Raw genomic sequence first — 57,671 nt, forward strand, 5'->3', positions numbered from 1 at the left:
TGATAGGCTATAGGTGTAAAGGCAGTAATGTCATAGCCGAGTAGTACTAATTACCCGTAGGCTTATGTACTGGCTCTTGTTATTTTAAATTTAACTCTTTTTTTTATCTCAATATGTTAACTTATTAATTGTTAGTTGTAGTGTTGTTAGCTTTTAATAGCTTACTTGATTACAAATTGCAACAGATTCCCAATCAAGTTGGGAACTAAAGATTTAAGGTGGTTATAGCAATGGGGCTCACCTCTTACCATTCCGAACAGAGAAGTTAAGCCCATTAGCGCAGATGGTACTGCAGAAATGTGGGAGAGTATGTCGCCGCCTTTTTTTAAAACCCTTACCCCAATAGGTAAGGGTTTTTTTGTGCCTAAAATCTAAGCAAAAGAATGACTAATTGAAGTTAAGTATAACTTTTAGAATAATATAAGATGTTTTGTATTTACTATATTGTTTTTTTAGTATATTGAACACAAAGTTTGATTATGAATACCATGGTGATAGATTCGCTTCTGAATACTTTATACAAGTCCAAAAACCTTTTAACTGAATTAAACGATATTTCTTACTGCTGTAAAGAGATCGGGCCTTATTATTCTAGTGTAGGTTCGCATATACGGCATATTTTAGATTTTTATAATTGTATTTTTAAAGGATTAGAAAGTAAACACATTGATCTGACTTTGCGAGAACGAAGTCAAATGATAGAACGTGATTGTAATTGCGCAATTTCTGAGATTGATACTGTAGCTAGTAAGCTAAAAGACTTGTATAGTGCAGATTTAACTTTATTATTAGATGTAGAAGATGATTTAGGTGATGGAAATGTTACATTGCAGTATACATTAGGCGCAATTTTGGCGCAAGCAAATGGACATACTGTACACCATTATGCAATTATTGGATATATTATGGATCGTTTGGATGTGGTTATTGAAGACGAAAATTTTGGATATAATCCTACGACACCAAAGGCAGTTTTGAAAAATACAAAGGTTGGCTAAAATATAGCATCCGTTATTTTTCGCATTCCTTTGAAAGCTAGTATGATTGCGCCAGCGGCAATAGCGAGTCCAATTATTAGTATTGGTATGTATAATGGATGTTCTTGATTTTTGAATGCCGAATGTAATACCACAGGACCTGCAAACATACAAACGAGCGATCCCGCCATTAGTTTTAATCCTTTTCCGAGTAGTTCTTTATTTGTTCTTTTTGTCATAGTTAGAGATTGCTAATCGTACGTTTTTATATTGTTCTAATAGTTTTTTTGCTTCTTCTGATGGAATTTGCAATTCTGACATGATCATTTTTACACCTCTTTCAACCAATTTATGATTGCTGAGTTGCATATCGACCATTTTGTTTCCTTTTATTTTTCCTAATTGAATCATCGCAGCAGTTGAAATCATATTGAGAACTAGTTTTTGAGCCGTTCCTGCTTTCATTCTAGAACTTCCTGTAACAAATTCAGAACCTACAATGACTTCTATTGGATGTTTTGATACGTTTGATAACGGACTGTTTTGATTGCAAGTGATGCAACCTGTTAGAATGTTGTGTTTGTTACATTCTTTTAGCGCTCCAATTACATACGGAGTTGTTCCGGAAGCAGCAATACCAATTACAGTATCTTTTGGAGTGATTTTATGTTGTTGTAGATCTTTCCAACCTTGTTCGGTATCGTCTTCGGCGAATTCTACCGCTTTTCTAATAGCGATATCGCCACCAGCAATTAATCCGACAACTAATTCGTGCGAAACGCCAAATGTCGGTGGACATTCCGAAGCATCTACAATTCCAAGCCTTCCGCTTGTTCCTGCGCCAATGTAGAACAATCGTCCACCATTTTTCATTCTGGCTACAATATCAGAAACCAAGTTTTCTATTTTAGGAATTACTTTTTCAACCGCAAGCGGAACATTTTTGTCTTCGTTATTGATGTTGGTCAGTAGTTCTGATACGCTCATTTTTTCAAGATGATTGTATTTTGAATCTTGCTCCGTTGTTTTGATGAATTCCATAGTTCAAAAATACAGTTTTTTGTGTAGATTTCTACTGGTTTTTTTGCGTTAGTGATAGAAGCGGCATCCTCCCGATTTTCTCGGGAGATATAGCGGATAGCACGACCCTTGTGGGAACGCCCTAATTATAAATTATAAATGCTAAATGTTGAATTTTAAATGCGATAATTTAGTCTTTAGTGAACTAATATGGCTAAATAAAAAAAGCTCCTTATAAATAAGAAGCTTTTTAGTGATTTTATATTATTTATATTTTGATTACGAAATTGTGCTCAATATGTTATTGAATGTTTCACTTGGACGCATTGCCTTAGAAACCAAATCTTCATTTGGCATGTAGTATCCGCCAATATCCATCGGCGAACCTTGTGCATTGTTTAGTTCCGTTACGATTTTTGTTTCGTTTTCTGCTAATTCCTTCGCAATAGGAGTGAAGCGTGCTTTAAGTTCAGCATCTGTATCTTGTGCAGCCAATCCTTGTGCCCAATATAGTGCTAGATAGAAATGACTTCCTCTATTGTCAAGTTCATTTACTTTACGAGAAGGTGATTTTTTGTTGTCTAAGAATTTATCCGTCGCATCATCCAAAGTTTCTGAGAGTACAATTGCTTTGTTGTTGTTGTATGTTGAGCCTAAATGTTCTAATGAGACAGCTAATGCTAAAAACTCACCTAATGAATCCCAGCGTAAGTGTCCTTCTTTTGTAAATTGTTGTACGTGTTTTGGTGCAGATCCACCAGCGCCAGTTTCAAATAATCCGCCACCATTCATTAATGGCACGATTGATAACATTTTTGCGCTTGTTCCTAATTCTAAGATTGGGAATAAGTCTGTTAGATAATCACGCAATACATTTCCAGTTACTGAAATTGTATCTTTTCCATCTTTTGTGCGCTCAAGCGTGAATTGTGTAGCTTCTGCTAATGCAAGAATATGAATTTCTAATCCTTCTGTATTGTGATCTTTTAAGTAAAGATTTACTTTTTTGATGATTTCTGCATCATGCGCTCTTTCTTGATCTAACCAAAAAACTGTTGGCGAACCTGTTGCACGTGCTCTGTTTACGGCTAGTTTTACCCAGTCGCGAATAGGTGCATCTTTTACTTGGCACATTCTCCAAATATCTCCAGCTTCTACGGTATGTTCTGTTAGCGTATTTCCTTCTGCATCTACTACACGAACAGTTCCATCAGTAGGAATTTCAAACGTTTTGTCATGCGAACCATACTCTTCTGCTTTTTGCGCCATGAGTCCAACATTTGGGACAGTCCCCATCGTTGTAGGATCAAAAGCACCGTGTTTTTTACAGAAGTCAATTGTAACTTCGTATAAAGCTGCATAGCTACTATCAGGAATTACTGCTTTTGTATCTTGTCTTTTTCCGTCTGCATTCCACATTTTTCCAGAGTCACGAATCATTGCGGGCATCGAAGCATCAATAATTACGTCACTTGGCACGTGTAAGTTGGTAATTCCTTTATCAGAATCTACCATTGCGATATCGGGACCATTTTCCATAGCTACTGCGATATCTCCAATTATTTCTTCTTTCTTTTCTGGCGATAATTCTGCGAGATTGTTTAGAAGATTTCCAAAACCATTATTTACATCTACACCGATTTCATCAAATATAGCTTGATATTTGTCAAATAAGTCTGCGAAATATATACGAACAGCATGTCCAAAAATAATAGGGTCACTTACTTTCATCATCGTAGCTTTCATGTGAAGCGAGAAGAGTAAACCTTTTTCTTTTGTATCTGCAATTTCTTTTGCCAAAAAGTCTAATAATGCTTTTTTACTTAATACAGTTGCATCGATAATTTCTCCAGCAAGTAAATCAATTCCAGCTTTTAATGTTGTTGTGTTTCCACTTCCGTCAGTATGCTGAATAGCTACACTTGTTGCCGTTGAAACAGTAACCGATTTTTCATTCGAGCGAAAATCGCCAGCATTCATCGTCGCAACATGTGTTTTTGAGTCAGAAGACCAAGCGCCCATACTGTGCGGATTTTTCTTTGCGTAGTTTTTAACTGCTTTTGGCGCTCTACGATCGGAGTTTCCTTCACGTAATACTGGATTTACTGCCGAACCTTTTACTTTGTTATATTGAGAAAGTATTTTTTTATCTTCTTCCGTTTCTGCTTCTTCTGGATAATCAGGAATTGCATATCCTTTTGCTTGTAGTTCTGTAATGGTTGCTTTCAACTGCGGTACTGAAGCACTAATGTTTGGTAATTTTATAATGTTGGCTTCAGGTGTTTTTGCTAAATCTCCTAATTCTGCTAATGCATCACTTACTTTTTGTGCTGCTGTTAAGTATTCTGGGAAATTTGCTAAAATTCTTCCTGCTAAAGAAATATCTTTGGTTTCAATGTCAATACCAGATGGAGCTGTAAATGCTTTTACGATTGGTAAAAAGGAATGTGTAGCTAAAGCTGGTGCTTCATCAGTTTTTGTATAGATAATCTTAGTTGATTTTGTCATATTTCGTTACAAATAAAAGATTGGAATAATTGAATGTATTTTTCGAAATGCGAATATACGAAAATGATAGTGGATTTAAGAAAATATTGCGAAGCAGTCCGTTCAGATTGTGTGATATTTTAACAAAATAAAAGCCATATCATTGTAATTGCTTACCTTGATATGGCTTTCTGAAGAATATTGTGTTTAATTTTTTAATAATTGCTTATCAAAAACTTGTATTGCTACGCTAAACACAGCTAGACTTCGGGTTTGAAATAGGTTCTGTCGTTATTGGCATTTTACCTTTACTGAAATCCTATTTCAGCTGTTTTTTTAATATACCTACTTGTACAGATTAGCTTTCGCAATTTGTCCATTTATACAAACCCCTTTTCCTTTCGGAATTTAGGTCGGCATAACACTTCGTTAGCATCTTAGCAATACTAACAAGTTTCAGCGTTTCTCCTTGAGTCTACTATAGTGTCCTATCTTAGAAATAGAGATACATTTTTCTTTGTAATTTTTGTGTCCAAAAATCAGTTCCAAAAAACCTACTAAAATAACAACCTTTGTTAGAACGTTCTTGTTAGATCTACAAAGATCAATTTGCATTGCCTCTTTGTATTTCGTTTTATAAATGTAGTATAAGTTTTTGAAAAAGCAAGAAATATAATAAATTAGAAATCAACAAGATATGAACCTAGTTTATCAACAATTGTTCATAATACCATTTACCAATTGAATTTACCGCAATAAAACGCCCTTTTTCTCTTTCTATTTCAGCATAAAAATAAACCGTAATTATGGCTATGCTTGATTTTTATGTTTTATATAAAGAAAAGAATCATCATTTTCTCTTACGATACATTCAATCAATACCTGGTATAACGAAAAAAGTCCTGCAATTTGCAGGACTTTTTTATTGTATGTGTTTGGAAGATTTTATTTGAATCTTCTCTCTTTGATTCTTGCTTTCTTACCAGTAAGACCTCTAAAGTAAAAGATACGAGCTCTACGAACTTTACCTCTTTTGTTTACTTCAACACGTTGAAGTGCTGGTAAATTAACTGGGAAAATACGCTCAACACCTACTGTACCAGACATTTTTCTGATTGTAAATGTTTCAGTAGATCCTGAACCTCTACGTTGGATTACAACTCCTCTAAAGAACTGTGTACGTGTTTTTTCACCTTCACGGATTTCGTAATAAACTGTAATAGTATCTCCTGCTGCAAATTCAGGAAAGTCTTTTGTTGGTACAAATTCGTCTTGTACAAATTTAATTAAAGCTTCCATTTTAAACTTTTTATAAATATTAATTCAAACCAACATATTCACGTCTATCGCCAGAGGTTGATCCAAAATTGAGTGCAAAAATAACTATTTATTATGAATGTGCAATGTTTCTCGATACAATTTTCTATCGAAAATCACTCGAAATGACGCTTTTGTTACTGTTTTTAATGTTTAAAAGAGATCATAATGTAACAGCGAAGCGATACCAAAATACTAAGAGATTCCTGCCTACACGGGACGAGTCCAAAAGCGAAGCGATTCTAATCATCTAATAAGTCAGGTCGTAATGCTTTCGTACGTTCGTAGGCTTGTTCTTCACGCCAAGCTTCTATTTTAGGAAAGTTTCCAGATAATAATACTTCCGGAACGTCCCAATCTTTGTAACTCGCAGGCCTTGTGTATACCGGCGGCGCTAGTAAATTGTCTTGAAACGAATCAGTTAGGGCAGAAGTTTCATTCCCTAATACACCAGGAATTAATCTAATGATGGAATCGCACAGTACAGCTGCGCCCAATTCGCCACCAGAAAGGACATAATCACCAATAGAAATTTCTCGGGTAATAAAATGATCGCGTACACGCTGATCGACACCTTTATAATGTCCGCAAAGAATCATAATGTTTTCTTTCAAGGAAAGCTCGTTGGAAGTTCCTTGATTTAAGGTCTTTCCATCAGGCGTCATATAAATGATTTCATCATAGTCGCGTTCAGCTTTTAAATCAGAAATGCATTTATCAATCGGAGCAATCATCATTACCATGCCTGCACCACCACCAAATTGGTAATCGTCAATGGATTTGTAGTTATCCGTTGCATATTCACGTAAGTTGTGAATGTGTATTTCCACAATGCCTTTGTCAATAGCTCTTTTTAAGATAGAAGCACTAAAAGGACTTGTTAATAAATCGGGAACTACGGAAATGATATCGATGCGCATTGCAGGTGGAAATTAGCGTTTATTTATTCTTGTTGATTTCATCTTGAAGCTTTCTGCGAACTTGTTGTTCACGTTCTAAAGCGCGTTTGCGATGTTCTTCAAATTCTTGTTCTGTTTCCGCTAGTTTTGCGTTCGCTTCTTTTGTAATGGTGTTACTCGCTTTGAATCGGTATGCAAAAAACAACCATAAAGCAGCCAAAACTCCAATAATTCCCCACATTAATGATTGGTATGAACCTTTGCTCAGTTGCAATCCGAGTAGGGAAATACTATCTTTTTCAGTATTTAAGTCAGCTATTTTTTGATTTACAGCAGCTAAATCCGTTTTTAATTTTTCAATTTCTGTTTGTTGGGTCGCCACTTTCGCCATTTCTTCGATAAAATCTTTGCGTACAGCATTGATAGAATCCGCAACGTTTTTTTGTAATTTTTCAATCCAAACACGTTTTACAACCTTATAATTTTTGTATTTGTTGGAATTCTTAAGAATGAACTCAAATTGCTCATTAATTGGTCCTTCTTTTAATTTTAAGTTTGCGTTTTTTGCTACATTTTGCGCGCTAACTAGGACAGAAAAGCTTAGCGTTATTGCTAGGAATAGGTATTTCACTTTCATGGTCTTTCAGGTTTAAAATAACTGTTGTCAAATAAACGAAGATATTTTTATTTATTGTATGAAATCTTAAGAGATTTATTAACTAAAAAAAGAGCCTCTAACTAGAGACTCTTTTCCTTTCGTATAATTGTCTACGATTAATAGTATGTATAACGTCTTACTTTCGAAATATATTTAGCCAATCGCATTACTTGATGCGAATAGCCGTATTCGTTATCATACCAAACATATAAGATGATATTTTTTCCGTCTTCACGAACGATAGTTGCTTTGCTATCAAAAATTGATGGCGCCGAAGAACCTACAATATCAGAAGAAACCAATTCATCGTTTAATTCGTATTTGATTTGCTCAACCAAATCACCTTCTAACGCATATTTCTTTAAAATTGTATTGACACCTTCGAGTGAAGTTGTATTTTCAATTTCAAGATTTAAAATCGCTAATGAACCGTTTGGAACAGGAACTCTAATAGCATTTGAAGTTAATTTTCCTTCTAAAGATGGCAATGCTTTTGAAACCGCTTTTCCAGCGCCCGTTTCCGTAATTACCATATTTAGTGCTGCAGCTCTACCACGACGGTATTTGTTGTGCATATTATCTACCAAATTCTGGTCATTTGTATATGCGTGAATCGTTTCTAAATGTCCGTGTTTTAATCCGAAAGAATCTTCAACTGCTTTTAAAACAGGTGTAATGGCATTCGTTGTACAAGAAGCAGCAGAGAAAATATCTACTTCATCCGGATTGTGTTCTTGGTGATTTACACCATATACTATATTGGGAATTCCTTTTCCTGGTGCTGTTAGTAATACTTTGTTAGCTCCGTTTGGCACTAAGTGTCTTTCTAGCGCTTCTTTATCTCTAAATGCACCTGTATTGTCAATAATTAATGCATCGTTAATCCCGTAGCTTGTATAATCAATTTCTTCTGGTCCGTTAGCCGAAATGATATGTACTGTAGTTCCATTAATGATTAATGCTGAATTTTCAACATCGATACCAACAGTTCCAGGGAAATCTCCGTGAACAGAATCGTTGCGTAATAGGGATGCTCTTTTTTCTAAAACCGTTGCATCAACTTTTCCACGAGTTACAATCGCGCGTAAGCGTAATTGGTTTCCACGACCTGTACGTGTCATTAACTCTCTGGCTAATAAACGTCCAATACGACCAAAGCCATATAAAACGACATCTTTTGGTTTGATACTCGAAGATTTTTTAGCGTCTTTCAATTTGTCAACTACAAATGAAGTTGCGTTTGCATGCTGATTGTCTTCTAAGTGATACTCGTACGTTAATTTCCCGATATCAATTTTAGATGGCGGAAGATCCATTTTTGAAATAGCTTGTGCAATTTCAACAGTATCAAAAATAGAGATTGGTTTTTGTACAAATTGACCTGCATATTCGTGTAGATTTAAAATCTCACTCACATTTCTGTCAATTAGTTGATTTCTAAAAATGACAAGCTCAATAGATTTATCATACCATAAATCGCTTACATTCTTAATAAATTCAACAGTAGCACGTCTTCTATCTGCTTGAAAAGTGAGTTCCTTTTCGTAAATATCATTAAAACTCATAGACTTAAATTTGTGTAGTTGTGTTTACAATTTTGCGCAAAAGTATACAATTTCAAACGTTTTCGTAAACAAATGAAAAAGTTTTTTTAGGACGCTTCTGAAGGAACAATTTTAAGATCAAGAAATTATTGATAAATCACAAAAAAAGCGAGGCACTTTAAGGTGTCTCGCTTTTCCAACATATATAGATGGCAATTTATCGAAAGATAAAACGCTCGTATTGTCCTTTTGGACTGATAAAGGCTAAGATTTTAACTTGATCTTCACCATAACTATTAATAAAACCTTTTAATGCTTCCGCAGATTTTACTTTTTTACCATTGACTTCTACCAACACATATCCTGGTGTAATGCCAAGTTCTTTATATAATTGTGGGTTATTATTGTCGGTAACTTTTAATCCGTAATTAATTTCGAGTTTTTCAGCATCTTCTTTGCTTAAGTTCTCTAATGTCATATTCATTAAGTTGACACTGTTTGCAATTTCTTCTTTTACTAAGGTTACGGCGAATGTTTCAAAATCATCATCACGTAGAACCATCACATTTACAACATCGCCTGGGCGTTTTGCACTTAAATATCCTGATAAGTCAGAGAATTTAGAAATTTTTACATCATCTAGTTTTTTAATAATATCACCTTTAACAATTCCAGCTTTGTCAGCTCCCGAATCTTCAAATACTTTATCCACATAAAAACCTTCCGTTTCATCGATACTTAATCTTTCAGCAACGACTGAATTTAAAGAACCTCCAGAAACTCCCAACAAACCTTTTTGCACATCGCCAAACTCTAATAAATCATTGACAATTTTTTGCGCAATATTACTTGGAACCGCAAATGAATACCCAATATAAGAACCAGTTTGTGAGGAAATGGCAGTATTAATTCCGATCAATTCACCATTGGTGTTTACCAATGCACCACCAGAATTCCCTGGATTTACCGCGGCATCTGTCTGAATGAAAGATTGACTTAACTTATCGCCTTCGTTCAAATCTCTTCCTTTAGCACTAATAATTCCCGCAGTTACGGTTGATGTTAAATTAAACGGATTTCCAACCGCCAACACCCATTCGCCAATTTTTGCATTGTCCGAATCGCCAAAAGAAATATATGGAAGTTCTTCGTCTGCTTCAATCTTCAACAAAGCAATATCCATATTTGAGTCTGTTCCCACTAAAGTGGCAATATAATTTTTATTATTATTTAAGGTAACTTGAATCTCGTTAGATTCTTTAATCACATGATTGTTGGTTACAATATATCCATCAGGCGTAATAATAACTCCGGAACCTGAACCAATCTGTGTTTGCGGTCGTCCTGTACCATTATATAAATCCCAGATACTTCGCGGTGCAACCTTCGTCATTTTATTTTTTACGTGTACTACAGCGTGAATTGTCTTCTCAGCCGCTACGGTAAAATCAATACCGTTTGTAGCTGCATTTGTTGTTGGTGTATTAACAAAGTTTGTTGGAACATACGTTTGTTGTTCAAAAACAGAAGCTTGTTCAACTTTTTCAGGTGTTTCTGAAAAGAATTTATAAGCTCCAATGCTGATGACGCCTCCAAGAATAGAAACGAATAGTAAACTTGCAAATTTTTTCATGTTTTTCAATTGATTATAATTAGTAATTTGTATTGATGATTTTAATAGTAACTAACTCTTTGTCTTAGTTTAACACTTAAAATTACAGATTTATTGTAGTCGTATTTTAACTTTAACGACACTTTAACGGAATTTTAATAAGTCTGTTAAAATGAACTTAAAACAATTATTAAAGGTACTTTATCTAATAATACAGATTCATACATTATTGTGACTTCTTAGGCAGATTCCTTTGAGATTTAATACCTTTTATTTTGTACTTTTGTCGGCATCAAACCTCAAAAATGATACAATCGTTTTATAAATATCAAGGCACAGGGAATGATTTTGTATTGATTGACAATCGACAATTACAATTTTCCAAAAATGATACCAAACTTGTCAACCATTTGTGCGACCGAAAATTTGGCATAGGCGCTGATGGATTGATTCTGTTGGAACACGATGCTGAATACGATTTTAAAATGGTCTATTACAATGCGGATGGAAACGAAAGTACCATGTGTGGTAATGGTGGACGTTGTATTGTTGCTTTCGCGAATTTTCTCGGAGTTATTAAAAATGAGACCACTTTTAGAGCAATTGATGGAAAACATTACGCAACGATTGACGGTGATGTGGTCAATTTGCAAATGCAAGATGTTTCAAGCATTGAACAACACGATGGTTATGTGTTTTTAGATACAGGTTCACCACATCATGTAGTATTCAAAGAAGAAATCAATCAATTTAACATACAAAAAGAAGGAGCTGCAATTCGGTATGGCGCGCCGTATTTTGAAGAAGGTACCAATGTGAATTTTGTAAAAAAGCTTTCAGATACCGAATTTAGAGTACGAACCTATGAAAGAGGCGTAGAAGATGAAACGCTTTCGTGTGGAACTGGCGTAACGGCAGTTGCACTGGCAATGCATCATTTACACGAAACAACAGCAAATAAAGTTACATTACAAGTAGAAGGAGGAGCATTGCAGGTGTCTTTTGAACGCGATGCAACTTCATACAAAAATATTTTCCTCAAAGGAAAAGCAACCCAAGTATTTAAAGGAGAAATTTCATGCTAACACTTACAGGCGAAAAATTATACTTACGTGCGTTAGAACCCGAAGATTTAGAATTTATCTATGAAATAGAAAATAACGAATCTATCTGGGAAATTAGCGCAACACAAACACCATATTCTAGATTTCTAATCAAACAGTATTTAGAAAATGCGCATCAAGATATTTACGAAGCAAAACAATTGCGTTTGGTGATGGTAAATATGAAAAAAGAAAGCATTGGCTTGATCGATCTTTTCGAATTTGACCCAAAAAATAAGCGTGTTGGTGTTGGTTTATTAATCGCGAAAAGCGAACACAAGCATAAAGGATACGGAAAAGAAGCGTTACAATTGGTTTGTAACTATGCTTTTAAGCACTTACACGTACATCAAGTATATGCTAATATTGGGGAAGACAATTTGGCAAGCATCAATCTATTTGAAAGTTTAGATTTCAAGCAAATTGGCGTCAAGCGCGATTGGACTTTTATCAATGGTGAATTTAAAAACGAAGTATTCTATCAAAAAATAGCGGAATGAGTTACATGAAAAAAATATTGATTGCCATCCTAATTATAGGAGTTGTCATTGGTTTTTACATCATGTACAGCATTACGCAAACTATCTTCAAGCCAATTACTGCGTTTAACAATGAAGAAGCATACATTTATATTCCATCGGATGCAGACTTTTTATTCGTTCTAAAAGAAATTGATCCTTTAGTAACAGATACAGAAGCTTTTAAAACTTTGGCAGCGAAAACTGGATATACAGTAAAAGGAGGAAAGTACACCATTCGAAATGGAATGAATAGTAATGATATTATAAAAGTATTGCAAGGTAAAGGCGAAATGGTTACTGTGAAGCTACCAACATTCATGGAGCATAAAAAATTTAAAGACATAGTTAAGTTAGTTTCAGATCAAATTGAAGCTTCTGAAAGTGATTTACGTGAAAAATTGTCGGACACTTTATACATGAAAAAGCAAGGATACAATCCAATGCTTGTGCCTTCAATTTATTTGGGTCATACGTATACAATTCCTTGGAATACATCCGCAGAAGAATTCAGAACTATTGTATTTAAAACCTACGAAAAAAGAAAGAAGCAATAATTGATGAAACTATTCTTAAAACTTTTTTTTATACTGTGTTTTGTGAATGTGGCAAGCGCACAGTTGACGCCGCCAAGCTTTTGGACAGTTTCTGACACCTTACACAAACCACGACGAAATTTTGTAGCGATTACAGAAACATCTTTGGCTGCGGTAACTTTAGTTGGTTTGGACAGAATTTGGTACGCAGATTTCCCACGATCTTCTTTTCATTTTATAAATGATAACAACGAATGGTTGCAAATGGACAAAGCTGGTCACGTGTTCACTTCATATTATGTGGGTGATATTGGCGCTAAAGTGTTGAAATGGAGCGGTGTATCTAAAAAAGATCAGCTCATTTATGGCGCAACGGTCGGATTTGGCTTTTTAACCGCCGTAGAAGTCATGGATGGTTTTTCTGCTGAATGGGGCGCTTCTTTTGGAGATATCCTCGCAAACGGCTTAGGAACTGGCTTATATGTCGGGCAAGAATTATTATGGGAAGAACAACGCATCAAATTAAAGTATTCTTTTCATCAAACACGCTTTGCAGAAATTCGTCCAAATAAATTGGGAGACGGTTTTCTGGAAGAAGTTTTAAAAGACTATAACGGGCAAACCTATTGGCTTAGCGCAAACGTGCATTCGTTCTTTAAACAAAGCAAAATTCCGAAATGGTTCAATGTTGCTTTTGGCTATGGAGCGGAAGGTTTAATTGCTGGAACTGAGCAAACCCAACGCGAAATTTTACCAAATCAGCAACGATATCGACAATTCTACCTCAGTATTGATATTGATTTAACAAAAATAGAGACAAATTCTAAGTTTCTAAATAGCGTGTTTAGCGTTATTAACTTCATTAAAATTCCTGCTCCAACTTTGGAAATCAATAGTTTAGGGAAAATGAAGTTCCATGCAATCTACTTTTAAGAATACTTTAACATAATAATCCTTGTATTAAAAAATAATGTGTATATTTGCACGCTGAAATTTTAAGCTTAATTCTATGAGTTAGTAAGTCTTAAAGAAAACAAATTTTATGAGAAATAGCACAATAAAATTTTTAATTTTAATAGCTGTTTTAACATTTGCAAGTTTAGGTTTCACTTCAAAAAAAGAAACCAACGTTCTTAAAAATAATATTGAAATACATAACAAATCACCTAAGCTAGTTACAGTGCTACCAATAGGTGAAGCTAAAACAGAAGAAGCGCCAATTCCGTATACAGGAAATAAATATTTGGGTTTCAAAGAAGCTTTAGCATTTAAAGAATCGCAAGGAAATTACTTCGTGGTAAACACCTTAGGGTATCTTGGAAAGTATCAATTTGGAAAAGGAACATTAGAAATGATCGGAATTTATAATCCGCAAGCATTCTTACACGATCCAAAATTACAAGAAAAGGCCTTTGAAGCAAATGCATCACGAAATAAGTGGATTCTTAGAAAAGACATTAAACGCTCAGTCGGTAAAAGAATTAACGGTGTGTTGATTACAGAATCAGGAATTCTGGCAGCAGCACATTTAGCCGGACCAGGAAGCGTAAAGAAGTATTTAAGAAGTGGCGGATCGCAAGGATTTGCCGATGCTTATGGCACAACAGTGAAACACTACATGAAGAAATTCGCAGGGTACGATGTTTCCTCTATAAAAGCCAACAAAAAAGCTAGAGTATCATAACTCTAAAGTTTAGTTAAGAAGATGACCTCAGTATAGAAATATGCTGAGGTTTTTTTATTTCTAAATTTTAAATAGGAAGTCAAGAAACAACTAGTTTTAAAATACTTCTCGATACAATTTTCTATCGAAAACCACTCGAAGTGACGTTTTGAGATGCTTTATGAAATTGTAAATGCTAAATATTGAATTTTAAATGTAAAAGTGTTTTTTTTGAATAACGAATAACGAATAACAAAAGTGCGAAGCACGTCTAAAATACTAAGAGCGAAGCGATACCAACATTCCAAGAGCAAAGCGAGTCTAAAAGCGAAGCGCTCTAACATCTAACAGCGAAGCGGTCTAATATCTATTTATCAATAATAAACATCGTCGGTCGCTTATGTAAATTCACTGAAGTCTTTTTCCACTCATTAATCGTTAACGTACGAATGTATTCTGTACTGAGCGTAATATCACACGCAATACACAAACGCGTATTTCCAGAAAGTGTCGCAGTTAAATCCGCTAATAATTTATCATTTCGGTATGGAGTTTCTATAAAAGCTTGTGATTGTTGCAAATCGCCAGCACGTTTTTCCAATTGTTTGATCGCTTTTTTACGTTCATGACTGTCAATTGGTAAATATCCGTTGAAAGCGAAGTTCTGTCCGTTCATACCAGAAGCCATCATTGCCATTAAAATTGAAGATGGACCTACTAATGGAACCACTCTAATTCCTCGTTGATGTGCAATCTTTACAATCTCCGAACCTGGATCGGCAACACCAGGACAACCAGCTTCCGAAATTAAACCAACATTTTTTCCTTGAAAAGCGGCTTCTAAAAACGCAGGCAATTCTTCATCTTTGGTGTACTTATTTAAAACATGCAACTGTAACGAAGGTTGTGACTTTTTTGGCGTAATCTTTTTAATAAAGCGTCGCGCCGTTTTTTCATTCTCAACAATATAATAATCCGTAGTTTCAATGATTTTTTTGACTGATAATGGAAGCACTTCTAATGGTTCATTATCGCCTAAAGTAGTTGGAATTAAATATAAAATTCCGTTGGTTGCATGCATAGGTAAGGAGTTTGTTTACAAATAAAACTAATTTTTGACTAATTTATGATAGGAAACAGTGTCATTATTTGAAATTAATTGCACAATATAAATTCCTTTGCTTAATTGATCAGTCATAATTTTTTGATTCTCAGTTGTAATAGATGTCGTTGAAACTAGTTTTCCGCTAAACGAGTACATCACGACTTCTTTAATCTGTGAAGCTGCATTTTGATTGTTAATCTGAAAATAGTTTTGTGCAGGATTTGGGTAGAGTTGATATTGGTTTGAAAGTGAATTTTCTTCCACGCCCAAAGTTGGGTCAAATACTTTATAAACAATTCCGTTAGTCAAACCTGCAGCATATAATTCTTTGCTAGAATCTTCTCCGAAAGTTGCGATATTTCCAGTGAAAGGTCCGTGAAATAACATATTCCATGTACCGCCTGAAAACTTTAGTGTTCCAACTTCGTTGGTGCAATAATCTGCAAAAAAGTACGCGCCTTCTAAATCTGGATACAAATTACCTCTATATCGATAACCACCAGTAATAGAACATTTAAAAGGATTTCCACCGTAATTATATTCACCAACAGGAAATGTAATTGTTGACATTGCTGGGCAACCAGAAGTATTAAACGTGCTGTTTCCTTCATAACATCTCCAACCAAAATTATAACCAGCGTTTACGATAGGAACATTATTAATTTCTTCTTTATTATTTTGTCCAACATCGCCAATCCATAATTCACCATTATTGCTGTCAAATGACATTTTCCAAGGATTTCGAAGCCCGTATGACCAAATTTCGTCCAAACCAGCAGGATTTCCAACAAATGGATTCGTTGCAGGAACTGTAAACGAAGTTGCGCCACTGACATCAATTCGGAGAATTTTACCTAAATGTGATTGTAAATTTTGTGCATAATTTTGTGGATCTCCGCCGCTTCCGCCATCGCCCAAAGCAATGTATAAATAACCGTCAGTGCCAAATGCTAGCGAGCCGCCATTGTGATTGTCATACGGTTGCGAAACTGTAAGTAGAATTTCTTCGGAAGTATCATCGGCAACATCAGGATTTGCAGAAGTTGTAAATCGTGCAATCACCGTATCTCCGCTAAGATTTATATAATTTACATAAAATCGATTGTTGGTTGCGTAATTTGGATCGAATGCCAAACCTAGCAATCCTTGTTCGTTTGCGGTGGAACGAACACGTGCATCAATATCTAAAAATGCTGTTGGATTTGTGACTCCTGACGCATTTAAAATTTTGATTACACCATCTTGTTCCACAATAAATAATCGGGAATCGCCAGCATGTTTAATGTCTACAGGTCTTGAAAATCCTGTTGCAAATACGTCTAAATCGACACTTTGAGAAAATAAAAGTATGGGGAAAAGTAGAGCGAGTAATATGTAGTTTCTTGGTTTCATAGTAGAGTAGGTTAGCTTTTTTTCAGTCAAGATACAAAAAAATGAAAAGCACTTTTACTTTTTATGATTTGGAAAGTTTCGCTGCAAAAATGCTACACGCTTCATCTAACATTTGAAATACATTTTCAAAACCTTGATCGCCGCCGTAATACGGATCGGGAACTTCTGCGTTTGAATTTGGTGAAATTTGATTCAACATCAAATGAACTTTTGAGCGATCTTCGGCAGTTTTTGCCAAACTTAGAATGTTGTTGTAATTGGATTGATCCATCGCAAAGATGTACTCAAACGTTTGAAAATCACTTCTAACGAACTTTCGCGAGCGTTGATAGGTAATGTCAATTCCATATTGTTTGGCAGTAGCAATCGATCTTCTATCTGCTAATTCACCAACATGATAACCAGCGGTTCCGGCAGAATCAACCATAAATTTTGTTGGATCGAGTTTAGAAGCTAAAATGCCTTCTGCTAAAGGAGATCGACAGATATTCCCTAAGCAAACCATTAGAATTTTAGTTTTCATGAAGTGTGATTATAACGAAAGTTTCTTTGTCAAATCTTCCACATATTTGCGGAACTGCTTATCGGTAGAGGATAAGTTATCAACCGTTTTACATGCGTGTAAAACCGTTGCGTGATCACGTTTTCCAATTTGAGAACCAATACTTGCGAGTGATGCTTTTGTAAATTTCTTCGCAAAAAACATTGCTAACTGTCTTGCTTGTACAATATGACGCTTACGTGTTTTTGATTGCAAGGTAGAAACATCCATCTGGAAATAATCGGAAACTACTTTTTGAATGTAATCGATAGAAACTTCGCGTTTTGTGTTTTTTACAAACTTTTCAACGACTTGTTTTGCCAATTCAATCGTAACTTCTTTTTTATTGAAAGATGATTGTGCGATCAATGATATAATAGCACCTTCTAATTCACGTACATTCGATTTGATATGCTTCGCGACATATTCCACAATATCATTAGGCATTTCCACACCATCACGATATAATTTGTTTTTCACGATTGATACACGTGTCTCAAAATCAGGAGTTTGTAATTCGGCAGAAAGTCCCCATTTAAAACGAGATAATAAGCGTTGCTCAATATCTTGCATGTCTACAGGTGCTTTGTCTGACGTTAAAATTACTTGTTTTCCATTTTGGTGTAAGTGATTGAATATGTGGAAAAATACATCTTGTGTTCCAGATTTTCCAGAGAAAAACTGAACATCATCAATAATTAATACATCAATTAGTTGATAAAAATGTATAAAATCGTTTCGTGTATTCTTCTTTACAGATTCTATGTATTGTTGTGTAAATTTCTCAGCAGAAATGTACAACACCATTTTTTCAGGATACTTATCTTTGATATCAACACCAATTGCGTGTGCAATGTGTGTTTTCCCTAATCCAACACCACCAAAAATTAATAGTGGATTAAATGACGTTCCGCCAGGTTTATTGGCAACTGCCATTCCTGCAGATCTAGCCAAACGGTTAGAATCGCCTTCTAGGAAGTTATCGAAATTATAATTTGGATTTAACTGAGATTCAATTTTAACATTTCTAATACCAGGAATGATAAACGGATTTTTCAGTTCAGGACTTTTGTTTTTGATTGGCACATCAATTTCTTGTGCACGCACGCCGCTACGATTTGCACTTGGAATTTTTTCCGTGAATGGTTTTTTGTTACCATACGTATTTTCCATCTTAATGATATATACTAAACGTGCTGTATTTCCTAACTCTTTAACTAAAGCGACTTTAAGTAACTTTACGTAATGTTCTTCTAACCATTCGTAAAAAAACTTACTAGGGACTTGAATGCTTAACGCTTTATTCGTTAACTTTACAGGCTTTATAGGCTCAAACCAAGTTTTATATGCTTGTGGCTGAATGTTGTCCTTTATGAAAGACAGACAATTATCCCATACTGATTGCGCAGTTACACTCATTATTATTGTTAAAAATTGTTAGTTAGGTTAGAAAAAAAGAGAAAATTCGGGGTTTTCTCCTCCTATTATTTTGCGTGAACAAATATGTGAAAAAAAAAGTGAAAAAAAAATTAGTAGCCTATTGAATTTGTTAAATTTTTTTCGCATGCCTAGTTACAATTTCTTTACAATTAGTTAACATATCTAAATATACATAAAATACTTTGAGAAGTCACGAAATAAAAGTAAGAATTCGATATGCCGAAACCGACCAAATGGGCGTTGTGTATCACGGTAACTATGTACAATTCATAGAAATGGGGCGAACCGAGTGGTTGCGCGCCTTAGGAATTTCATATAAACAAATGGAGGAAGCTGGTGTGATGCTCCCTGTTATATCAATTACTATAAATTATAAAAAATCTGCGTATTACGATGATGTACTGACGATTAAAACAACACTGAAAAAATTACCGTCTGTTAAGATTGAATTTGAGTACGAAATTTTGAACGAAAGTAAGGAAATTATTACAGTAGGAAACACCGTTTTGGCATTCATCAATATGAAGACAGGCAGACCAATGAAATGTCCTGCGCATTTGATCGAAAAATTATCGACGATTGACTTCTAATTTGTAACATTTTGAATACATATTATTTATATGACAGTAGCGCAAACTAAATTATGGAACAAAATTCGAAATTTTGAAATTGATGATATAAGTTCTTCTTTTACCTTTACAGATAGAATTGCTAGAGAGAATGGTTGGTCATTAGAATATTCTTTGCGAGCAGTTTTGGAATACAAAAAATTTCTGTTTCTGATAGTAATTTCAGATTTTCCACAAACACCTTCAGATCAAATTGATCAAGTTTGGCATCTTCACTTGTTATACACAAAATCGTATTGGATAGATTTTTGTCAAAACACAATTCAAAAATCAATTCATCATGGACCTACAAAAGGAGTAGAGGAAAAGTCGCTTTTTAAAGAACAATATTTGAAAACTCTTGAGTTTTATGAATCTATATTTTCGAAACAACCTCCAAAAGATATTTGGGTTGATGTTGATACGAGATTTAAAGAAATTCATTTTACACGTGTAAATAGACACAAAAACTGGATCATTCCTAAATTACTATTAAAAAAATAATGAAGCTACTCTCTAAAATAACACCAGCTGAAACAATTCTTATAAAAGAATGTGGTGATGCTCAACTAAAAAACCTATTGAGATTTACTTTTATGGATTTACTCCTTAAAAAAGTTATTAAAATAGTTGAAGAAGACAAACAACCACACCCTAGAGATCAAGTTCGCACATACACTTATGTTGAATCTGGCAAAAATTTTAATTCATATAAACCAAAAAATCATGAGTTAATCTTTATGAGTCCTTTTGTTGAAGAAGAATTAATTCAAATCTTATTCAAGCATTTTGTGAAAATTATATATGATGCTTCTGGTGGAAAAAAGAATTATAGAGAAAGTATAAAAAGTAATGAAACACAAAAACATTATTTTAATCAGTCGTTTTTTATAAACTTATTTCGATTTGTAAGACTAACTAAAGAAGGAGAAAAAGTCAAACAAGAAATAACTGCATATTTAAAAGAAGTTGACGAAAACATTGGTGATTTATTAGAAAATGATCAGAAAAAAGCATTAGAACTATTAGTTAATATTGGCGGAAATATATTTTTAATAAGGAATTTAGATTTTGACCTTCTTAAAAAAATAGATAAAGAACTCTTAAACCAACATAAAGCATTACACGAAAATATTGATCATTACGATGACGGTTGGTATTTGTTTGAAGATAGTTATTTATTTGAAGATTCTCTTGATTCCTTTTTTTATGACACTATAGACTCTTTCGATTCAGAATTTGATGCATCTAGTTGTTCATCTTGTGATAGTGGCTGTAGTAGTTGTGGTGGCTGTGGAGGTTGTGATTAAAATCGAAATTACTATTTGAATTTTCTTAACCTCAAGCAAATTATAATACTGAGCTAACTATTGAAAGTTTACAATTTTGTAAACTTTTTTAATTCATATTACATAATCCGGAAACATTTTCGTATCTTCATGCTATGGTAATTATCGAAACTGCAACAGGAAATTCACATCCAGTGGAAATAAAACTTGTTGATGATTCAGATTATCAGAAATTAACAAAAGCACGTTACTTTTTCGATTGGAAAGCAGAAAAACAATTTGAAGTCTATAAATTGTGCATCTTTGGTTCCAATGAAATCTTAGGATTGATCTCTTTAGAGCGAATTCCTGACGAATGGAGAATTCATATTAGATTGTTGACGGTTTCTGTTGAAAATCAAGGAAAACACAAACTATTTGATAACATTGCAGGAAACTTGATAGCGCATGCTGCAAAAATTGCAGTTGCTGCGTATGCCGAATTAGCCTGTGTTTCATTACGACCAAAAACTGAAATAGCGAAACATTATATAGAAACGTATAATATGCAAGTAACAGGATTGACGTTGAGCATCGAAGTGCCCGAAATACTAAATTTAACAAATCGATTTGACCATGACTAGAGCGGAAAATAAAGATTCAAATAACCATCCAGAGTTTGGTGTAGATTCACGATATACTTCAAAAAAGGAATCTCAATCTGAAGCTACTGCATTAATGGAAGCACGTTTGGCGCGCATGAAAAATGTGTCTAAAGATGATATTATTCGTGCGAAACTCATGCAGTTAAAACTAAACATGGAAGCGTTTATCAAACAGCCTATTCATGAGCCTCACAACTATTTTTCAGAATTCTTGCAATCGTATATAGATGCAATTTATTCGAAGCGAAGTATTTTTGCAATGGATCTTGATATTACTCCGTCAAAACTAAGTCAGGTGATCAATAATCACAGAGAACCACAAGATGAGTTCCTATTAAAATTGATGATTCATTCCGAGAAAATTTATGCAAATGTTTGTCCTTTTCAAAAGGAAATTTGGTATCAAGTGTATTTTCATGAGAAGTTGTGCAAAATGATGTCTACGCAAAAAGAATGGACATCAAAATTTGAAAATGTTGTGTCTGTAAGTGAGCCTATTACAAAATATGAAAAGTAATTTGTAGCGATTGTTCGTGTTTTATATTGAATTTTATTCAAGTAAGTTAATGATGATTAAATTATACAGTAAAATAGATGACGAAAAAAACACCAAATATGAAAACGTCTTTTCTTCACACTTTTTGGGTGCAATTAGATTTGAGACTTTCTGAAGAGTTTTCCAAATCAGAAGATCCTTTGTTGAAAAACTTTTGGTGTGATGGAATTTATTTATATCCTACAGATCATCAATTGGTTAAGAAGTATGTGAATGATAAGCGAAAAATTGTTGTGACGGCATGGCTAGGCAAAACAGGACAAGATGCGTACGAAGCAACGATTCATTTCGGAACGAGAGCATTAAGCAGATATGCGAAAGGAACAGATGTATCTGAAGCTATCCCTAAGTTTGAATCTCAAACAGAATGGATTGAAATTGATATTGAGCGAAAAACAATCGAAATACGACTAGATTGAACGTAATTGTAAGTGATAAGTATATACTATTCAAGCTCTTTAATCGCAATCTCATACAAATTTTGAAACAACTCAAAAATCTGTTGTGCGTCTTTTTGACGAACCGAAATGGTAATGCGACAATCCATTTCTAGTTTTTGAGCAATAATATTCAAGTTTCGCTCTTTTACCACTCGCATGACTTTGTTCATGTTTTTGTAATCAAAAACGAGTAAATAATCAATATTGATGGTTTTCTCCAAAATTTCTGAAGCTTCCAACGCTAATTGTGCGCCTGTACGATATGCATTAATCAATCCGCCAACGCCCAATTTTGTGCCGCCAAAATAGCGCACGACTACAATTAATATATCCGTAACATCAAAAGACTGAATCTGTCCGTAAATCGGCATTCCAGCACTATTGGAAGGTTCGCCATCATCATTGGCTCTAAAGCGAAACGGCTCCGTTTTACCAAATTGCCACGCATAACAAAAATGTCGCGCTGAATGATGACTTTTTTTCAAAGCTTCCAACTTTTCTTTTACGTCATCTTCATTAAACACCGGAAACGCATAGCCAAAGAACTTACTATTTCGATCTTTAAATAGTACTTCTTCCGAAGGAATGTCAATGGTTTTGTAGGTGTCTTTAGTTTCCAATATTTATAAATTACTGATTTATCGTTTTTTATTTTCTTTTTAGTTCGTGTCTTTTTTATTTTCTTAAAGATGAACTCATGAATCTTCGGTTTCTTTGTTCGCCCAAAGCATCTCGACTGCGCTCGATGTGACATTACGAAATAAAAGAAAACTGTGCGTTTAAATTTCCTAACGAAATTAGCTATTACAACTGTTGCGCCGAAATCGTAATCAATGCAATACTCACAATCGCGATTCCAATTCCAATCCAGTTTTTTAAGATGAGCTTTTCTTTAAAAATAAGGATTCCAAAAATAGTGGATAACATTACAATCGCTACATTATTAATCGGAAAAACCGTAGAACTATCGCCCAATTGATCAGGTCGTAATGCTTTCAACAAGAAAACTATCGAATAGAAATTTGGGATTCCGAGTGCAATTCCACCAAGGATTGTTTTTCCAGTAATCTTAAAATCGCGTCGAATGGTGATCACCATAATTCCAATAATTGCCGCACACGCAAAAATGGCTGCCGAAAAAATAGGCGTTTCACCTTCGGCAACATACGTAGTTTCCATGTATTTTATGGAAGTGTCAATGACGCCAGAACCTATAAATAGCAAGACAGGAAAGAGTAATTTTTTACGATCAAACGAAGCACCGTCTTTTTTAACTGTGGTTAAATAGACAGCGAGTAACGCCAAAATAATTCCAGCAATTTTTAATAGACTTAGCTTTTCATTGTATACAATCACCGCAAAAATCACAGGAACAACGACCGACATTTTACTTGAAACCGAAGCTACGGAAAGTCCATTGCGTTGCGCTGTGAGTGCCATCAAAATAAAAATAGAAATAAACAGAATTCCCAAGCAAACGGCACCAATCATCCAGGGTTTCTGGGTAACTTCTACAATTGTGATTCCATTTCCGTAAAAGAAAAATCCGCAAGTAAATGCTACAACGTAATTGACAACAATCGCTTGAAACGTGTTCACTTGAAACGTATCAAACAGTTTAAAGATGACAAATAGCGAACTCGAAATTAAAATACTTAGGATGAGGTAAATCAAAATAGTGATTTTTTGTGCGTGAACAAATCTACAACATCTTCTTCGCCCGGAATCAAATTCCAAACATGAATTCCTAAGTTCGCTGCGGAATCTGTGTTTTCGGCAGTATCATCAATAAATAAAGTTTCAGAAGCTTTCAAATCATTTTCACGCAATACAAATTCGTAAATATTGGCATCAGGTTTTCTGAGATTGATTTCATGCGAAAGGTAAAATTGCTCAAAACAAGCTGCAAACTCGTTGTATAATTCTGTTCCCCAATCGTGTTGAATCCACGAAATATGCAAATCATTCGTATTACTCAACAATAATAAACGATACTTTTTATCTTTGGCTAATTGCTGAATAAACTCCAACCGATATTTCGGAAAATCTAATAAAATAGCGTTCCAAGCGTCTATTAAACTTGCCTTCGTTGTATTTGGGAATTGGTTGTGATAAAAATCAACAAACGCTTCCGTTGTCATCAAACCTTTCTCGTATGCTTGATTCTTCTCAACCATTTCTGGCGTAAAATCAGTAATGCCTAATCTTTCCAATTCGCGCGCTGTTGCAGGTTTATCTAGGTTGATGAAAATATCACCAAAATCGAAAATTAAATTCTTAATCATTCGTATAAATATCTAATGAATTGTCTAAAATTGTTTGTTCAGATTGAAGTTTTCCTGTAAAAGTTGGCGCTTCAATTCCAGCTTGAAACGAAACGTTTCCTGTGAAAACGCGCGCTTCATCCCAAAGATTTGCATCAATAAACGTTTGCAAAGTTTGTTTTCCACCTTCAATAATAACCGATTGTACTTCGTATTTGTATAAAACTTCACAAATTTGTTCTGCAATATTTTTAGAAAAATCTATAACTTCAAAAATGATATTTTCTTTGTTATCTCTTTGCTGCTCGGTCAATACAATTGTTTTTATTGTTTGATCGAATAACGAATACGTTTCTGGAATTCGCAAAGATTTATCCAACACAATTCGCACAGGATTGTTGCCATGCCAATCGCGTGTATTTAACTTTGGATTGTCTGTAATTGCAGTATTTGTTCCAACTAAAATAGCAGCTTCTTCACTTCGCCATTTATGAACGAGCTGACGCGAAAATTTATTTGTAATCCAATTGGGTTGAACTGGATCATTTTCATGTCGAATCTTATCAATAAAGCCATCTTGCGTTTGCGCCCATTTCAGAATAATATACGGACGTTTGTATTGATGAAACGTGAAAAATCGTTTATTGGATGCGATACATTCAGCTTCTAAAACACCTAAAACGACTTCACAACCAGCGTTTTTGAGCTTTTCGATGCCTTTTCCAGCCACTTTTGCAAATGGATCAATAGTTCCAACAACAACTTTCGGAATTTGATGTTTGATGATTAAATCGCTACATGGCGGTGTTTTTCCAAAATGACTACATGGTTCTAATGAAACATAAATCGTTGCTTCTTTCAATAAAGAGGTGTCTTTTACGGAATGAATTGCGTTTACTTCGGCATGATCTCCACCATATGCACTTGTATATCCTTCGCCAATAATCACGTTATTATGCACAATGACTGCGCCAACCGAAGGATTCGGCATGGCAGCTTGCAAACCGTTTGCAGCCAATTGCAAACAACGTTTCATATATTTTTCATGCGAATGTTGCACTATAATTTTATCTTTATATCTTCAGTTTTGTCAACTTCATAATTGTATGAAAAGCCAAACGTACTATAAGTAATTGTTCCTTTGTATTGTACTTTCATTTTTTGATTGACAATACTATTTAGAATGCCTCCCAAAAGACCATTTTTATTTTTTTCAAACACTTCTTTTGTGGGAATGATCACTTTTAACGGGATTGTAAAATTTTCTTTTGCAGGAACTTTAAAAGATTCAGAACTCACGTTTGCAACCGAAACATCATTTACAAACACTTCAATTCCTTTGCATTCTAAACTTCCTCCAACATCATTTTGATTCATAAAATAAGCATCTGCCGTTAGCGTGATGGTTTCCAAAGTTGCATCTTCAACCACAACATTATCAACCTTTACGAATAATGGTTTTTCTTTGACTTTACAATTTATGAAAAGTAAGATGATTGGAATTATAAAAAGTTTTTTCATAATATAATTTGCTTTTTTCTGTAATGAATCATGCTGAAAATTTCGTCAGTTTGAGTGTTTTCATGTAATGAAAATGTATCGAAAATAAGAAACTTTCTAGCTGTATAGTTTCTCTTAAAAATCACTCGAAATGACGTTTTTATGATAATTGATCTTGAACCAACAACAAACAACTAGCAACAAACAACCAAATTTAGTATCTTCACAGCATCGCAAAACTACATAAATTCTATTTGAAGCGCACACAAAAATGAGTCAAGAATTTTACCAAGATCAAGTTTTTAAAAAGATCGATTATACACAACAAACTTTTCCGAAAGGAGAATATGACAATTGCACGTTTCTGGATTGCAAGTTTGAAGGCGTTTATTTGACAACAATGTCGTTTTTAGAATGTACGTTTGATACTTGCGATATGACAAATGCAAAAGTGAAAAGCACATCATTTACCGAAGTTGATTTTGTGAATTGTAAATTATTAGGAATCGATTTTAGTCAGTGTAATGATTTCATGTTTTCGGCAACGTTTCAAGACTGTATGTTGCAATTGGCTTCGTTTGCCGAATTAAAAATTAAGCAAACAACCTTCCGAATGTCTAATTTGCGAGAAGTAGATTTTACGGGAACCGATTTAGAAAACTCCGTTTTTGATGATTGCGATTTGCAACAAGCTATTTTTGAAGAAACCAATTTGGCAAAAGTAGACTTTAGTTCTGCTTACAATTACACCATTGATCCAAGTTTGAATCAACTTAAAAAGGCAACATTTTCACGTGTAGAAATTCACGGTTTATTAAAAAAATACGATATAAAAATTATATCCTAATGATTATTAGAGAAATACAACAAAAAGATAACAAAGATGTAGCAATTTTTATAAGAGCTGCTTTCCCAGAATTTAACATGGCAATGGTTGGAACTGCGTATGAAGATCCAGAAACAGATGCCATGTTTGAAGCATATCAAGGCGATCGTGAAGTATATTATGTGATTGAAGTTGATGGAGAAGTTGTTGGCGGTGCAGGAATTAAGCTATTGCGTGACAATACAGACAATGTTTGTGAATTTCAGAAAATGTATTTTTTGACGAAAACCAGAGGAAAAGGATACGGAAAATTGCTATTTTCGAAATGTTTAGAGGCTGCAAAAGATTTTGGTTACGATCAATGTTATTTGGAATCTTCGCCATTATTTGAGGCAGCAATTCATATCTATGAATCGTTTGGTTTCAGACAGTTGGATAAGCCTTTAGGGAATACAGGTCATTATTCCTGCGATATATGGATGTTGAAGGAGTTGTAACTTTTAGGTATTAGGTATTAGGTATTAGGTATTAGTATTTGTGATTTTTTATCCAAAACCCAAATTTAAGTTTAAGAGTTGAAAGGCTTATCAGTTTAGAAATCTTTTATGCAGTATAGTAATACAAACACGTTAAAAATTTTTGAAACCTTGGAGAAAATTTAGTGTTTGAATTACGGTTTTATTGCTTCCTGAAGAAGCAATAAAAATACCTCATAAAAGTGTCATTTCTTTTGGTTCATTTTCTTTGGACAAGCAAAGAAAAGAACAATAAAAATAGTTTTTTTGATAAAAAATTTAAAATAAAAATTTGAAACTAAAAGATATACAAGAAATATTTCACAAGGAATTGGATGAAATTTACGGAAAAGATGAAGTCAATAGCTTTTTCTTCATGTTAACGGAAGCCTTTTTTGGGTTGGAACGTTTTTCATTGGCAATAGATCCTGAAATTGTAATCACAAAAACGCAGGAAACTCTAATATTTGCAGCGTTAAGCGAATTAAAACTCGAAAAACCAATTCAACATATTCTTGGAAAAACTCACTTTTTTGGATTGGAATTTAAAGTAAATGAACACACTTTGATTCCACGACCAGAAACGGAAGAATTGGTACAATGGATGTTGGATGACCTCAAAGTTGAAAAATTACCCAACAAAATAATTCAAATTCTAGACATCGGAACAGGAAGCGGTTGCATTCCGATTGCACTCAAAAAGAATCTACCAAATGCTGTAATTTCCGCGCTAGATATTTCTGAAAACGCTTTGAAAGTCGCGAAAGAAAACGCAAAAAGTAACGAAGTCGAAATTCAATTTGTGCAAGCAAATGTGTTGACTTTAGAAAAATTGAATTTGTTTGAAGAAGAAAATATACTTTTTGACATTATTATTTCGAATCCGCCGTATGTGCGAAATTTGGAAAAAGAAGCCATGCACAAGAATGTTTTGGAATACGAGCCAGATTCAGCCTTATTTGTAGACGATCATGATGCACTCGTTTTTTACGACAAAATAGCGAATCTCGCGAAAGCGCATTTAAAACCATCTGGAAAATTATACTTTGAAATCAATCAGTATTTAGGCAAAGAAATGATCGATCTACTACAAAAGAAACAATTTAAAAACATCGAATTGCGCAAAGATATGTTCGGCGTAGACCGAATGACGAAGTGTATTCTAAATTAAAAATGTTAAATGCTACATTATAAATGTAAAAGTTTAAATTTAACATACCAACATACCAACATACCAACATACCAACATACCAACATACCAACATACCAACATACCAACATACCAACATACCAACATACCAACATACCAACATACCAACATACCAACATACTTGTCACATCGAGCGCAGTCGAGATGAACATCGAAAACTAAGATATCCATAATTTCATAGTCGTTTTTTTGAGATATTCATAAAAATTCTCTGAAGCTGCATTTTATTGTTTTACGTACAATTATAATTTGTATGTTTACAGTAATGAATACTCAAAATAAAAAATACAATAGAAAACCCATGTTGCGCTTGCGCAAACGCCGCCGCTAATTCTACTAATTAGCTCAACTCTATTGTTTCATTTTATTTATCTTTTTTGTGTATCATTTAACATTCATATCATCTTATCAACATATCGTTATTCCTCAGAATAACAATATTCCTGCACGCCGCTTTTTTCCGCGCCGCCCGTAAGGGTACATTTCTATTTTTGAACTTAGGTGCGTCCGGTTCTTCATTTTCAAAACATCATATCATTTAAGTTTAATCATTTTAAATCAGCACAATGGAAATTGTTATAGCTAACAATTCGCATAGTATATATGCAGATACTATTTGCGAAACTATTTTAAAAGCTGCCCAAGTAAGAGGAACAGGAATTGCCAAACGAAAACCAGCATATATTATTTCCAAAATGGAACAAGGCAATGCTGTCATTGCTTTAGATGGAGAAAAATTTGTTGGATTTTGCTATATAGAAGCATGGAGTCATGGAAAATTTGTTGCCAATTCTGGACTTATTGTTCATCCTGATTATAGAGGAAAAGGAATCGCGAAAATGATCAAGAAGAAGGTTTTTGAACATTCGAGAGTTAAGTTTCCCAACGCGAAAGTATTTAGTATCACCACCGGATTAGCTGTGATGAAACTCAATAGCGATCTTGGATATAAACCTGTTACATTTTCTGAACTCACAGACGATCAATCCTTTTGGAGTGGCTGTCAAACCTGCAAAAACTTTGATGTATTGAAACGTACAGAACAAAAAATGTGTTTGTGTACAGGCATGTTATACGATCCAAAAACAAGTGATGTGACTAAAAAAGTAAAAATAAAAGAACAGGTTTTCAACAGATTGAAAAACATTAAACAAGCCTTGTTTTTAAAAAAAGATAAAAAATGAAGACTTCAAAAAAATTAGTACTTGCCTACAGTGGCGGATTAGATACTTCGTATTGCGCGGTACATTTAACCAAAGACAAACACTTTGAAGTACATGCGGTAAGTGTAAATACAGGTGGTTTCTCGCCAAATGAAATCAAAGATATAGAAACGAATGCTTATAAAATGGGCGTTTCAACCTATAAAAATATTGACGCAGTGACTACGTTCTATCAAAAAGTTGTCAAATATTTGATTTTCGGAAACGTCTTAAAAAATAACACGTATCCTTTATCTGTAAGTGCAGAACGTATTGTACAAGCCATTGAAATCATTGAATATGCGAAAAGTATCAATGCCAACTATATTGCGCATGGAAGTACGGGCGCAGGAAATGATCAGGTGCGTTTTGATATGATTTTTCAAACATTAGCACCAGAAATTGAAATCATCACACCGATACGAGATCAAAAATTAGCGCGTCAAGAAGAAATCGATTATTTAAAAGCAAATAATGTGGATGCTTCTTGGGAAAAATCAAAATACTCTGTCAACAAAGGACTTTGGGGAACAAGTGTTGGCGGTGAAGAAACCTTAACTTCTGAAAAAGCATTGCCCGAAGAAGCATATCCTTCTCAATTGCAAAAAGAAGGCGAAGAAAAAGTACAATTGACTTTTCTGAAAGGAGAATTAATCGCGATCAATCAACAACAAAACACACCTGAAATAAACATTGAAATCTTAAATAATCTCGCTGCTGCATACGCAATCGGAAGAGACATTCATGTGGGCGATACGATTGTTGGAATTAAGGGAAGAGTTGGTTTTGAAGCGGCTGCGGCAATCATTACGATAAAAGCACATCATTTATTAGAGAAACATACATTGACGAAATGGCAACTGCAACACAAAGAATATTTGTCAAACTTTTATGGAATGCATTTGCATGAAGGTCAATATTTAGATCCTGTCATGCGAGACATGGAAGCTTTTCTACAAAATAGTCAGGCAAAAGTTTCGGGCGATGTTTTTATCACCTTGAAACCGTATCATTTTACACTTGACGGAATTCATTCAAAACACGATTTAATGAATGCAAAATTTGGCAGCTATGGCGAAATGAACTCAGGTTGGACAGCTGATGAAGCAAAAGGATTTATCAAAATTATCGGAAATCAAAACAAAATTTACCAACAAGTAAACTCAGAAGCATGATACAAGCAGGAATAATTGGCGGCGCAGGATATACGGCGGGAGAATTACTAAGAATCTTACTATATCATCCGAAAGTAGAAATCAATTTTGTGTATAGCACTTCAAATGCTGGCAACAAAATTAGTAGTGTACATCAAGATTTAGTTGGAACGACAGAAATGTTATTTACAAATACAATTGATACAACAGTTGACGTATTGTTTTTGTGTTTGGGGCATGGGAATTCTAAAAAATTCTTAGCAGAAAATACTTTTTCAGAAAACACAAAAATTATTGATCTAAGCAATGATTTTAGATTGCAAAAAGATGCACTATTTGAAGATAAAACTTTTATATACGGTTTGCCTGAATTACAAAAAGATGCGATCAAAAAAGCACAAAACATCGCCAATCCAGGTTGTTTTGCTACCGCGATTCAACTCGCTATGTTGCCTTTAGCACAACATGGATTATTAGCAACTGATGTGCATATAAATGCAGTCACAGGCGCAACTGGCGCAGGAACTTCCTTGTCAAAAACGACACATTTTACGTGGAGAGACAATAATTTTTCGCATTACAAACCTTTTACACATCAGCATTTAGGAGAAATTCATCAAACGGTAACGCAATTGCAAGAAGGTTTCACTTCAGAAATTAATTTCATGCCAAATAGGGGAAACTTTAGCAGAGGAATTTTCGCCACAGCGTATACAAAATTTGAAGGAAATTTAGAAGAAGCCATCAAACTCTACAAAGATTTTTATGCCGATGCGAAATTCACTTTTGTGAGTGACGAAAACATACATTTAAAACAAGTGGTAAACACCAACAAATGCTTGCTACATCTTCACAAACACGGAGATAAATTATTAATTACGAGTATCATAGACAATCTTTTAAAAGGCGCTTCGGGCCAGGCAATTCAGAATATGAATCTGATGTTTGATTTTGAAGAAACCGAAGGATTACAATTAAAAGCTAACTTTTTTTAAAACCGAAAAATCATGAGTTTATTTAATGTATATCCACTATTCGACATTACACCCACTTTTGCAAAAGATGTGTATGTGTATGATGAAAATAACACGAAATATTTGGATCTTTATGGCGGCCACGCTGTGATTTCTATAGGACATTCGCATCCAAAGTATGTAGCTGCAATATCTAATCAAGTTAAAAAATTAGGATTTTATAGCAATGCGATTCAAAATCCGTTACAAACACAATTAGCAGACAAATTAACAAGTTTATCTGGCAGTAAAGGATATCAATTGTTTTTGTGTAATTCTGGCGCAGAAGCCAATGAAAATGCATTAAAACTTGCATCATTCCATACACATAAAGCAGAAATATTGGCGTTCAAAAATTCTTTTCACGGTCGAACTTCTGCCGCAGTAGCCGCTACAGATAATGCTAAAATCGTTTCACCATTAAACGCGCAACAAAAAGTAAACTTTGTGTCATTGGGCGATTTGGAAGCCGTAGAAACCATTCTAAAACAAAATAAAACCTGCGCTGTGATTATCGAATGTATTCAAGGAGTTGGCGGATTGGACGAAAGTACGACTGAATTTTACCAAGGACTTGCCATACTTTGTAAAACCTACAATACCGTGCTAATTGCTGATGAGGTGCAATCGGGTTTTGGGAGAACGGGCGATTTCTTTTCCTTTCAAAAACATCATATTACGCCAGATATTATTTCCATGGCAAAAGGAATGGGCAACGGATTTCCTATTGGCGGAATTCTGATTCATCCATCCATCAAAGCATCTTTTGGTTTGCTTGGAACTACGTTTGGCGGAAATCATTTGGCGTGTAGTGCTTCTTTGGCGGTATTAGAAGTCATAGAGGAAGAAAACTTAATTCAGAATGCAACTGAGATTTCAGCATATTTCATAGAAAAAGCAAGCGAAATACCTGAAGTTAAAAAAGTAAAAGGTCGCGGTTTAATGCTTGGATTGGAATTTGATTTCCCAGTTGCTGAATTGCGAAAAAAGCTCATTCACAAGCATCACATATTCACTGGAAGTGCTAAAAATCCGAATCTGATTAGAATTCTTCCACCATTAACAGTCGCTAAAAAGCATCTCGATTTGTTTTTTGATGCGTTGAAAGAAGCATTAAAATGAAGAAGTCTTGATTTTATCTATCGGTTTGAGTGTGTCACATCGAGCGCAGTCGAGATGCAATAGAGAACAAGAAAAAATGAACAAGAGATGAAAATTATTCTATTTATAAATAACGAATTAATTTTTATCAGCTAAAAAAGTTTAATTAAAAAAGATTCCCACTTTCGTGGGAAATAACTATGAAAAAGTACACCAACATAGATGATATTGAATCGTTTCCCGAAATCATTCAAGAAGCGATTCAACTCAAAGAAAATCCTTTCGCTTATGAACATTTAGGAACACATAAAACCTTGATTATGTTATTCTTCAATGCGAGTTTGCGTACGCGATTGAGTACTGAAAAAGCAGCAAAAAATCTTGGAATGCAGGTCATGATTTTAAATGTGAATGATGCTTGGAATTTAGAATTTGAAGATGGAAGTATCATGAATTTCAATACTACCGAACATATCAAAGAAGCGGCGCAAGTGATTTCGCAATACGCGGATATCATTGCAGTACGCGCATTTCCAAGTTTGGTAGACAAAGAAAAAGATGCTTCGGAATGGATTCTGAATAGTTTTGTGAAACATGCCACAGTTCCTATCATAAACATGGAAAGCGCAACCATGCATCCGTTGCAAGCGTTGGCAGATGCGATTACTATTGAAGAATTGAAAAAAACAAAAAAACCTAAAGTGGTTTTGTCGTGGGCACCACATCCAAAAGCGTTGCCACAAGCAGTCGCCAATTCGTTTGTAAAAATGATGCAACATATTGATGTTGATTTCTACATCACACATCCGAAAGGATATGAATTGAATCCAGCAATTACGTTAGATACACCAATTCTGTACGATCAAAATGAAGCGTTAGAAGGTGCTGATTTTGTGTATGCGAAAAATTGGAGTAGCTATTCCGAGTATGGCAAGATTTTAAATCAAGATTCCAATTGGATGATGACACAAGAGAAACTGAAAACAGCAAAATTCATGCATTGTTTGCCTGTACGACGAAATGTTGTGGTAACTGACGCAGTTTTGGATAGTTCAAACTCTGTCGTGATTCAACAAGCAAATAATCGAACATTCGCAGCACAAATTGTATTGAAGAAAATTTTAGAAAATTTATACTGATGAAAACACTAAAAATCATAAAAATAGGAGGGAATATCATTGATGATGAAGTGGCTTTGCATAAATTTCTAGAAGGTTTTGCAAAACTAGCTTCACCAAAATTATTAGTTCATGGTGGTGGAAAATCAGCGACTAAATTAGCAAAGGAAATGCACATTGACGTTCAAATGAATGAAGGAAGACGAATTACGGATGCAAAAACCTTGGACATTATTACCATGATGTACGCTGGAAAGATCAATAAAATGATTGTTGCAAAATTACAAGCAAATAATTGCAATTCCTTAGGTTTTTCAGGAGCTGACGGAAATAGTATCGTTTCTGTAAAGCGTCCAATTCAAGAAATCGATTATGGATTTGTAGGTGATGTAAAAAAGGTAAACACAACTATTTTGAAAGTCTTGCTTGAAAATAAGATTACGCCAGTTTTTTGCGCCATTACACACGATGAAAACGGACAATTATTAAATACAAACGCAGACACCATTGCTTCCGAATTGGCAGTTGCTTTCGCGAACGATTTTAAAACAGAATTGTATTACTGTTTTGAAAAAAATGGCGTATTGAGAAACATTCAAGATGATGATTCGGTCATTGAAAACATTACTACTGAAACCTATCAAACCTTACTAAATGAAGGAATTATTGCAGATGGCATGTTGCCCAAACTCAACAATTGTTTTTACGCACTGCAACATCAAGTACAAAAAGTATGTATTGGACAACCAACGATGCTTTTTCAAAAAAATATAAAACACACAACCATTCAACAATGAACACGCAAGAATTAACAACTACGGCAATTGCATTGCTCAAGAATCTGATTGAAACACCATCGTTTTCCTCAGAAGAACAGGATACTGCCAAACTTATAGAAAATTGGTTTCAACACTATGAAATTCATTTTAAAAGAACACAAAACAATATTTGGGCGACGAATTTATTTTATGATGAAAACAAACCGACATTGCTATTAAATTCGCATCATGATACCGTAAAACCTAACAATGGATATACAAAAGATCCTTTTAAAGCCATTGTGGAAGATGGAAAATTATACGGATTGGGAAGTAATGATGCTGGCGGTTGTTTGGTGTCATTACTTGCTACGTTTGCATATTTCTACAAACAGAAAGATTTAAAATATAATTTGGTGATTGTCGCTTCCGCAGAAGAAGAAAGTAGCGGCGAAAACGGCTTGAATAGTATGCTGTCTGTCATTCCAAAAATTGACGTAGCCATTGTAGGCGAACCAACGTTAATGCAATTGGCAGTCGCCGAAAAAGGATTGTTAGTCTTTGATGCAATTGTAAAAGGCACGCCAAGTCACGCAGCACATCCAAATACGGATAACGCTATTTACAACACGATTGACGTTTTAAAATGGTTTCAAGATTACCGATTTGAAAAAACATCTGCTGTTTTGGGCGATGTAAAAATGACGGTAACACAAATTAACGCTGGAAAACAACACAATGCCGTTCCAGCGGACGTAAAATTAGTAGTGGATGTTCGTGTGAATGATGCGTATTCTAATCAGGAAATTGTTGCTATTCTTCAAAAAGAAGCACCTTGTGAACGTATCATTCCAAGAAGTTTAAAACTGAATTCGTCTTCCATTCCAATGGAACATCCATTAGTACAAGCGGGAATTACTTTGGGAAGAAAAACCTATGGCTCTCCAACTTTATCAGATCAGGCAGTATTGTCGTGTCCATCCTTAAAATTAGGTCCTGGCGACAGTACGCGTTCGCATACAGCGGATGAGTTTATTTATTTGCGCGAGATTGAAGAAGGCGTTCAGATTTATATTAAATTATTAAATAACGTACTATGATGATGGATTCCTGCCTTCACAGGAATGACAAAATGAACTAAATAAAAATAGATTCCTGCCTACGTAGGAATGAAAAAAAGTAACGCAAATGAAACTCTGGGATAAAGGAATTAGTATCGATAAAAAAATAGAAACATTTACAGTTGGAAACGATCGAGAGATTGACATGCATATTGCAACGTATGATATTCAAGCTTCGTTGGCGCATGCTAAAATGCTGCAAAAAATACAGATCATTTCTGCGGAAGAATTGCAACAGCTTACCGAAGGTTTGGAAGCGTTACAATCGCAATTGGATGCTAAAACTTTTGTGATTGAACCGCAGTTTGAAGATGTGCATTCAAAAATTGAATTTGAACTCACTAAAAAGTATGGTGATGTTGGGAAAAAGATTCACACCGCACGATCTAGAAACGATCAGGTTTTGGTGGCGTTGCAGTTATTTTACAAAGAGCATTTGAAATTGGTCATGACAAATACCAAAACGTTTTTTGATACACTTTTGCAATTGGCAGAAACACACAAAGAAGCCGTATTGCCAGGCTACACACATTTGCAAGTTGCGATGCCTTCTTCGTTTGGATTGTGGTTTTCGGCGTATGGCGAATTGTTAATTGACGATATGTACGTATTAGAAGCGGCACTTAAAACCGTAGATCAAAATCCACTCGGTTCTGCCGCAGGTTATGGAAGTTCATTTCCAACTGATCGAGATTTTACCACACAAGAATTAGGATTTAAAACTTTAAAATATAATGTTGTTGCTGCGCAAATGAGTCGTGGGAAAAGCGAACGAACGATTGCGATGGCATTGGGAAGTTTGTGCAATACACTATCGCGATTTGCGATGGATATTTGTTTGTATATGAGTCAGAATTTTAATTTTATTTCCTTTCCGGATGAATTAACGACTGGAAGTAGTATTATGCCACATAAAAAGAATCCTGATGTTTTTGAATTGATTCGCGGGAAATGCAATAAAATTCAGGCGTTGTATTCAGAAGTACTTTTAATTACGAACAATTTACCAAGTGGTTATCATCGAGATTTTCAATTATTAAAAGAGAATATCATCGGTGCTTTTATGGATGTGAATGATATTTTGGAAATATTCAATCATTCCATTCAACAAATTAAGGTAAAAGAGATTGATCTCACCGATGAAAAATATCAATATCTATTTACGGTAGACACGATTAATAATTTAGTGATGGAAGGCGTTTCTTTTAGAGATGCGTATCAAAGAATAGCTAGCCAAGTTCAAGACGGAACGTACACGCCAGACATGTCAAAAGAACACACGCATGTTGGAAGTATTCATCATTTGTCTTTGGATAAGATTCGCGATAAGTTTCCTGAATGATTCCTTTTTACACATTTTTAGTTATTTAATGTGTTTAAATTCAGTAGTTGAAAGGCAATTATTTTCTATCAGGTAGTTCAGCTTGGTTTCTAAAATCAGGCTATACTGCGCTAAAAAAAACGTGTGCACCAATTTACCTTTGGAGTGTATTTAATTAACAACTCTAAAAACAATTTATTATGAGCACATCACTAAAAGTAAAATTAGACATTTCAAAAAACATGAAAGATTCAAGCGGAAATCCTATTAAGGTTTACACCCATGATTATTATTACAAAACGCAAGCGGATAAAGACAAAGGTAGTTCGACGGCATATCGCGAATGTGTATCTGGTCGTACGGTTTGTGGTAGTCCTATAAATTATAATACAGCGAGTCCTGTTTGTAGCTGTGAAACTAAAGGTTCTGGTTCATGCGCCTTTGATGACAGTAAATGGGCACTTTATTTCTGGGACAATGATTCGGCAATTACTTCAGGGAATATTGGGTATGTACATTTCAAAGAAACCTGTGGGAGTAGCAAATGGCATGTATCGGGTTCAGGTTCTGTTGGGAAATATTTGGTATCGGTTGAAATGCAAAGCAATACTGAAGCAAAAGTTACGATACAACTATCGGCATCTTAATCAACTCTCTGTAATTTCAACACATATTTAAAACCTATGTATAGCTAGTTTTCTAGTTGTACATAGGTTTTGTTTTTTGAAGCACTAGCTATACGCAATTCTGTATCAAATTGAAATTTAGGATATATTTTGCGCTGAAATGTAAAATAAGTACTTTCGTTGGCTGTAAATGACGAATAAGAAGAATCAAGAGCCAAGAATATAGAATATAGAACCAAGAGCATAGATTCAAGATTCAAGATGAAGCATAGAGAAAATTTACTACAAGCAAAAAAATAATCTAAAAGTCTAACAAAGTCCAAGGAGTCCAAGAAGTCTAATTAAGTCTAGGAAAAAATGAAAAGTATCGCCGTCTATTGTGGAAGTAGTTTAGGAAATGACCCAAAAATTGTTGCAGATGCTACACAGTTAGGAGAAACATTAGCCAAGCAAAACATTACGCTCGTATATGGCGGATCTCAAATAGGAATTATGGGAACTGTCGCAAATGCGGTTTTAGAAAACAACGGAAAAGTCATTGGCGTGATTCCTGAGTTTTTAAAGTGTAAAGAAATTGTACATGACGATGTGGAAGAAATGTACACTACACAAACCATGGTGGAACGCAAAATGAAAATGATTGATATGGCAGAAGGTTTTGTTGCACTTCCTGGCGGATTTGGTACGTTGGAAGAACTTTTTGAAGTCATTACTGCGTTGCAATTAAAACAAATAGAACATCCAGTTGCGGTTTTGAATAGCAATGGATATTACGATGAACTCATCGCTATGATGAAAACGATGATCAAAAAAGGATTGCTCAAAGAGAAAAACTTCGATATGTTGATTATTGAAACGGACATTCCAACCTTATTAGCTCGCATGCGAAACTTTGTTCCGAATGTTACACCAAAATGGATTACAGCTAAAAATTAGTCAAAGAGCACTATTTTTTAGCTAGCCTAGAAAGTCTTATAAGTCTATATTTATCATCTACGATTAAGGAAGAGACATTTACAGAATAGGTAACGTCGTTATGTTTGAATAACACTTCGCCCTTTGTTCCTTTTACATTATCTTCTTCTTTATCTTCATACATGTAATCGGAATATTCAATAGCGTTCCAAACAATACTATTTTTTTCTGCTGCTTCTTTGATTCTATTGTAATCACTTTCCATTCTACCATTATACTTATCAGCTTCTAAATTGGCAATTTCTTTTCGACCTCTTTCGCTAATTTTATCGGCATTATTTTCCCCAAATTCTTTCACTTCTTCAAACGTAAATATGGTTTTGATATAGTCGTCTTTTGACGTATTATCCATTTTTTTTAGAACATCAAAAACGTATTTCCCCATATCTTCTGCTTTTGCAACGCCTTTTGAATTTTGACAAGCAATAAATAGCGTAGAAGTAATTACTAAGGCGAAGATGTAATATAATTTTTTCATAGGTGTGTTGTTGTTGTTGATATTTTTTTAAAGATATAAATTTTATATGATTACTTCGTTGCAGGTTCAAAATTTGACAAAGTAAACAATTGTTGTTTTTCTTGATGTTCAAACGAAATTACCTTTGCTAAGTACTTTTCTGAATTGTGCTTAAAAATGACAAATCCATCATGAAATTCCACGCCGCTATCAAGTCGAAGTCGATACACATATTCTTCAAAAGTGATGTTTTTCCAATTGATTTGATGTCTTTCGCCTGATTCTTTCAGCATTTCATACGCTTGAAGCAATCCTTCTCGATGTTTCTCTTTAGAAACCTTTGTCATGGCGTTTCTAAAAGTATCTTCAATAGTAGTATCTTTTACAAACTCGCGCAATTCTTCTAGTGAAATAAAATGATTTCCAAAATCGTCACTCGAAATTGTATCTAGCTTTTGTAGCAACTCAAACGTGTAACGCCCGATTGGTTCATCTACAGTAGTGGAAGAAATACACGCAGTATAAACGACTGAAATAATGATTAAGAAAGTGATGTAAATTGTTTTTTTCATGAAAAGATGATTATGATCTATTTTATAATGTAGAAGGTATATCCAGTCTATTCAACGTTTTAATTTCTACATCTAAAAGCTCTGTGGCTTCTGTCTGAAATATAATCGTTTTAGGCTCATTTGGTAGCAAATCAAAGAAATTATCTTCAAAATGTCCTTTGGTTTTAGTATGCATAAAGACATTTTTTTGTAATGTTTTTGAAGTTACTTGAATTGCAAAACCTTGTGGTCGTTTTGTAATAAAGGTATCAATTTCATGTGCTGGCAACGCTAAATCTTTCGGCTTTACCAAATAGAATAGGGAAGTAGCTTTATAAGGAATTGTACTTGAATCGTATCTTGTATCTGAACCTGAATATTTAGCTACTTTAGCGTAGTCAAAAACAGCTTTTACTACCGTTTGTTTATGATCGAATTTTAAATCAGCAATTGGAATTTTAATAATCAACTGACTTGTATTTGCTTTTAGCGTTACTTTTTGATTGACTTCATGTAATTTTTTACCTGTAAAATCTAAGAAAGTGAGTTTCAGTTCGCCTTCTTGCGCATGCAATTTGTCTGAAATTATATAACTTTTTAGTGTATCGTTTTCTATAACAGAAGAAATCAACATGTTTTCAAACGACTTCTTCGCTTTGTAATGCAAGGCTTTCCAATTTCCCATAAAATCGATGCTCGACCACGAAACTACTGGCCAACAATCGTTCAATTGCCAATACAAACTTCCCATGCAATACGGCATCGCACGACGTTGCGCTTCAATTCCCATCGTAATTCCGCGTGCTTGCAACAATTGACTCACGTAGACATAATCGTCGCCATTTTCAGGAATCGTATAATCACGTTCCATATACTCACGAATCAACTGAAAACCTCTCGCATGCTTTTGATGTGTCACGTAACTATCATGATTCAAGTCAATACTATCTTGTTCGGTGAAATATCGAATGGTTTCATACGACGGAAATGATTGAAAGCCAAATTCGCTCATAAATCGCGGTACTTGTTCTTTAAAATGTTCAAACGGATACGCATCATGCCAAACCCACCAATCGTGCGCATCGCCTTCAAATTCAAACTTCGGATTTCCGCGTCCATATTTCGGTGAACTTTCCCAATAAGAAACCTCAGGATTGAGTTTTGAAACTGTTTTTGGCAACATACTATCAAAAACTGCCAAATATCCTTTCCAAATTGCTTCTCTTTGCGCTTCTGTTTTATCCGCTTGCCAGCCCCAACGTTTCCAACCTTCGGAGTTTTCATTATTTCCGCACCAAAGTGCAATTGAAGTATGATTTCGTAAGCGTGTTACTTGATCGATCGCTTCTTGTTGTACATTTTCCAAAAAGTCATTATCTCCAGGATACATCGCGCAAGCAAACATAAAATCTTGCCACACTAAAATTCCTTTTTCATCACATAAGTCATAAAAGATATCATTCTCATAAATTCCACCGCCCCAAACTCTGAGTATGTTCATATTGGCGTCTACGACATCATTTAGGAGTTTTTCGTATTTTTCATCCGTCACTTCATTTTGAAAACTGTGTTGTGGAATATAGTTTGAACCTTTCATAAACACTGGTACGCCGTTGAGCTTAAAATAGAACGTTTCGCCTTTTTCGTCTTTATCTGTTACCAACTCAATAGTTCGTATGCCTTTTTTGACAGTACGTTCCGCTTTTAAGGTTTCGCCTTGTTTCAGCGTAAAATCAAATGCATATAAATGTGGTTCACCTAAATTGTGCGTCCACCAAAGTTTAGGTCTTGAAATTTCTATTGATAGTTCATACGTGTGTGTTCCTTTTTTAGGCGTAAAAACCGCATAACTACGCATCCTATCATCGTATTCAATTTCTAATCTTACTTTTTTTTCTGTATCAGCAGTAATCGTATATTCAACAGTTAAATACGCAGTATTGTTGACTAAACTATCTTGTTTGATGTAAATATCTCCTAACAGCACATCATCCCAAGCTTTGAGCGTCACACGTTTCCAAATTCCCGAAGTGTTCAATTTTGGTCCCCAATCCCAACCGTACTGAAATTGTGCTTTTCGGGTAAATACGCGCGGACTTTCGGGCAAAACATACGCTAGTTTAGCGCTTTCTTCTTGTTCACGTATAGACGTTCTATCGAATTCAACACGTAGCGTATTTTGCGTTTTTGCAGTTTTTTTGATGTCAAATTTCCACGTGCAAAAAGCATTGTCTGTTTTTCCCAACAATGAATCGTTGAGGTAAATGGTCGCGTAGGTGTCCAAACCTTCAAACGTAAGCTCAATATTTGATTTTTCTAATGTTTCCGAGTCAAGCTCGAATGTACTTTGATACAACCAATCCTTTTTAGAAACCCATTGTACATTGAGTTCGTTTGTTCCTATGAATGGATCTTTTATACGATCATGATGCAACAAATCTGAATATACATTTCCAGGAACCGTAGCCGAATTCCAAACGGTATCTCCAGTTTGTTGTTTAAATTCCCAGTTTTGGTGAATCTCGACAACTTTTGGAAGGTCTTCTTTTTTGGTGCAGCTATTCAATAGAAAACCAACAATGATTAGTAAGGGAAAGTATTTTAAATTCATGAATTGATGCGTTCTAAAATTTGCTTAATTTTTTCTTTGTTGGAAGTCGCAATGCGCGTATCATTGAACAAATTAGCACTATTCATACTAATCTTAGGATTATTTATAGATTGGCGAATGCTTGTTGCGGAACAGTGAATTTCTTTAAAATTACTTTCCTTAAACAAATACACGTTACTCGGATTAATTCCGCCGCCAGGCATCACAATCAATTCATTTTCAACAGTTTCTTGTAATTCTTGCAAGAGTAAAATTCCTTTTTCGGCACTTTGCGCTTGTCCAGAAGTCAACACACGATCCACGCCTAAAACGGCTAATTGTAAAATAGCTTCTATCGGATCGGGCGTCCAATCAAAACCACGATGAAACGTGAATGTCATGGGTTTTGCAAGTTCAATCAATTCCTTCGTGCGTTCTTGATCAATTGTTTGATCTTGTAACAACACACCTGAGACAATTCCAGCGCAACCGAGTTCTTTACACAATTCAATATTTGCTTTCATGATTTCAAACTCACTTCGCGAATACGTAAAATCGCCACTTCTCGGACGAATCAATACCTGCACAGGAAGTTGAAAATCGGTCATTACTTTTTTCAGCAATCCGTACGAAGGCGTAATTCCGCCAATAGCTAGTTCTGAACAAAGTTCAATACGATGCGCGCCTGCTGTTGAAGCATTCATAGCAGATTCATACGAATTGGCACAGATTTCTAGGAGCATTTTTTTGGGTTGTTAGGTGTTGGGTTATTGGGTTTTAGTTTTTTTGTAACTGATTTCAAAGATATTGTTTATTTGAGTTATTTTGAAAGTTTTGTCAAAACTTGTGGCTGTCTACTTCTTGAGCAACAGATTCCTGCCTTCGCAGGAATGACAAGTCTAACAATCTAAGAAATCTAAGAAGTCAAAGCAAGTCCAACAATCTAACCAAGTCTAAGAAGTCCAATAATCCTTTGAAGCTATTCATTAAAGAATACTTGACGTTCCCTAAAGAATATAGTTGGTTGTACTAATAACTGTTTGACGTTGAATAATCATTATTTGGGGTTCATTAAAGAATATTTTCGGTTCATGAAGGTTTTTTACCCCTTAACGAACCCATTATAGTCTATAAAACACCGAAATTAAACGATATCTAACCGCTTTGAGATACTATCAAAAGGGCTAACGATCATTACACAACCTCAAAATAAGATTACACAACCCGAAAAAAATAGTAAACAACCGCTTAAAGCTACTTTTTGCAGGTTTTTGTGTAGAATTTAGCAGGTATTTTGTTTCGTCATAGCGTACTTATTTTGGCATACTCAGCATATAAGAAATGTGCGACGTGGTTGTCTGTTTCAGAATAAACTAGAAATTTTATTTTAAGTAACAGATTACTTCTTTTCCATTAGGCTTATGGTCGCAATGGTGTTATCAATTCATCAGATTATTAACTTTTGAAACGGTTACAGTTGTGTAGGCTACAGTATTAATTTAAGTATGATTTAGCAGTTAAATACTTTTCTATATTAATGAGAATCCGCTTTAGATATTTAATTACTTGATTATTAATCATTCTTAAATCTGAAAGTGTATAATTACGACCACACTCGGCAAAAGATAAATCACCATGAGCTAATTTATTTCTTTGAATTTTAACTTGATGCAATGATGCTCCATTATTTAGGCTGTGATGAGATCTAGTAGAAAAACCTATTTGAGAAGCAAATTCTCTTATTTTAAGAGCGTCAATATTTCCGGAAATATTTTTATTAACATCAAATTCTATTTCAACAATATCTAATGCTATTTGATCAATCACTTCATAAATCCTATTAGTGCTATGTTGATTGAAATTCTTATAATTTAATTTTATCCATATTTTTTTTATTTCTTCCTTTACATCAGAGTATTGAACATTCTCATCAGTTATGGTATCATATATTTCTACTAATGCTTGTTTTATAGCTGATTCAGCTAGATTGTATAGTAATAAAAACATATTTGCTTTCATAACTTTTTGAAGTTCATCATCAAAGTCGTTATATTTTCTTGTTCTATTGTTAGGAAGAAAAAGCATTGCGTCTTTATCCAGAATTTTTTCTAATAACTTGAAATATAAAGTTATTTCGGTTGCTCTTTTTTCAAAGTCAGATATTACACTAGTCATATTAAACTAAGTAATTGGTTCCTTACAAATTCTATTCTATTTTTTATTGCTTTAGGAGCATTTTGTCCTCCTGCTGTAATTATAGATTTAAACTCTTCACTTTCAATCCAATCTACATTTTTAACACTTAATTTAGGGTTTTTTTCTAATGCAAGATGTATTCCTACAGATATTGAATCAAACCGAACTCTTGGTGTTTTATTTGAGTTAGGGGTTTTACTGAACCCATAAGGGAAATTTGAATCAACAAATTTTAACATGCGATCAAATCTTTTATATAAATCATTCCGGTTGAATGATTTATTCATACTATTTGTATAATCATTTAAGAATTCATTTACTCCTGTTCGCACATCAGTATAACGATCAGAATATGCAAAAAACCTAATTATAAGTTCTTGTGGTTCGCCTCTTTTTTCCATGTTTTCCGTAAAAGTTGTATTTTTTACAAACAATGGATGTTTTGCACATTCATTGTAGACGAAGTCAATAAATTTGCCTCCATATATGCCTTTTCTTTTTTCCATGTCTTTGAGTATGGAACTTCCAGTATTAATCCTTTCGAACATCATAAATCTGACTTCATCATCACTTTTATCCGTAAGTGAAATCATTCTAATAGTAGTGTTGTTGAATTTTCTTTGGCGAGATTTAAGTAAGTTATTATATTTATAACCATTCAAATTGTCTAGAATTGAAAGATTTTTTAATTTTAGTTTCCCACTTATAAAAGATACAAGAGTTCTTAAGCGTTGTGAACCATCAACAATTTCTAATCGCCCATCACCAGTATCTGCTGTAAAAATATATGGAATTGGTAGTCCTAAAACAACAGATTCAATAAATTTGGATTGTCTATCTATATTCCAAACAAATTTTCTTTGGTATGTTGGAATATAAATATCATTATCGTCGTCATCTAATCCTGTTAAGTATTTAGTAACTAGAAGTTCAATTGTAAATTCTTTAATGTCAAAATCAACAATCTTTTGTTTGTCAATTATTTGTAATTCTGCTATGTCTTGTGTTGTATTCATGTTTTTAAGTATTGTTGCTCAACGTATATATAACAAGAATTCCTCTTATCATACTTAATTTAATACATACCAGGAAATTAAATTACATCAATTTCCTCTTACTTCTCGTAAATGTAAAACAAAGATTACACATACACAATGCGGTTTCCCGTAAAGAAGTAAAGAAGTAGGTGTTGCGAGTATGAGATTGTTTCACAAAGCTTGTCTTGAGTAACGTTGAAAGGTTCGCAAAGACGTTTCCTTATTTGGTAACTATATCTTGATTTTAAGCGGTGTTCATTTTAGGGTTTGCAGAAACAATAGCATCTTCCTTTTATGAAATAGATAGATGAAAAGACAATAACTTTTTGCATTAATAGAACGCTAAGACTTTGATCTTTTTACTAAATTAAAAACAAGAGCTAAAATCATTATTGCTAATAATACATATTGAACCATAACAAGATTATCTTTCTTATCAAATAGTTGAATGAGTAAAATTAGAAGCAACGGAATAAAAATTATATATTTTTTCATAGTTATTGATTTTCAAGGCAACTTGTATGGTCATTTGATGCGTCATCATAGCACAGTGCCATAACAGTTATTGCGGCAGCAGTTCCTATTGCAGTTCCAATACCAATTGTGAAAAAGGCTGAAATACCCGCAGCTGTTACTGCTATAGCGTAATTCCTTGCGCATCTCGATCGTGCTTCTATGTATGCATCTGCACAAGATCCATTTTTACCAGTAAATGCAATTGTTTCTTCTAAATCCTTAGTATCAAATTGTCTGTGTATTTCAATATTAATTTTACTAATTATTTCTTTTTGATCTAAATTTACTAAATCTTTAACAAAGTTATTTGTGTTATTTTGTATCTCTAGATATATTTTAGCTATTTCTGAACTTTTTGAAAAATTAGCGCCTTGTAGAAACTCTGTGAATTCTTTAACATTATCAAATTTATCAGGAAATTTCGATAACATTTCCATATTAATATCATCTTCTTTACTGTAAATTTCTATAATTTTATTCGTTAACGATATATGTTTCTCTGTAAATTCTTCAATTGTTAAAAAGCTTAATTCTTCATTACTGTTTGGGTTATAACAGGATGAAAATAAAACTAATAATGATAAAATAAAGCCCAGATAGGGTTTTCTTAATGTACTTAAACTATTCATGCTTTTAAATTTTTAGAGAAAAACCGTTCTTGATGATTTTACATGACTTTTCTAATTTGCAACAATTCTTACTCTTTTGATTATCTTATATTCTAGAGTATTTACGTTTTTTATTTAAAGTCTGAATTTTATCCAAAACCAATATCTAAACAACTCTCTATCTTTTTAGTAAAGATAAGATAAAGATTACATACAAGTAGTGTGGTTTCCCGTAAAGGGCAAAAAAAACATGAAAAAAAATCGAATTACTCAATAACTGTACGAGAAAGAGAGCTGTAAGAGAATTATGTAATTTGCTATATGAGAGGCAAATTGCCACTAAAACGTATACAATACTTATAAATGAGAACCTAAAAATGGTCAACACTATAGAAGGAAGTACATTTGAACCTTGAACAATTTCCGACTTTCAATCTAAAAAATCCAACACTCCAAGAAGTATAATTAAGTCTAATTAATCTTTATAGTACCAAAAAGGAATTTTAGACACATTCCAATTTGTTGTATCACCTTTTCTGATTCTTAAGCGGTTCACTTTTAATATGTGTTTGCCATCTATTAAATTTTTAGTGCTAACGTACGTTTCAAAACCTAAATTACCTTTTTTACTCTTGGCTATAATAAAATCAGCATCATACTTAATGGTATCTATTTTTACTGAATACATATCATTAAATGTTTTTAAGTAAGCGCGTCTTAGACTATCTGGCTTATTAAAGTTGTTACCAAATGTAATAGCCGATCTCAATCCACGACTATCTTCATCTGGCTTTAATTCTGGATTAAAATTAAATATGTTGTCTTCTATATTTTTAGAAAATACGACAAACACTTTTACATAATTATCAGCGATGACTTTTGATTGGATTGCCACATCATCAATAAATCCATCACTATCAGATAATAAATCTTCATAGTTATTATTGTTCGCAACATATTCACTTGAAGTCATGTCGTTCCCTAAAAAATTTGAAACATTGTATTTAAGAGTTGTGGCTAATGCTATTAATATATAGAATGGTACCAATGCAAAACTTAATCGTTTTCCAAACTTATTATCTAGAAAATTATACACCAATGGTCTATACAGAAAAGACAAGGTAATAAAACCAAAGACCCTATATATAGGGAAATACAAGATAGATAACCATTTTTTCTTTTTAAGAAAACCGAGCGTTAAAAAGTCAATTAAAGTAAAAAACATTCCGAAAATGATAAATACCATAAGCGGTATACCAACACCATGAGATAGCCAGCCAGGTAAATCGTCATTGCCTATTAATAGATTCGCAATAAAAACAATAGCGAGTATGGTGAACGTTATTGCCAAAACATAAAAGATGAGTAAAAAAGAAATTGCAAAGATGACACTACAATAGTTTTCTAATGTGCCAATATATTTATCGAAAGAGCCAACTTTCTTCTTTAAGTGATTCGTGAATTTCTTGCTGTATTTTAAACTATCATAATCAATATCACCTGATACATAACGCAAGCCTAAAGCACCTATCCATAATCCGCGCAATAATACATGAAACAATAGATTAAAGATTAATATATAACAAGATATTGTTGCAACTAGTGAAATAGCAAACTTATATATTTGGCGATTATTTTCAGCTTCTACAAGGCTTTCTGTAATCGTTGGGATGGCTGTAAATAAACCGAAAATTGCAAAACCAGAGATGAGTAGCTCTAGCTGCCAACTTTCTTCTTGGAGTTTATGTAATAGCTTTTTAAATTCTGGCTTTGTATAATCGTTCTGCATTAATTTTTATATTATTTTATAAATATAATATTATTATAAAAACTGTAATCATATTTATAATGAAGATTATACATGTGCAATGCAGTTTTCCGTAAAGCAGGAAAGAAATAGGGATAGCGATTATGAGATTGCTTCACGAAGCTTGTCTTGAGCAACGTCGAAAGGTTCGCAATGACGTATCTAACAAGTCTAATAATCCAAGCAGTCTAAGCAAGTCTATTTAACAACAATCTCATCCAAAAAAGTCCACGCTTTATGTCCTGCACCTTGCAAACCATCAGGAATGACTCCGTAATTTGGAATAAAGATTTCTATATACTGCGTCGTGAGTTCTTCAATTTGTAACGTATATGGAATAAGCGTAGCATCGCTTTTTGAAATTAGAGCGATCCTGTTCAGTGTTCTGCCATCTTCATCATTAATAAAACTAAAACCAATTTCTTCTGGCGCGTGAATCCATTGTCCGCTTGCGTTGTAAAATCGTGTGGAAATGCTGCTAATTGTGGTGGGTTTTCCCAAGTCAATTTTAATTGTGACATCTTTTCCCGAAAAACCTAACCATTCTTTATCGCCATAACGTTTACTACTTCCCGAAACGCCATTGATCAATCCTTCTTTTCCGCTTCCAGGATATGCTTTGCTTGGTGTTGGATCTAAGGTAATTGTTGCGCCAACGGCTTTGTGATTGTTGAATGTTAGCGTAAAATCGCGACCTAACTTTTCTTTTTCGTTAAAAACAGCCGCTTTCAATACGGTTGAACCTTCAATTGGTAGCGTACCATTGTAAACTTCCGAAGTTATTGTTGGAGACGATTCATCCGTTGTATAGCGAATTGTTTTATCCTTAATCGTTGTTTGCAAGTCAAAAACCAATTGCTCGTTTTGTTTCGTGATTTCACCTTCAATCTCATACAAATGATTTGCATAATTTACATTTTGTGCATCCAAACGTTTGTGAAAAAGCGATAGACGGTAGGTAAAATGTTGATAATCTTTTTGTTGATAATCTCTTTTCGTTGGATTCGACCAAACAACTTCTGCCATAGCAATAATTCTTGGAAACACCATATATTCCGCTTGTTCGGAAGTCGAAATGTATTCTGTCCATAAATTTCCTTGTGCGCCCAACACATGTTTGGCTTCTTCTTCGTTGAGTTCTTTAGGAATCGGATTAAAATTATATACTTTTTCTAATGGTAAATAGCCGCCAATCGCCAACGGTTCAGCGTCATTATCCGATTGATAATAATCAAAATACGCATGTGAAGTAGGTGTCAAAATTACGTTATGACCCGCTTTTGCAGCTTCCACAGCGCCTTCTGTGCCACGCCACGACATCACAGTTGCATTTGGCGCCAAGCCACCTTCTAGAATTTCGTCCCAACCAATAATTTGTTTGCCTTTGCTATTGATATATTTTTCTATGCGTGCAATAAAATAGCTCTGCAAGCCATATTCATCTTTTAATTTTTCCTTTTTTATTAATGCCTGACAATGTTCACAGGCTTTCCAACGAGTTTTTGGAGCTTCATCGCCGCCGATATGAATATACTTTCCAGGGAAAAGTGGCATCACTTCATCCAAAACATTTTCTAAAAATGTGAAGGTTTCCGCTGTTGGACAATAGATATCTTCAAAAACGCCCCATTTTGTAGCCACTTTGGTTGGTTTGCCTGTACATCCTAAATTTGGGTACGCAGCAATGGCAGCTTGCGAATGTCCGGGCATTTCTATTTCTGGAATTACGGTGACAAATCGTTCGGTAGCATATTTTACAATAGCTGCAACTTCTTCTTGTGTGTAAAATCCGCCATATTTTTTTCCATCAAATTGTTGAGGTTCTTCGTTATAATGCCCAATTAGTGTTTCATCGCGATAAGCGGCAACTTTTTGTAATTCAGGATATTGCTTAATCTCAATGCGCCAACCTTGATCGTCGGTTAAATGCCAATGAAAGGTATTCATCTTTAGCATTGCCATCATATCAATGTATTTTTTGATGAATTCCACGGAAAAGAAATGTCGCGATACATCCAAGTGCATTCCGCGATACACAAATCGTGGCGCATCTTTTATTAAGGCACATTTTAACAGAATTGTTTTATGAGGGAAGGTTTTATTTTCTACAGTAGCTGGAAAAAATTGACGTAAGCTTTGAAACGCATAAAAAGCACCTTTTGCGGTTTTCGCTTTGATCGTGATTAGAGAAATATCAACCTTCAATTCATAGCCTTCCTCATTTTCAATACTCTCATCAAATATAAATTGCAGTAGATTTCCATTTGGTTTGCTGTCATAAGGGAGTTTATATCCAAGTTTTTCTTCAAAAAAATCATTCGCAAAATTTGCTGCGCTTCTTAATTCAAAATCTGTATGTAGGGATACATTTTTATCAAAAACAAAATCTTCGTTACTAACACCGTCGAAACTAGGAGTTGGAAGAATAAAAGGTGTAATGGACGGCTCTGGTTTAGTACAACTTACAATACAAAGTAAAATTACAAGTTTAAAAAAAATATTGCTTCTCATTTTAGTATATTAGATGCCATAAAATTAGCAATCTATTTTAATGAAACTTCAACACATCACTATTTTTATTGTCATGGTACTATTTTTTAGTTGTACGAATGATGAAAAAATACACATCGCACAAAAAGATTCCTCATTAATTAGTTATGTAAATCCTTTCATTGGAACTGGTGGACATGGACATACCTATCCAGGCGCAACGATGCCGTTTGGAATGATGCAACTCAGTCCAGACACGCGTTTGGATGGTTGGGACGGATGTTCGGGGTATCATTATTCGGATAACTATATTTATGGTTTTTCGCATACGCATTTGAGCGGAACAGGCGTTTCTGATTACGGAGACATTTTGCTAATGCCAACCAATGAAATTAATTTTAATAATGGTTCCAATGGAGAAAAAGGCTATCGCGCACACTTTTCGCATGATAATGAAGTTGCGGAACCTGGTTATTACAAAGTACATTTAGATTCTACGAATATTGATGTTGAATTAACGGTTTCCAAACGAAGCGGAATGCATAAGTACACATTTCCAACTGCGGAAAATCAAGTAGTGATGTTAGATTTGGTGCATCGTGATAAAGTATTGGATGCAAAAATTGACAAGATTTCTGATACGGAACTCGTCGGTTATCGATTTTCAAACGCTTGGGCAACAGATCAACGGTTGTTTTATGTTATAAAAACATCGCATCCTTTTGATGATATGTTACAATCGCCACCAAAACAAGGAATGCCGGGCGCACGAAGAACCGCGTTGACATTTATCAATCCGAATAACGAACCGATTTATATTAAAATTGGAATTTCAGCAGTTGATGTGGAAGGTGCTAAGAAAAATCTGGAAACAGAAATAGGAGCGAAGACATTTTCAGCAATTAAAAAAATAGCGCAAGAAACGTGGGAAACACAATTAGAAAAGATTGTGATTGAAAGCAACGATCTTGATTATAAAACAAATTTCTACACTGCATTATATCACACGATGCTGGCACCAAATTTATACCAAGATGTGGATGGACGTTATCGTGATATGGATTTAGAAATTCATCAATCGGATGATCACAAACATTATACGGTTTTCTCTTTGTGGGATACGTATCGCGCGGCACATCCGTTGTATACAATTATTGAGCAAGAACGCACGAACGATTTCATAAAAACATTTATAAAGAAATACGAATCTGGCGGAATTATGCCAATTTGGGATTTATCAGCAAATTATACAGGTTGTATGATTGGATATCACGCTGTTCCTGTGATTGCGGATGCATACCTAAAAGGCATTCGTGAGTATGATGTAGAAAAGGTATTTGAAGCCATGAAACATAGTGCTACACGTGATAAATTAGGCTTAAATTATTACAAAGAAATCGGGTATATTCCTGTGGAAAAAGAATCGGAATCAGTGTCTAAAACCTTAGAATACGCCTATGACGATTGGACAATTGCTGAAATGGCAAAAGCACTCGGGAAAACCGAAGATTATGTCGAATTTACCAAACGAGCACAATACTATAAAAACGTATTTGATCCTGAAACGCAGTTTATGCGTGGACGTTTCAGAAACACTTGGTTTGCACCTTTTGATCCGTATGAAGTGAATTTTAATTATACCGAAGCAAACTCATGGCAATACAGTTTTTATGTGCCGCAAGATGTTTCAGGCTTTATTGAATTATTAGGTGGAAAAGACAAACTTGAAGCACAATTAGATAAATTATTTACGGCGAATCAAGAAACTTCTGGACGTAATCAGGCAGATATTACTGGGTTGATTGGGCAATACGCGCATGGAAATGAGCCAAGTCATCACATGGCATATTTGTATAATTTCATCAATAAACCTGCAAAAACACAAGAATACGTTCATCAAATTCTAACAACTTTATATAAAAACGAACCTGATGGCGTTTCTGGAAATGAAGATTGTGGACAAATGAGCGCGTGGTATGTATTGAGCAGTTTAGGATTTTATTCCGTAACGCCTGGAACAAACGAATATATCATTGGAACGCCATTATTTGATAAGGCAACGATCAATTTGGAGAACGGAAAAACGTTTACCGTGGTTGCGAATAATAGCTCAAAAGCAAATAAATACATAAAATCGGCGACATTGAACGGTCAAGATCATCCGTATACTTTTATTTCGCATGAAGACATTATGAATGGCGGAAGTTTGGTTTTTGAAATGACCAATACAGCTTCCGATTGGGGAACGAAAGACGCGCACATTCCGGTAACGGAAATTATGGAACATAAAATTGTACCGCCGCCATTTATTGCAAAAGGAAATATTGCGTTTAAAGGAGAAACAACAGTATCGTTACAAACGGTTGACAAAGAAGCGAAGATTTACTATCAACTCATGAATATGCTTCAAGCTGAAAAGCCTGATTTTGTAGAATATACACAACCAATTACGATTTCTGAAATAAGTGTATTAAAAACTTATGCACAACGGGGCGATGTGAAAAGTGCCGAAATCATGACAGAATTCTTCAAAATTGATCCAAATTTAAAAATTGAACTCGGAACCGAATACGCCAATCAATACAATGCAGGCGGACAAAACGCACTGATTGATGGAATTTTTGGAACCGAAGATTTCCGAACTGGAACATGGCAAGGATATTTTGACAAAGATGTCATTGCTACGATAGATTTAGGAAGCGTGAAAGACATAGAATATATTGGTGTCAACTTTTTACAAGATCAAAAATCGTGGATCTTTTTACCAACCGAAGTAGAATTTTTAATCTCTACGGATGGAAAACGATTTACGTCAATTCGAAAACATCCGTATGGAGAAATTACACCAAAAGAAAAGCCTAAAGTAGAAGAATTTAGTTTGGCTTTTAAAGGGAAAAAAGCGCGCTACGTAAGAGTCATTGCAAAGAAACTAGGCGTATTACCCGAATGGCATTTAGGATATAAACACGATGGACGTTCGTGGTTGTTTGTAGATGAAATTGAGATAAAGTGATTTATAATTTGAGATGTCAAATCGAGCGCAGTCGAGATTCAATGTAAACAGATGTACTCATAAGCTTCTCGACTGCGCTCGAAGTGACAAAAAATTAAATAATATCAAAAGAAGTCAAAAAACGATTGGCTGTTTCTCATAAAATTCATTTAATTTGAAACTAAGAAAAGGCAGCTCTAAAATCTATCACAGATGAAAAGAAGAAAATTTATACAAAGCGCGGCTTTGACAGGATTAGGCTTGACCGTTGGAACGGCGTTAGCATCATGTGCTGACGAAAAAAAGGAAGCTGTTAAAACTGCTGCGGCAGGAACCACAACAAACGCAAAACCTGTTATTCCACTTGTTGTGGCAACTTGGAATGTTCCAAATGCAACAGCAAAAGCATGGGAAGTTTTACAAGAAGGTAAATCTGCGTTGGACGCGGTAGAACAAGGCGTAATGATTGAAGAAGCCGACGAAAAAAATCAATCTGTGGGAATTGGCGGTTTGCCCGATAGAGACGGAAATGTAACACTCGATGCGTGTATTATGAACAAAGAAGGCGATTATGGCGCAGTCGTTTGTATTGAAAATATAAAACATCCAATTTCGGTTGCCCGAAAAGTCATGGAAGATACACCACATGTACTTTTAGCTGGAAATGGCGCAAGGCAATTTGCTGTTGAAAGCGGTTTTATACCTGAAAATTTACTCACAGAATCTTCTAAAAAAGCATGGGAGAAATGGAAAGTAGAAGCAAAGTACAAACCAATTATCAATGTGGAAAACCATGATACGATTGGCATGTTAGCGATTGACAAAAACGGCGATATATCTGGCGCGTGTACCACAAGTGGATTATCGTACAAAATGCAAGGTCGTGTGGGCGATTCGGCAATTATTGGTTCTGGATTGTTCATTGATAACGAAATTGGAGGTGCCACCGCAACTGGAATGGGCGAAGAAGTTTTAAAAACCGTTGGAAGCTTTCTGATTGTTGAACTCATGCGACAAGGAAAGTCACCGCAAGAAGCGTGCGAAGAAGCTGTTGGGCGTGTGATTAAAAAAAGCCCGAACTTCAAAGATTTCCAAGTGGGCTACATAGCTGTCAACAAACAAGGAGAAGTAGGCGCGTATTGTATTCACGAGTGGTTTAATTACACCGTATATCAAAACAACGAAAACAAAAATCACAAGTCTGATTATTACACTAAAACAAAATAGTAACTAGTTGTGAGTTATGAGTTATGAGTTAAGAGTAAAAACGAAGTAACGAATCAACAAAAAACAAATCAACAAAAAACAAATCAACAAAAAACAAAGTGTAAGAGTTTATAAGTTTAGCAGTTTATGCTTTGAAACAAACAGGTATCAGTTAAAAGTTAAAAAGTGATGAGTTACGAGTTGCGTAAAACGAATTAACGAATCAACAAAAAACGAAGTTTAAGAGTTTATAAGTTTAGTAGTTTATGCTCTGAAAATAAATAGAAATCAACCAATTTAACCAGTAACTAACAATTAACATTCAACAACCAATCCAACATGTCTACAACCACCAACAAATCCTATAAAAGTGCCTTTATATTTTTAACCTCATTATTTTTCCTTTGGGGATTTATTACGGTTTTAGTCGATCCGTTAATTCCACGATTAAAAGAAGTCTTTGAAATTACATATTTTGAATCTGGATTGATTCAATTTGCATTTTTTGGTGCGTATTTATTACTGTCCATTCCCGCGGGATTTCTATTGTCTAGAATTGGCTATAAAAAAGGAATCATTTTAGGATTACTTATTATGGCTTCGGGTTGTTTGCTGTTTTATCCGGCGGCTTCCTCGCGAATTTTTATTGTGTTTCTACTAGCGGTATTTGTCTTGGCAAGCGGAATGACTATTTTGCAAGTTGCAGCAAATCCGTATGTTGCCGCGTTAGGTTCGGAAGAAGGTGCAAGTAGTCGATTGAATTTATCACAAGCGTTTAATTCTTTAGGAACAGCAATTGCACCAGCAATAGGCGCAATGTTTATTTTGAGTGATAAAATTAAAACAAGTGATGAAATTGAAGCATTGACGGACGCTAATAAAGAAATTTATTATGCTGCGGAAGCATCCAACGTGCAATTACCATTCGTGGCTATTGGATTATTCACATTATTACTCGCCATTATTTTTGTATATGTAAAGCTGCCAAAGTTGCTTCAAAAAGCGCCAAAAGGTGGTTATTTAGAATTATTGAATCAACCATCGTTAGTGATGGGCGCGATTGGAATTTTCGTCTATGTAGGTGCAGAAGTAGCCATTGGAAGTTATTTAACAAGTTATTTTGTTGATATGAATCTGGCGGAAGCCGTAAAAGCAAGTCCAACCATGAAAAGCATTTCAGAATGGATTGTGAGTACCGATTTAGCAACTTTAGATCCAAAAGCAATTGTTGGCGCGTTTGTTACCTTTTATTGGTCTGGTGCCATGATTGGACGTTTTATTGGTGCGTATTTAACCAAAATTATAGATCCTGCAAAAGTATTGATCAGTTTTGCCATTGGTGCGTTATTGATGATTCTAATTTCTATGAACTCTGGAGGATTTATCTCGATGTGGAGTATTTTGGCAGTTGGACTATTTAATTCGATTATGTTTCCAACAATTTTTACATTGGCACTTGGCGGACTCGACGATTTGAAACCACAAGCATCTGGAATTTTGTGTACCGCAATTGTCGGTGGTGCAGTGATTCCACCATTTTACGGATTGTTAACAGATAATATAGGATTTAAAACAGCATTTGTTTTAGTATTAGCTTGTTACGCATATATTATGCTTTATGGGTTTACGAAGCGAAGAAAACAAAAAGCAATTGCATAAGTTTACGATTATTTAATAAGCAACGATTTTTATAAAATTACATGAATAGCATACAAGAACAGTTAAACGCATTGCGCGAAGAATTACGCGAGCACAATTATAATTATTACGTTTTGGATAACGCAACGATTAGTGATTATGAGTTTGATATGAAACTCAAAGAATTGCAAGAACTCGAAGCGAAACATCCTGAGTTTCATGATCCGAATTCGCCAACCTTACGCGTAGGCGGAACGATTACGAAAAACTTCAACACCATTCCGCATGAATATCGCATGTATTCGTTGGAGAACTCGTATTCAAAAGAAGATTTATTGGATTGGGAAAAGCGGATTGAAAAGATTTTAGGTGTTGAAAGTGTAGAATTTACCTGTGAATTAAAGTACGATGGCGCTTCGATGAATTTGACATACGAAAATGGTGTCTTAATCAAAGCTGTTACACGTGGCGATGGTTTTCAAGGTGATGAGGTGACAAATAATATTAAAACGATCAAAACGGTTCCGTTG

At 34.6% G+C, this 57,671-nt stretch carries 56 protein-coding genes and 1 rRNA gene (1 of these 57 running past the window's edge); 31 read left to right on the forward strand and 26 right to left on the reverse strand.

Annotated features, from left to right (window positions below):
• The first annotated feature begins 214 nt into the window (after positions 1 to 214).
• Both rrf and H2O64_RS24065 read left to right on the forward strand, forming a co-directional pair.
• Positions 215 to 324 (forward strand): 5S ribosomal RNA (rrf, locus tag H2O64_RS15610).
• A 371-nt stretch (positions 325 to 695) separates the two neighbouring features.
• A complete protein-coding gene (locus H2O64_RS24065; RefSeq protein WP_235982896.1) occupies positions 696 to 998 on the forward strand; it encodes a hypothetical protein in 303 nt (100 codons plus the stop codon).
• Here the strand turns inward: H2O64_RS24065 and H2O64_RS15620 are convergent.
• From H2O64_RS15620 to H2O64_RS15655, 8 genes are all read right to left on the reverse strand, one after another.
• Positions 995 to 1,216 carry a DUF6095 family protein gene (locus H2O64_RS15620; RefSeq protein ID WP_187563146.1) on the reverse strand — a complete coding sequence of 74 codons (222 nt, stop codon included), beginning with the start codon at positions 1,214 to 1,216 and terminating at the stop codon, positions 995 to 997. The two genes, H2O64_RS24065 and H2O64_RS15620, sit on opposite strands and share 4 nt — an antisense overlap.
• A complete protein-coding gene (murQ, locus tag H2O64_RS15625) occupies positions 1,197 to 2,018 on the reverse strand; it encodes an N-acetylmuramic acid 6-phosphate etherase (RefSeq protein ID WP_187563147.1) in 822 nt (273 codons plus the stop codon). Before murQ ends, H2O64_RS15620 begins: the two co-directional genes overlap by 20 nt.
• A gap of 258 nt (positions 2,019 to 2,276) precedes the next feature.
• Positions 2,277 to 4,505 carry an NADP-dependent isocitrate dehydrogenase gene (locus H2O64_RS15630; protein WP_187563148.1) on the reverse strand — a complete coding sequence of 743 codons (2,229 nt, stop codon included), beginning with the start codon at positions 4,503 to 4,505 and terminating at the stop codon, positions 2,277 to 2,279.
• Positions 4,506 to 5,429: 924 nt separating this feature from the next.
• A complete protein-coding gene (gene rplS / locus H2O64_RS15635; protein WP_187563149.1) occupies positions 5,430 to 5,783 on the reverse strand; it encodes a 50S ribosomal protein L19 in 354 nt (117 codons plus the stop codon).
• Positions 5,784 to 6,043: 260 nt separating this feature from the next.
• A complete protein-coding gene (trmD, locus tag H2O64_RS15640; RefSeq protein WP_187563150.1) occupies positions 6,044 to 6,721 on the reverse strand; it encodes a tRNA (guanosine(37)-N1)-methyltransferase TrmD in 678 nt (225 codons plus the stop codon).
• A gap of 19 nt (positions 6,722 to 6,740) precedes the next feature.
• Positions 6,741 to 7,337 (reverse strand): tRNA (guanine-N1)-methyltransferase, encoded by a 597-nt coding sequence (locus H2O64_RS15645; RefSeq protein WP_187563151.1) that lies wholly within the window; start codon positions 7,335 to 7,337, stop codon positions 6,741 to 6,743.
• Between the two features lie 137 nt (positions 7,338 to 7,474).
• On the reverse strand, positions 7,475 to 8,923 hold the full coding sequence (locus tag H2O64_RS15650) for a glyceraldehyde-3-phosphate dehydrogenase (RefSeq protein WP_187563152.1): 1,449 nt from the start codon (positions 8,921 to 8,923) through the stop codon (positions 7,475 to 7,477).
• Positions 8,924 to 9,119: 196 nt separating this feature from the next.
• The gene (locus H2O64_RS15655) at positions 9,120 to 10,535 is read right to left on the reverse strand and encodes a S1C family serine protease (RefSeq protein ID WP_187563153.1); all 1,416 of its coding nucleotides are present in this window, start codon (positions 10,533 to 10,535) and stop codon (positions 9,120 to 9,122) included.
• Positions 10,536 to 10,819: 284 nt separating this feature from the next.
• On the opposite strand from H2O64_RS15655, the gene dapF reads away from it, so the two are divergent.
• From dapF to H2O64_RS15680, 5 genes are all read left to right on the forward strand, one after another.
• Positions 10,820 to 11,599, forward strand: coding sequence for a diaminopimelate epimerase (dapF, locus tag H2O64_RS15660; RefSeq protein ID WP_187563154.1), 780 nt, complete (start codon positions 10,820 to 10,822; stop codon positions 11,597 to 11,599).
• Entirely contained in the window at positions 11,593 to 12,117 is a 525-nt protein-coding gene (locus H2O64_RS15665; RefSeq protein WP_187563155.1) for a GNAT family N-acetyltransferase, read from the forward strand. Before dapF ends, H2O64_RS15665 begins: the two co-directional genes overlap by 7 nt.
• Before the next feature lie 5 nt (positions 12,118 to 12,122).
• Positions 12,123 to 12,692, forward strand: a complete 570-nt coding sequence (locus H2O64_RS15670) for an endolytic transglycosylase MltG (protein WP_187563156.1) — start codon at positions 12,123 to 12,125, stop codon at positions 12,690 to 12,692.
• 3 nt (positions 12,693 to 12,695) lie between these two features.
• Complete coding sequence (locus H2O64_RS15675; protein WP_187563157.1) at positions 12,696 to 13,604, forward strand: DUF2279 domain-containing protein; 909 nt, start codon at positions 12,696 to 12,698, stop codon at positions 13,602 to 13,604.
• 109 nt (positions 13,605 to 13,713) lie between these two features.
• Positions 13,714 to 14,355 (forward strand): hypothetical protein, encoded by a 642-nt coding sequence (locus H2O64_RS15680; protein WP_187563158.1) that lies wholly within the window; start codon positions 13,714 to 13,716, stop codon positions 14,353 to 14,355.
• Between the two features lie 346 nt (positions 14,356 to 14,701).
• Here the strand turns inward: H2O64_RS15680 and H2O64_RS15685 are convergent, their stop codons facing one another.
• The 4 genes from H2O64_RS15685 to dnaA form a co-directional block, all read right to left on the reverse strand.
• Entirely contained in the window at positions 14,702 to 15,415 is a 714-nt protein-coding gene (locus tag H2O64_RS15685) for an SAM-dependent methyltransferase (protein ID WP_187563159.1), read from the reverse strand.
• A 27-nt stretch (positions 15,416 to 15,442) separates the two neighbouring features.
• Positions 15,443 to 16,831 (reverse strand): PQQ-dependent sugar dehydrogenase, encoded by a 1,389-nt coding sequence (locus tag H2O64_RS15690; protein WP_187563160.1) that lies wholly within the window; start codon positions 16,829 to 16,831, stop codon positions 15,443 to 15,445.
• A gap of 61 nt (positions 16,832 to 16,892) precedes the next feature.
• On the reverse strand, positions 16,893 to 17,354 hold the full coding sequence (locus tag H2O64_RS15695; RefSeq protein ID WP_187563161.1) for a low molecular weight protein-tyrosine-phosphatase: 462 nt from the start codon (positions 17,352 to 17,354) through the stop codon (positions 16,893 to 16,895).
• Between the two features lie 9 nt (positions 17,355 to 17,363).
• Positions 17,364 to 18,791 carry a chromosomal replication initiator protein DnaA gene (gene dnaA, locus H2O64_RS15700; protein ID WP_187563162.1) on the reverse strand — a complete coding sequence of 476 codons (1,428 nt, stop codon included), beginning with the start codon at positions 18,789 to 18,791 and terminating at the stop codon, positions 17,364 to 17,366.
• A gap of 203 nt (positions 18,792 to 18,994) precedes the next feature.
• Between dnaA and H2O64_RS15705 the strand changes: the two genes are divergently transcribed.
• From H2O64_RS15705 to H2O64_RS15730, 6 genes are all read left to right on the forward strand, one after another.
• A complete protein-coding gene (locus tag H2O64_RS15705) occupies positions 18,995 to 19,402 on the forward strand; it encodes an acyl-CoA thioesterase (protein ID WP_187563163.1) in 408 nt (135 codons plus the stop codon).
• 30 nt (positions 19,403 to 19,432) lie between these two features.
• Positions 19,433 to 19,924 carry a glycine-rich domain-containing protein gene (locus tag H2O64_RS15710; protein ID WP_187563164.1) on the forward strand — a complete coding sequence of 164 codons (492 nt, stop codon included), beginning with the start codon at positions 19,433 to 19,435 and terminating at the stop codon, positions 19,922 to 19,924.
• Positions 19,924 to 20,730 (forward strand): hypothetical protein, encoded by an 807-nt coding sequence (locus tag H2O64_RS15715; protein WP_187563165.1) that lies wholly within the window; start codon positions 19,924 to 19,926, stop codon positions 20,728 to 20,730. The genes H2O64_RS15710 and H2O64_RS15715 overlap by 1 nt, the downstream gene beginning before the upstream one ends.
• Before the next feature lie 134 nt (positions 20,731 to 20,864).
• A complete protein-coding gene (locus tag H2O64_RS15720; RefSeq protein ID WP_187563166.1) occupies positions 20,865 to 21,332 on the forward strand; it encodes an N-acetyltransferase in 468 nt (155 codons plus the stop codon).
• Entirely contained in the window at positions 21,325 to 21,870 is a 546-nt protein-coding gene (locus tag H2O64_RS15725; RefSeq protein ID WP_187563167.1) for a hypothetical protein, read from the forward strand. The genes H2O64_RS15720 and H2O64_RS15725 overlap by 8 nt, the downstream gene beginning before the upstream one ends.
• Positions 21,871 to 21,968: 98 nt before the next feature.
• Positions 21,969 to 22,328 (forward strand): hypothetical protein, encoded by a 360-nt coding sequence (locus H2O64_RS15730; RefSeq protein ID WP_187563168.1) that lies wholly within the window; start codon positions 21,969 to 21,971, stop codon positions 22,326 to 22,328.
• Positions 22,329 to 22,354: 26 nt separating this feature from the next.
• On the opposite strand, the gene H2O64_RS15735 is transcribed toward H2O64_RS15730, so the two are convergent.
• The 5 genes from H2O64_RS15735 to H2O64_RS15755 form a co-directional block, all read right to left on the reverse strand.
• Complete coding sequence (locus H2O64_RS15735) at positions 22,355 to 22,969, reverse strand: IMPACT family protein (RefSeq protein WP_187563169.1); 615 nt, start codon at positions 22,967 to 22,969, stop codon at positions 22,355 to 22,357.
• Between the two features lie 184 nt (positions 22,970 to 23,153).
• A complete protein-coding gene (locus tag H2O64_RS15740) occupies positions 23,154 to 24,023 on the reverse strand; it encodes an EamA family transporter (RefSeq protein WP_187563170.1) in 870 nt (289 codons plus the stop codon).
• Positions 24,020 to 24,634, reverse strand: coding sequence for an HAD-IA family hydrolase (locus tag H2O64_RS15745; protein ID WP_187563171.1), 615 nt, complete (start codon positions 24,632 to 24,634; stop codon positions 24,020 to 24,022). The genes H2O64_RS15740 and H2O64_RS15745 overlap by 4 nt, the downstream gene beginning before the upstream one ends.
• Entirely contained in the window at positions 24,627 to 25,676 is a 1,050-nt protein-coding gene (ribD, locus tag H2O64_RS15750) for a bifunctional diaminohydroxyphosphoribosylaminopyrimidine deaminase/5-amino-6-(5-phosphoribosylamino)uracil reductase RibD (RefSeq protein ID WP_317173840.1), read from the reverse strand. The genes H2O64_RS15745 and ribD overlap by 8 nt, the downstream gene beginning before the upstream one ends.
• The gene (locus H2O64_RS15755) at positions 25,673 to 26,134 is read right to left on the reverse strand and encodes a hypothetical protein (protein WP_187563173.1); all 462 of its coding nucleotides are present in this window, start codon (positions 26,132 to 26,134) and stop codon (positions 25,673 to 25,675) included. Before H2O64_RS15755 ends, ribD begins: the two co-directional genes overlap by 4 nt.
• Positions 26,135 to 26,384: 250 nt before the next feature.
• Between H2O64_RS15755 and H2O64_RS15760 the strand changes: the two genes are divergently transcribed.
• The 14 genes from H2O64_RS15760 (at position 26,385) to H2O64_RS15825 (ending at position 39,014) form a co-directional block, all read left to right on the forward strand.
• Positions 26,385 to 26,960 (forward strand): pentapeptide repeat-containing protein, encoded by a 576-nt coding sequence (locus H2O64_RS15760; RefSeq protein ID WP_187563174.1) that lies wholly within the window; start codon positions 26,385 to 26,387, stop codon positions 26,958 to 26,960.
• Positions 26,960 to 27,436, forward strand: a complete 477-nt coding sequence (locus tag H2O64_RS15765; RefSeq protein WP_187563175.1) for a GNAT family N-acetyltransferase — start codon at positions 26,960 to 26,962, stop codon at positions 27,434 to 27,436. Before H2O64_RS15760 ends, H2O64_RS15765 begins: the two co-directional genes overlap by 1 nt.
• A gap of 310 nt (positions 27,437 to 27,746) precedes the next feature.
• Entirely contained in the window at positions 27,747 to 28,625 is an 879-nt protein-coding gene (prmC, locus tag H2O64_RS15770) for a peptide chain release factor N(5)-glutamine methyltransferase (RefSeq protein ID WP_187563176.1), read from the forward strand.
• Between the two features lie 9 nt (positions 28,626 to 28,634).
• On the forward strand, positions 28,635 to 28,826 hold the full coding sequence (locus tag H2O64_RS15775) for a hypothetical protein (protein WP_187563177.1): 192 nt from the start codon (positions 28,635 to 28,637) through the stop codon (positions 28,824 to 28,826).
• A 404-nt stretch (positions 28,827 to 29,230) separates the two neighbouring features.
• Positions 29,231 to 29,848 carry a GNAT family N-acetyltransferase gene (locus tag H2O64_RS15780; protein WP_187563178.1) on the forward strand — a complete coding sequence of 206 codons (618 nt, stop codon included), beginning with the start codon at positions 29,231 to 29,233 and terminating at the stop codon, positions 29,846 to 29,848.
• Positions 29,845 to 31,041, forward strand: coding sequence for an argininosuccinate synthase (locus H2O64_RS15785; protein ID WP_187563179.1), 1,197 nt, complete (start codon positions 29,845 to 29,847; stop codon positions 31,039 to 31,041). Before H2O64_RS15780 ends, H2O64_RS15785 begins: the two co-directional genes overlap by 4 nt.
• Positions 31,038 to 32,015 (forward strand): N-acetyl-gamma-glutamyl-phosphate reductase, encoded by a 978-nt coding sequence (gene argC / locus H2O64_RS15790; protein WP_187563180.1) that lies wholly within the window; start codon positions 31,038 to 31,040, stop codon positions 32,013 to 32,015. The genes H2O64_RS15785 and argC overlap by 4 nt, the downstream gene beginning before the upstream one ends.
• Before the next feature lie 12 nt (positions 32,016 to 32,027).
• Positions 32,028 to 33,155 (forward strand): aspartate aminotransferase family protein, encoded by a 1,128-nt coding sequence (locus tag H2O64_RS15795; protein WP_187563181.1) that lies wholly within the window; start codon positions 32,028 to 32,030, stop codon positions 33,153 to 33,155.
• A 179-nt stretch (positions 33,156 to 33,334) separates the two neighbouring features.
• Positions 33,335 to 34,273, forward strand: a complete 939-nt coding sequence (locus tag H2O64_RS15800; RefSeq protein ID WP_187563182.1) for an N-acetylornithine carbamoyltransferase — start codon at positions 33,335 to 33,337, stop codon at positions 34,271 to 34,273.
• Complete coding sequence (gene argB / locus H2O64_RS15805) at positions 34,273 to 35,049, forward strand: acetylglutamate kinase (protein WP_187563183.1); 777 nt, start codon at positions 34,273 to 34,275, stop codon at positions 35,047 to 35,049. Before H2O64_RS15800 ends, argB begins: the two co-directional genes overlap by 1 nt.
• Positions 35,046 to 36,110, forward strand: a complete 1,065-nt coding sequence (locus H2O64_RS15810; RefSeq protein ID WP_187563184.1) for a M20 family metallo-hydrolase — start codon at positions 35,046 to 35,048, stop codon at positions 36,108 to 36,110. The genes argB and H2O64_RS15810 overlap by 4 nt, the downstream gene beginning before the upstream one ends.
• A gap of 88 nt (positions 36,111 to 36,198) precedes the next feature.
• On the forward strand, positions 36,199 to 37,473 hold the full coding sequence (gene argH / locus H2O64_RS15815; protein ID WP_187563185.1) for an argininosuccinate lyase: 1,275 nt from the start codon (positions 36,199 to 36,201) through the stop codon (positions 37,471 to 37,473).
• A 179-nt stretch (positions 37,474 to 37,652) separates the two neighbouring features.
• Positions 37,653 to 38,099 (forward strand): hypothetical protein, encoded by a 447-nt coding sequence (locus tag H2O64_RS15820; RefSeq protein ID WP_187563186.1) that lies wholly within the window; start codon positions 37,653 to 37,655, stop codon positions 38,097 to 38,099.
• Positions 38,100 to 38,435: 336 nt separating this feature from the next.
• Complete coding sequence (locus H2O64_RS15825) at positions 38,436 to 39,014, forward strand: LOG family protein (RefSeq protein ID WP_187563187.1); 579 nt, start codon at positions 38,436 to 38,438, stop codon at positions 39,012 to 39,014.
• A gap of 10 nt (positions 39,015 to 39,024) precedes the next feature.
• On the opposite strand, the gene H2O64_RS15830 is transcribed toward H2O64_RS15825, so the two are convergent.
• From H2O64_RS15830 to H2O64_RS15870, 9 genes are all read right to left on the reverse strand, one after another.
• A complete protein-coding gene (locus tag H2O64_RS15830; RefSeq protein ID WP_187563188.1) occupies positions 39,025 to 39,531 on the reverse strand; it encodes a hypothetical protein in 507 nt (168 codons plus the stop codon).
• A 50-nt stretch (positions 39,532 to 39,581) separates the two neighbouring features.
• Positions 39,582 to 40,082 carry a hypothetical protein gene (locus tag H2O64_RS15835; protein WP_187563189.1) on the reverse strand — a complete coding sequence of 167 codons (501 nt, stop codon included), beginning with the start codon at positions 40,080 to 40,082 and terminating at the stop codon, positions 39,582 to 39,584.
• Between the two features lie 22 nt (positions 40,083 to 40,104).
• A complete protein-coding gene (locus H2O64_RS15840) occupies positions 40,105 to 42,672 on the reverse strand; it encodes a beta-mannosidase (RefSeq protein WP_187563190.1) in 2,568 nt (855 codons plus the stop codon).
• Positions 42,669 to 43,394 (reverse strand): copper homeostasis protein CutC, encoded by a 726-nt coding sequence (locus H2O64_RS15845; RefSeq protein ID WP_187563191.1) that lies wholly within the window; start codon positions 43,392 to 43,394, stop codon positions 42,669 to 42,671. Before H2O64_RS15845 ends, H2O64_RS15840 begins: the two co-directional genes overlap by 4 nt.
• 751 nt (positions 43,395 to 44,145) lie before the next feature.
• On the reverse strand, positions 44,146 to 44,826 hold the full coding sequence (locus H2O64_RS15850; protein WP_187563192.1) for an MAE_28990/MAE_18760 family HEPN-like nuclease: 681 nt from the start codon (positions 44,824 to 44,826) through the stop codon (positions 44,146 to 44,148).
• The gene (locus H2O64_RS15855; protein ID WP_187563193.1) at positions 44,823 to 45,863 is read right to left on the reverse strand and encodes a DUF262 domain-containing protein; all 1,041 of its coding nucleotides are present in this window, start codon (positions 45,861 to 45,863) and stop codon (positions 44,823 to 44,825) included. Before H2O64_RS15855 ends, H2O64_RS15850 begins: the two co-directional genes overlap by 4 nt.
• A 518-nt stretch (positions 45,864 to 46,381) precedes the next feature.
• On the reverse strand, positions 46,382 to 47,029 hold the full coding sequence (locus H2O64_RS15860; protein WP_187563194.1) for a hypothetical protein: 648 nt from the start codon (positions 47,027 to 47,029) through the stop codon (positions 46,382 to 46,384).
• 454 nt (positions 47,030 to 47,483) lie between these two features.
• Positions 47,484 to 48,797, reverse strand: coding sequence for a hypothetical protein (locus H2O64_RS15865; RefSeq protein WP_187563195.1), 1,314 nt, complete (start codon positions 48,795 to 48,797; stop codon positions 47,484 to 47,486).
• A 216-nt stretch (positions 48,798 to 49,013) separates the two neighbouring features.
• Positions 49,014 to 51,326 carry a beta-N-acetylhexosaminidase gene (locus H2O64_RS15870; protein WP_187563196.1) on the reverse strand — a complete coding sequence of 771 codons (2,313 nt, stop codon included), beginning with the start codon at positions 51,324 to 51,326 and terminating at the stop codon, positions 49,014 to 49,016.
• Between the two features lie 40 nt (positions 51,327 to 51,366).
• Between H2O64_RS15870 and H2O64_RS15875 the strand changes: the two genes are divergently transcribed.
• The 4 genes from H2O64_RS15875 to ligA all read left to right on the forward strand — a co-directional run.
• Positions 51,367 to 54,318, forward strand: coding sequence for a GH92 family glycosyl hydrolase (locus H2O64_RS15875; protein WP_187563197.1), 2,952 nt, complete (start codon positions 51,367 to 51,369; stop codon positions 54,316 to 54,318).
• Positions 54,319 to 54,510: 192 nt separating this feature from the next.
• Positions 54,511 to 55,524, forward strand: a complete 1,014-nt coding sequence (locus tag H2O64_RS15880) for a N(4)-(beta-N-acetylglucosaminyl)-L-asparaginase (protein WP_187563198.1) — start codon at positions 54,511 to 54,513, stop codon at positions 55,522 to 55,524.
• 318 nt (positions 55,525 to 55,842) lie between these two features.
• Positions 55,843 to 57,162: a sugar MFS transporter gene (locus H2O64_RS15885; RefSeq protein WP_187563199.1), complete on the forward strand. Its 1,320-nt coding sequence runs from the start codon at positions 55,843 to 55,845 to the stop codon at positions 57,160 to 57,162.
• Between the two features lie 41 nt (positions 57,163 to 57,203).
• Positions 57,204 to 57,671 carry the start of an NAD-dependent DNA ligase LigA gene (gene ligA, locus H2O64_RS15890; RefSeq protein ID WP_187563200.1) on the forward strand. Its footprint extends 1,530 nt past the window's final position, so 468 of the gene's 1,998 nt are visible here — the first part of the coding sequence; the start codon lies at positions 57,204 to 57,206; the stop codon falls past the right edge of the window.

The sequence above is a fragment of the Kordia aestuariivivens genome, from assembly GCF_014397005.1.
Lineage (GTDB): Bacteria > Bacteroidota > Bacteroidia > Flavobacteriales > Flavobacteriaceae > Kordia > Kordia aestuariivivens.

Bases quoted from the DNA above. Each gene is read 5' to 3' on its own strand.
- H2O64_RS24065 (WP_235982896.1), top strand. From the start codon at position 696: ATGATAGAACGTGATTGTAATTGCGCAATTTCTGAGATTGATACTGTA.
- H2O64_RS15620 (WP_187563146.1), bottom strand. From the start codon at position 1,216: ATGACAAAAAGAACAAATAAAGAACTACTCGGAAAAGGATTAAAACTA.
- murQ (WP_187563147.1), bottom strand. From the start codon at position 2,018: ATGGAATTCATCAAAACAACGGAGCAAGATTCAAAATACAATCATCTT.
- H2O64_RS15630 (WP_187563148.1), bottom strand. From the start codon at position 4,505: ATGACAAAATCAACTAAGATTATCTATACAAAAACTGATGAAGCACCA.
- rplS (WP_187563149.1), bottom strand. From the start codon at position 5,783: ATGGAAGCTTTAATTAAATTTGTACAAGACGAATTTGTACCAACAAAA.
- trmD (WP_187563150.1), bottom strand. From the start codon at position 6,721: ATGCGCATCGATATCATTTCCGTAGTTCCCGATTTATTAACAAGTCCT.
- H2O64_RS15645 (WP_187563151.1), bottom strand. From the start codon at position 7,337: ATGAAAGTGAAATACCTATTCCTAGCAATAACGCTAAGCTTTTCTGTC.
- H2O64_RS15650 (WP_187563152.1), bottom strand. From the start codon at position 8,923: ATGAGTTTTAATGATATTTACGAAAAGGAACTCACTTTTCAAGCAGAT.
- H2O64_RS15655 (WP_187563153.1), bottom strand. From the start codon at position 10,535: ATGAAAAAATTTGCAAGTTTACTATTCGTTTCTATTCTTGGAGGCGTC.
- dapF (WP_187563154.1), top strand. From the start codon at position 10,820: ATGATACAATCGTTTTATAAATATCAAGGCACAGGGAATGATTTTGTA.
- H2O64_RS15665 (WP_187563155.1), top strand. From the start codon at position 11,593: ATGCTAACACTTACAGGCGAAAAATTATACTTACGTGCGTTAGAACCC.
- H2O64_RS15670 (WP_187563156.1), top strand. From the start codon at position 12,123: ATGAAAAAAATATTGATTGCCATCCTAATTATAGGAGTTGTCATTGGT.
- H2O64_RS15675 (WP_187563157.1), top strand. From the start codon at position 12,696: ATGAAACTATTCTTAAAACTTTTTTTTATACTGTGTTTTGTGAATGTG.
- H2O64_RS15680 (WP_187563158.1), top strand. From the start codon at position 13,714: ATGAGAAATAGCACAATAAAATTTTTAATTTTAATAGCTGTTTTAACA.
- H2O64_RS15685 (WP_187563159.1), bottom strand. From the start codon at position 15,415: ATGCATGCAACCAACGGAATTTTATATTTAATTCCAACTACTTTAGGC.
- H2O64_RS15690 (WP_187563160.1), bottom strand. From the start codon at position 16,831: ATGAAACCAAGAAACTACATATTACTCGCTCTACTTTTCCCCATACTT.
- H2O64_RS15695 (WP_187563161.1), bottom strand. From the start codon at position 17,354: ATGAAAACTAAAATTCTAATGGTTTGCTTAGGGAATATCTGTCGATCT.
- dnaA (WP_187563162.1), bottom strand. From the start codon at position 18,791: ATGAGTGTAACTGCGCAATCAGTATGGGATAATTGTCTGTCTTTCATA.
- H2O64_RS15710 (WP_187563164.1), top strand. From the start codon at position 19,433: ATGACAGTAGCGCAAACTAAATTATGGAACAAAATTCGAAATTTTGAA.
- H2O64_RS15715 (WP_187563165.1), top strand. From the start codon at position 19,924: ATGAAGCTACTCTCTAAAATAACACCAGCTGAAACAATTCTTATAAAA.
- H2O64_RS15720 (WP_187563166.1), top strand. From the start codon at position 20,865: ATGGTAATTATCGAAACTGCAACAGGAAATTCACATCCAGTGGAAATA.
- H2O64_RS15725 (WP_187563167.1), top strand. From the start codon at position 21,325: ATGACTAGAGCGGAAAATAAAGATTCAAATAACCATCCAGAGTTTGGT.
- H2O64_RS15730 (WP_187563168.1), top strand. From the start codon at position 21,969: ATGAAAACGTCTTTTCTTCACACTTTTTGGGTGCAATTAGATTTGAGA.
- H2O64_RS15745 (WP_187563171.1), bottom strand. From the start codon at position 24,634: ATGATTAAGAATTTAATTTTCGATTTTGGTGATATTTTCATCAACCTA.
- H2O64_RS15755 (WP_187563173.1), bottom strand. From the start codon at position 26,134: ATGAAAAAACTTTTTATAATTCCAATCATCTTACTTTTCATAAATTGT.
- H2O64_RS15760 (WP_187563174.1), top strand. From the start codon at position 26,385: ATGAGTCAAGAATTTTACCAAGATCAAGTTTTTAAAAAGATCGATTAT.
- H2O64_RS15765 (WP_187563175.1), top strand. From the start codon at position 26,960: ATGATTATTAGAGAAATACAACAAAAAGATAACAAAGATGTAGCAATT.
- H2O64_RS15775 (WP_187563177.1), top strand. From the start codon at position 28,635: ATGCTACATTATAAATGTAAAAGTTTAAATTTAACATACCAACATACC.
- H2O64_RS15780 (WP_187563178.1), top strand. From the start codon at position 29,231: ATGGAAATTGTTATAGCTAACAATTCGCATAGTATATATGCAGATACT.
- H2O64_RS15785 (WP_187563179.1), top strand. From the start codon at position 29,845: ATGAAGACTTCAAAAAAATTAGTACTTGCCTACAGTGGCGGATTAGAT.
- argC (WP_187563180.1), top strand. From the start codon at position 31,038: ATGATACAAGCAGGAATAATTGGCGGCGCAGGATATACGGCGGGAGAA.
- H2O64_RS15795 (WP_187563181.1), top strand. From the start codon at position 32,028: ATGAGTTTATTTAATGTATATCCACTATTCGACATTACACCCACTTTT.
- H2O64_RS15800 (WP_187563182.1), top strand. From the start codon at position 33,335: ATGAAAAAGTACACCAACATAGATGATATTGAATCGTTTCCCGAAATC.
- argB (WP_187563183.1), top strand. From the start codon at position 34,273: ATGAAAACACTAAAAATCATAAAAATAGGAGGGAATATCATTGATGAT.
- H2O64_RS15810 (WP_187563184.1), top strand. From the start codon at position 35,046: ATGAACACGCAAGAATTAACAACTACGGCAATTGCATTGCTCAAGAAT.
- argH (WP_187563185.1), top strand. From the start codon at position 36,199: ATGAAACTCTGGGATAAAGGAATTAGTATCGATAAAAAAATAGAAACA.
- H2O64_RS15820 (WP_187563186.1), top strand. From the start codon at position 37,653: ATGAGCACATCACTAAAAGTAAAATTAGACATTTCAAAAAACATGAAA.
- H2O64_RS15825 (WP_187563187.1), top strand. From the start codon at position 38,436: ATGAAAAGTATCGCCGTCTATTGTGGAAGTAGTTTAGGAAATGACCCA.
- H2O64_RS15830 (WP_187563188.1), bottom strand. From the start codon at position 39,531: ATGAAAAAATTATATTACATCTTCGCCTTAGTAATTACTTCTACGCTA.
- H2O64_RS15835 (WP_187563189.1), bottom strand. From the start codon at position 40,082: ATGAAAAAAACAATTTACATCACTTTCTTAATCATTATTTCAGTCGTT.
- H2O64_RS15840 (WP_187563190.1), bottom strand. From the start codon at position 42,672: ATGAATTTAAAATACTTTCCCTTACTAATCATTGTTGGTTTTCTATTG.
- H2O64_RS15845 (WP_187563191.1), bottom strand. From the start codon at position 43,394: ATGCTCCTAGAAATCTGTGCCAATTCGTATGAATCTGCTATGAATGCT.
- H2O64_RS15850 (WP_187563192.1), bottom strand. From the start codon at position 44,826: ATGACTAGTGTAATATCTGACTTTGAAAAAAGAGCAACCGAAATAACT.
- H2O64_RS15855 (WP_187563193.1), bottom strand. From the start codon at position 45,863: ATGAATACAACACAAGACATAGCAGAATTACAAATAATTGACAAACAA.
- H2O64_RS15860 (WP_187563194.1), bottom strand. From the start codon at position 47,029: ATGAATAGTTTAAGTACATTAAGAAAACCCTATCTGGGCTTTATTTTA.
- H2O64_RS15865 (WP_187563195.1), bottom strand. From the start codon at position 48,797: ATGCAGAACGATTATACAAAGCCAGAATTTAAAAAGCTATTACATAAA.
- H2O64_RS15870 (WP_187563196.1), bottom strand. From the start codon at position 51,326: ATGAGAAGCAATATTTTTTTTAAACTTGTAATTTTACTTTGTATTGTA.
- H2O64_RS15875 (WP_187563197.1), top strand. From the start codon at position 51,367: ATGAAACTTCAACACATCACTATTTTTATTGTCATGGTACTATTTTTT.
- H2O64_RS15880 (WP_187563198.1), top strand. From the start codon at position 54,511: ATGAAAAGAAGAAAATTTATACAAAGCGCGGCTTTGACAGGATTAGGC.
- H2O64_RS15885 (WP_187563199.1), top strand. From the start codon at position 55,843: ATGTCTACAACCACCAACAAATCCTATAAAAGTGCCTTTATATTTTTA.